This is a genomic window from Acinetobacter lwoffii (genome assembly GCF_029024105.1).
In the GTDB taxonomy this organism is placed as follows: Bacteria; Pseudomonadota; Gammaproteobacteria; order Pseudomonadales; family Moraxellaceae; genus Acinetobacter; species Acinetobacter lwoffii.
The window spans coordinates 1,953,777-2,011,447 of the sequence record NZ_CP118963.1 but is presented as its reverse complement, the minus strand read 5'-3'; the positions used below and the strand labels follow the sequence as shown (position 1 = coordinate 2,011,447).

Annotated in this window: 49 protein-coding genes, 1 tRNA gene and 5 pseudogenes (2 of these 55 cut by a window edge); 35 read left to right on the top strand and 20 right to left on the bottom strand. The window is 44.0% G+C overall.

Annotated elements, in window-relative coordinates:
* Nucleotides 1–2,024 carry the 5' portion of a Lon protease family protein gene (locus tag PYW33_RS09740; RefSeq protein WP_023278679.1) on the bottom strand. It extends 604 nt beyond the left edge of the window, so 2,024 of the gene's 2,628 nt are visible here — the first part of the coding sequence; its start codon is at nt 2,022–2,024; the stop codon falls past the left edge of the window.
* A 198-nt stretch (nt 2,025–2,222) separates the two neighbouring features.
* On the opposite strand from PYW33_RS09740, the gene PYW33_RS09735 reads away from it, so the two are divergent.
* The 4 genes from PYW33_RS09735 (at nt 2,223) to rpmE (ending at nt 6,339) form a co-directional block, all read left to right on the top strand.
* A complete protein-coding gene (locus PYW33_RS09735) occupies nt 2,223–4,391 on the top strand; it encodes an AmpG family muropeptide MFS transporter (protein WP_004646544.1) in 2,169 nt (722 codons plus the stop codon).
* Nucleotide 4,392: 1 nt separating this feature from the next.
* A complete protein-coding gene (gene gloA, locus PYW33_RS09730) occupies nt 4,393–4,794 on the top strand; it encodes a lactoylglutathione lyase (protein ID WP_004279741.1) in 402 nt (133 codons plus the stop codon).
* 144 nt (nt 4,795–4,938) lie between these two features.
* Nucleotides 4,939–5,919 (top strand): bile acid:sodium symporter family protein, encoded by a 981-nt coding sequence (locus tag PYW33_RS09725; RefSeq protein WP_004646546.1) that lies wholly within the window; start codon nt 4,939–4,941, stop codon nt 5,917–5,919.
* 195 nt (nt 5,920–6,114) lie between these two features.
* A complete protein-coding gene (gene rpmE, locus PYW33_RS09720) occupies nt 6,115–6,339 on the top strand; it encodes a 50S ribosomal protein L31 (protein ID WP_004279743.1) in 225 nt (74 codons plus the stop codon).
* 100 nt (nt 6,340–6,439) lie between these two features.
* Here the strand turns inward: rpmE and PYW33_RS09715 are convergent, their stop codons facing one another.
* Genes PYW33_RS09715 through epmB form a run of 3 tightly spaced genes read right to left on the bottom strand, consistent with a single transcriptional unit; the run spans nt 6,440 to nt 11,364 of the window.
* Nucleotides 6,440–8,605 carry an EAL domain-containing protein gene (locus PYW33_RS09715; protein ID WP_004646547.1) on the bottom strand — a complete coding sequence of 722 codons (2,166 nt, stop codon included), beginning with the start codon at nt 8,603–8,605 and terminating at the stop codon, nt 6,440–6,442.
* Nucleotides 8,587–10,332: a hypothetical protein gene (locus tag PYW33_RS09710; RefSeq protein ID WP_004646548.1), complete on the bottom strand. Its 1,746-nt coding sequence runs from the start codon at nt 10,330–10,332 to the stop codon at nt 8,587–8,589. Before PYW33_RS09710 ends, PYW33_RS09715 begins: the two co-directional genes overlap by 19 nt.
* A 9-nt stretch (nt 10,333–10,341) precedes the next feature.
* Nucleotides 10,342–11,364: an EF-P beta-lysylation protein EpmB gene (gene epmB, locus PYW33_RS09705; protein WP_004279746.1), complete on the bottom strand. Its 1,023-nt coding sequence runs from the start codon at nt 11,362–11,364 to the stop codon at nt 10,342–10,344.
* Between the two features lie 382 nt (nt 11,365–11,746).
* Between epmB and efp the strand changes: the two genes are divergently transcribed.
* The 8 genes from efp (at nt 11,747) to PYW33_RS09665 (ending at nt 19,805) form a co-directional block, all read left to right on the top strand.
* Complete coding sequence (gene efp / locus PYW33_RS09700) at nt 11,747–12,316, top strand: elongation factor P (RefSeq protein WP_004279747.1); 570 nt, start codon at nt 11,747–11,749, stop codon at nt 12,314–12,316.
* Nucleotides 12,317–12,487: 171 nt separating this feature from the next.
* Complete coding sequence (locus PYW33_RS09695; protein WP_004646549.1) at nt 12,488–14,587, top strand: carbon starvation CstA family protein; 2,100 nt, start codon at nt 12,488–12,490, stop codon at nt 14,585–14,587.
* A 7-nt stretch (nt 14,588–14,594) separates the two neighbouring features.
* On the top strand, nt 14,595–14,900 hold the full coding sequence (locus PYW33_RS09690; RefSeq protein WP_171057013.1) for a YbdD/YjiX family protein: 306 nt from the start codon (nt 14,595–14,597) through the stop codon (nt 14,898–14,900).
* A 399-nt stretch (nt 14,901–15,299) separates the two neighbouring features.
* Nucleotides 15,300–16,262 (top strand): AAA family ATPase, encoded by a 963-nt coding sequence (locus PYW33_RS09685; RefSeq protein ID WP_004646552.1) that lies wholly within the window; start codon nt 15,300–15,302, stop codon nt 16,260–16,262.
* A gap of 12 nt (nt 16,263–16,274) precedes the next feature.
* Nucleotides 16,275–17,180, top strand: a complete 906-nt coding sequence (locus PYW33_RS09680) for a DUF58 domain-containing protein (protein ID WP_004646553.1) — start codon at nt 16,275–16,277, stop codon at nt 17,178–17,180.
* A 13-nt stretch (nt 17,181–17,193) separates the two neighbouring features.
* A complete protein-coding gene (locus PYW33_RS09675; RefSeq protein ID WP_004646554.1) occupies nt 17,194–19,188 on the top strand; it encodes a transglutaminase TgpA family protein in 1,995 nt (664 codons plus the stop codon).
* A gap of 47 nt (nt 19,189–19,235) precedes the next feature.
* Nucleotides 19,236–19,312: transfer RNA gene (locus PYW33_RS09670), tRNA-Val, on the top strand.
* A gap of 76 nt (nt 19,313–19,388) precedes the next feature.
* Complete coding sequence (locus tag PYW33_RS09665; protein ID WP_228127478.1) at nt 19,389–19,805, top strand: hypothetical protein; 417 nt, start codon at nt 19,389–19,391, stop codon at nt 19,803–19,805.
* Between the two features lie 630 nt (nt 19,806–20,435).
* On the opposite strand, the gene PYW33_RS09660 is transcribed toward PYW33_RS09665, so the two are convergent.
* From PYW33_RS09660 to PYW33_RS09650, 3 genes and pseudogenes are all read right to left on the bottom strand, one after another.
* Complete coding sequence (locus PYW33_RS09660; RefSeq protein WP_004646556.1) at nt 20,436–21,380, bottom strand: sensor domain-containing diguanylate cyclase; 945 nt, start codon at nt 21,378–21,380, stop codon at nt 20,436–20,438.
* An 859-nt stretch (nt 21,381–22,239) separates the two neighbouring features.
* Entirely contained in the window at nt 22,240–22,530 is a 291-nt protein-coding gene (locus PYW33_RS09655; protein WP_004646557.1) for a hypothetical protein, read from the bottom strand.
* Between the two features lie 81 nt (nt 22,531–22,611).
* Nucleotides 22,612–22,853: pseudogene (locus PYW33_RS09650) on the bottom strand (S24 family peptidase); the annotation flags it as partial.
* A gap of 167 nt (nt 22,854–23,020) precedes the next feature.
* On the opposite strand from PYW33_RS09650, the gene arsC reads away from it, so the two are divergent.
* The 6 genes from arsC to PYW33_RS09620 all read left to right on the top strand — a co-directional run bounded on the left by arsC (nt 23,021) and on the right by PYW33_RS09620 (nt 27,422).
* Entirely contained in the window at nt 23,021–23,455 is a 435-nt protein-coding gene (gene arsC / locus PYW33_RS09645) for an arsenate reductase (glutaredoxin) (protein WP_004646558.1), read from the top strand.
* Nucleotides 23,456–23,663: 208 nt separating this feature from the next.
* On the top strand, nt 23,664–23,984 hold the full coding sequence (locus PYW33_RS09640; protein ID WP_004646559.1) for a metalloregulator ArsR/SmtB family transcription factor: 321 nt from the start codon (nt 23,664–23,666) through the stop codon (nt 23,982–23,984).
* Between the two features lie 6 nt (nt 23,985–23,990).
* Complete coding sequence (locus PYW33_RS09635) at nt 23,991–24,464, top strand: arsenate reductase ArsC (protein WP_004646560.1); 474 nt, start codon at nt 23,991–23,993, stop codon at nt 24,462–24,464.
* 5 nt (nt 24,465–24,469) lie between these two features.
* On the top strand, nt 24,470–25,510 hold the full coding sequence (gene arsB, locus PYW33_RS09630; RefSeq protein WP_004280164.1) for an ACR3 family arsenite efflux transporter: 1,041 nt from the start codon (nt 24,470–24,472) through the stop codon (nt 25,508–25,510).
* 4 nt (nt 25,511–25,514) lie between these two features.
* The gene (gene arsH / locus PYW33_RS09625; RefSeq protein ID WP_004280163.1) at nt 25,515–26,219 is read left to right on the top strand and encodes an arsenical resistance protein ArsH; all 705 of its coding nucleotides are present in this window, start codon (nt 25,515–25,517) and stop codon (nt 26,217–26,219) included.
* A 141-nt stretch (nt 26,220–26,360) separates the two neighbouring features.
* On the top strand, nt 26,361–27,422 hold the full coding sequence (locus PYW33_RS09620; RefSeq protein ID WP_004646562.1) for an ArsO family NAD(P)H-dependent flavin-containing monooxygenase: 1,062 nt from the start codon (nt 26,361–26,363) through the stop codon (nt 27,420–27,422).
* A gap of 114 nt (nt 27,423–27,536) precedes the next feature.
* On the opposite strand, the gene PYW33_RS09615 is transcribed toward PYW33_RS09620, so the two are convergent.
* The 4 genes and pseudogenes from PYW33_RS09615 to PYW33_RS09600 all read right to left on the bottom strand — a co-directional run bounded on the left by PYW33_RS09615 (nt 27,537) and on the right by PYW33_RS09600 (nt 31,171).
* On the bottom strand, nt 27,537–28,520 hold the full coding sequence (locus PYW33_RS09615; RefSeq protein ID WP_004280160.1) for a potassium channel family protein: 984 nt from the start codon (nt 28,518–28,520) through the stop codon (nt 27,537–27,539).
* Between the two features lie 174 nt (nt 28,521–28,694).
* Nucleotides 28,695–28,841: pseudogene (locus PYW33_RS16940) on the bottom strand (IS5/IS1182 family transposase); the annotation flags it as partial.
* A gap of 283 nt (nt 28,842–29,124) precedes the next feature.
* Nucleotides 29,125–30,504 carry a sensor histidine kinase gene (locus tag PYW33_RS09605; RefSeq protein ID WP_004646563.1) on the bottom strand — a complete coding sequence of 460 codons (1,380 nt, stop codon included), beginning with the start codon at nt 30,502–30,504 and terminating at the stop codon, nt 29,125–29,127.
* Nucleotides 30,497–31,171 (bottom strand): response regulator, encoded by a 675-nt coding sequence (locus PYW33_RS09600; protein WP_004646564.1) that lies wholly within the window; start codon nt 31,169–31,171, stop codon nt 30,497–30,499. Before PYW33_RS09600 ends, PYW33_RS09605 begins: the two co-directional genes overlap by 8 nt.
* A 108-nt stretch (nt 31,172–31,279) precedes the next feature.
* Here PYW33_RS09600 and dsbD point away from each other — a divergent pair.
* The 4 genes and pseudogenes from dsbD (at nt 31,280) to PYW33_RS09580 (ending at nt 35,291) form a co-directional block, all read left to right on the top strand.
* Nucleotides 31,280–33,217, top strand: a pseudogene (gene dsbD, locus PYW33_RS09595) (protein-disulfide reductase DsbD).
* Complete coding sequence (locus tag PYW33_RS09590) at nt 33,214–34,062, top strand: TlpA disulfide reductase family protein (RefSeq protein ID WP_004646568.1); 849 nt, start codon at nt 33,214–33,216, stop codon at nt 34,060–34,062. The pseudogene dsbD and the gene PYW33_RS09590 overlap by 4 nt, the downstream one beginning before the upstream one ends.
* Nucleotides 34,063–34,080: 18 nt before the next feature.
* A complete protein-coding gene (dsbG, locus tag PYW33_RS09585) occupies nt 34,081–34,821 on the top strand; it encodes a thiol:disulfide interchange protein DsbG (protein ID WP_004646569.1) in 741 nt (246 codons plus the stop codon).
* Nucleotides 34,822–34,928: 107 nt separating this feature from the next.
* Nucleotides 34,929–35,291, top strand: a complete 363-nt coding sequence (locus tag PYW33_RS09580) for a YidH family protein (RefSeq protein WP_004646570.1) — start codon at nt 34,929–34,931, stop codon at nt 35,289–35,291.
* Here PYW33_RS09580 and PYW33_RS09575 read toward each other — a convergent pair.
* Nucleotides 35,288–35,608 carry an ArsR/SmtB family transcription factor gene (locus PYW33_RS09575; RefSeq protein ID WP_004280150.1) on the bottom strand — a complete coding sequence of 107 codons (321 nt, stop codon included), beginning with the start codon at nt 35,606–35,608 and terminating at the stop codon, nt 35,288–35,290. The two genes, PYW33_RS09580 and PYW33_RS09575, sit on opposite strands and share 4 nt — an antisense overlap.
* A 120-nt stretch (nt 35,609–35,728) precedes the next feature.
* Here PYW33_RS09575 and PYW33_RS09570 point away from each other — a divergent pair, with 120 nt between their 5' ends.
* The 4 genes and pseudogenes from PYW33_RS09570 (at nt 35,729) to PYW33_RS09555 (ending at nt 38,288) form a co-directional block, all read left to right on the top strand.
* Nucleotides 35,729–36,145: a YeeE/YedE family protein gene (locus tag PYW33_RS09570; protein ID WP_004646571.1), complete on the top strand. Its 417-nt coding sequence runs from the start codon at nt 35,729–35,731 to the stop codon at nt 36,143–36,145.
* Between the two features lies 1 nt (nt 36,146).
* Nucleotides 36,147–36,563, top strand: coding sequence for a DUF6691 family protein (locus PYW33_RS09565; RefSeq protein ID WP_004646572.1), 417 nt, complete (start codon nt 36,147–36,149; stop codon nt 36,561–36,563).
* A 2-nt stretch (nt 36,564–36,565) separates the two neighbouring features.
* The gene (locus PYW33_RS09560; protein WP_004646573.1) at nt 36,566–37,438 is read left to right on the top strand and encodes an MBL fold metallo-hydrolase; all 873 of its coding nucleotides are present in this window, start codon (nt 36,566–36,568) and stop codon (nt 37,436–37,438) included.
* A gap of 68 nt (nt 37,439–37,506) precedes the next feature.
* Nucleotides 37,507–38,288 (top strand): annotated as a pseudogene (locus PYW33_RS09555) (sulfite exporter TauE/SafE family protein).
* A gap of 168 nt (nt 38,289–38,456) precedes the next feature.
* Here PYW33_RS09555 and PYW33_RS09545 read toward each other — a convergent pair.
* Nucleotides 38,457–38,987 (bottom strand): annotated as a pseudogene (locus PYW33_RS09545) (transposase); the annotation flags it as partial.
* A 220-nt stretch (nt 38,988–39,207) separates the two neighbouring features.
* Here PYW33_RS09545 and PYW33_RS09540 point away from each other — a divergent pair.
* Complete coding sequence (locus PYW33_RS09540; protein WP_004646578.1) at nt 39,208–40,245, top strand: metallophosphoesterase; 1,038 nt, start codon at nt 39,208–39,210, stop codon at nt 40,243–40,245.
* Nucleotides 40,246–40,311: 66 nt separating this feature from the next.
* Here the strand turns inward: PYW33_RS09540 and PYW33_RS09535 are convergent, their stop codons facing one another.
* Nucleotides 40,312–40,734, bottom strand: coding sequence for an OsmC family protein (locus PYW33_RS09535; protein ID WP_004280142.1), 423 nt, complete (start codon nt 40,732–40,734; stop codon nt 40,312–40,314).
* A 147-nt stretch (nt 40,735–40,881) separates the two neighbouring features.
* Between PYW33_RS09535 and crp the strand changes: the two genes are divergently transcribed.
* The 4 genes from crp (at nt 40,882) to clpB (ending at nt 46,152) form a co-directional block, all read left to right on the top strand.
* A complete protein-coding gene (gene crp / locus PYW33_RS09530; protein ID WP_004280141.1) occupies nt 40,882–41,589 on the top strand; it encodes a cAMP-activated global transcriptional regulator CRP in 708 nt (235 codons plus the stop codon).
* A gap of 173 nt (nt 41,590–41,762) precedes the next feature.
* On the top strand, nt 41,763–42,812 hold the full coding sequence (locus tag PYW33_RS09525) for an NADP(H)-dependent aldo-keto reductase (protein WP_004646579.1): 1,050 nt from the start codon (nt 41,763–41,765) through the stop codon (nt 42,810–42,812).
* 143 nt (nt 42,813–42,955) lie between these two features.
* Entirely contained in the window at nt 42,956–43,321 is a 366-nt protein-coding gene (locus tag PYW33_RS09520; RefSeq protein ID WP_004646580.1) for an antitoxin Xre/MbcA/ParS toxin-binding domain-containing protein, read from the top strand.
* 251 nt (nt 43,322–43,572) lie between these two features.
* Nucleotides 43,573–46,152, top strand: coding sequence for an ATP-dependent chaperone ClpB (gene clpB, locus PYW33_RS09515; RefSeq protein ID WP_004646581.1), 2,580 nt, complete (start codon nt 43,573–43,575; stop codon nt 46,150–46,152).
* Nucleotides 46,153–46,337: 185 nt separating this feature from the next.
* On the opposite strand, the gene rlmKL is transcribed toward clpB, so the two are convergent.
* A complete protein-coding gene (gene rlmKL, locus PYW33_RS09510; RefSeq protein WP_004280136.1) occupies nt 46,338–48,542 on the bottom strand; it encodes a bifunctional 23S rRNA (guanine(2069)-N(7))-methyltransferase RlmK/23S rRNA (guanine(2445)-N(2))-methyltransferase RlmL in 2,205 nt (734 codons plus the stop codon).
* Nucleotides 48,543–48,774: 232 nt separating this feature from the next.
* On the opposite strand from rlmKL, the gene PYW33_RS09505 reads away from it, so the two are divergent.
* From PYW33_RS09505 to PYW33_RS09490, 4 genes are all read left to right on the top strand, one after another.
* Nucleotides 48,775–49,119, top strand: a complete 345-nt coding sequence (locus tag PYW33_RS09505) for a hypothetical protein (protein ID WP_004646582.1) — start codon at nt 48,775–48,777, stop codon at nt 49,117–49,119.
* A 224-nt stretch (nt 49,120–49,343) separates the two neighbouring features.
* Complete coding sequence (locus PYW33_RS09500) at nt 49,344–50,360, top strand: aspartate carbamoyltransferase catalytic subunit (RefSeq protein WP_004280134.1); 1,017 nt, start codon at nt 49,344–49,346, stop codon at nt 50,358–50,360.
* A gap of 10 nt (nt 50,361–50,370) precedes the next feature.
* Nucleotides 50,371–51,606 carry a dihydroorotase gene (locus PYW33_RS09495; protein ID WP_004280133.1) on the top strand — a complete coding sequence of 412 codons (1,236 nt, stop codon included), beginning with the start codon at nt 50,371–50,373 and terminating at the stop codon, nt 51,604–51,606.
* Nucleotides 51,607–51,788: 182 nt separating this feature from the next.
* A complete protein-coding gene (locus tag PYW33_RS09490) occupies nt 51,789–53,279 on the top strand; it encodes an OmpA family protein (protein ID WP_004646583.1) in 1,491 nt (496 codons plus the stop codon).
* Nucleotides 53,280–53,333: 54 nt separating this feature from the next.
* Here the strand turns inward: PYW33_RS09490 and PYW33_RS09485 are convergent, their stop codons facing one another.
* From PYW33_RS09485 to PYW33_RS09465, 5 genes are all read right to left on the bottom strand, one after another.
* Nucleotides 53,334–54,746: a short-chain fatty acid transporter gene (locus PYW33_RS09485; RefSeq protein ID WP_004646585.1), complete on the bottom strand. Its 1,413-nt coding sequence runs from the start codon at nt 54,744–54,746 to the stop codon at nt 53,334–53,336.
* A gap of 96 nt (nt 54,747–54,842) precedes the next feature.
* The gene (locus PYW33_RS09480; protein ID WP_004646586.1) at nt 54,843–55,481 is read right to left on the bottom strand and encodes a CoA transferase subunit B; all 639 of its coding nucleotides are present in this window, start codon (nt 55,479–55,481) and stop codon (nt 54,843–54,845) included.
* A gap of 2 nt (nt 55,482–55,483) precedes the next feature.
* Entirely contained in the window at nt 55,484–56,188 is a 705-nt protein-coding gene (locus tag PYW33_RS09475) for a CoA transferase subunit A (RefSeq protein ID WP_004646587.1), read from the bottom strand.
* Nucleotides 56,189–56,281: 93 nt separating this feature from the next.
* Nucleotides 56,282–57,184 carry a hydroxymethylglutaryl-CoA lyase gene (locus tag PYW33_RS09470; RefSeq protein WP_004646588.1) on the bottom strand — a complete coding sequence of 301 codons (903 nt, stop codon included), beginning with the start codon at nt 57,182–57,184 and terminating at the stop codon, nt 56,282–56,284.
* A protein-coding gene (locus tag PYW33_RS09465; protein WP_004646589.1) for an acetyl/propionyl/methylcrotonyl-CoA carboxylase subunit alpha crosses the window boundary here: on the bottom strand, nt 57,181–57,671 show its 3' portion. It continues 1,504 nt past the right edge of the window; 491 of the gene's 1,995 nt are visible here — the last part of the coding sequence; the start codon falls outside the window, past its right edge — the gene reads right to left on this strand; it ends in the stop codon at nt 57,181–57,183. The genes PYW33_RS09470 and PYW33_RS09465 overlap by 4 nt, the downstream gene beginning before the upstream one ends.

Genomic DNA, 57,671 nt, shown 5'->3' with positions numbered 1-57,671 from the left:
AAGTGCAAGGTCTGTTCACGGCCAAAATGTGCTTTCAGGAAAGACGACATCAGCAACACGCCCTTGGCATGCAAAGAGCCACCGAGTTCGACACTGCGTTCGATATCCAGAATATCACCGCCACCTTGGTAAACCGAAGCAGTCAGACGTGAAGGCAGACCAAACTCAACATCAGCATAGTGAATGACGGACAGGGCATTGATTTGGCCCAGACGATGACCACGGGTTTCGATCAGTTGGGTACCACGGGTCAGATCCTGCCAGTACAGTTCACGTAAATAGCCAAGACGATATTTACGGTGATCCAGTGCGGTATTGATATGTTTTTCTGAAACCATCTTGTCACCGGCCTGGAAGGCATGATGATGTGCTTCACGGATCAGATCGCCCAGCGTCAGGGCATGTAATGACAATGAACTTTGATCTTCGGCCTGACGACTGGAATCTGTGAGCAATGCCGCCAAAGCGGAACGGTCAAAAGGCAGTAATTTATCGGATTGCACATAGTCGGCAATCAGCTGCATATAAGCCTGCTCGTTATCGTCATTACGTTGTAATGTATCGGTAAAATCAGCACGGATTTTAAAGATGCTGCCCAGCTCTGGTTCAAGCTCTAAAATTTCATAATAGATCTCAGGCTCAGCCAGCAAGATCACCTTGATATTCAGAGGAATTGAAGCAGGTTCGATTGAAATGCTGCCGGTCAGCGTGATCATATGCTCGAGCGAGGAAAGTTTTAAATGCCCCGATTTAAGCGCGCGCTTCAAGCCTTGCCATGCATACGGCTGTTCCAGCAATTGTTCCGCTTCCAGCATCAGGAAGCCACCGTTAGCCTTGTGCAAGGTACCTGGACGAATCAAAGTAAAGTCCGTGGTAATCGTACCATTTTGGGTCAGTTGTTCCACATGCCCCAATAAATTGTAATGCGTTGGAAAATCTTCAAAGATTACCGGTGCGCCACTGTTCGGCTTATGGGTAATAATCACATTGGCCTGATAACGTGCTGGAACGCGACTGAACAGTGCCGGAGTGAAATCGTCTTCTTCCTGTTCCAGCACAATTTCGACATTGTTGATAATGTCTTCGGCATAATATTTCAGGTAATGTTCCAGACCTTCCACATGTTTGAATTTTGCCAGAATCTGTTCGACTCGCGGTAAGACCACCTGCTTGGCGATATCGCGGTTCAGGATCTGTACGCGATCACGTGCATCATCTTCCAGATCACCCAGGTGCAAACCCAGACGTTCCAGTTTCTTGTCCATATAGCGCATGTTGGACGCCAGTTCAGCACGATCTTTATTGCTTAAGGCATTCAGATCTTCCTGAGACATTTCCTGCAATTTGTCATCAATCAGATGCACAGGGACAAAACAGTGCTCATCATGTCGCGAGATCAGCTTCAGATCCAGTTCTGCGCCTTCTTTGGTCAGTTCGATGAGCGCCTGCTGCTGTTCATCACCGGTTTCCTGGCGAATCATTTCAATGCGGTTGTGATAGGTTTCTGCAGTAAAACGGCGCTCAAGCTGTTTTAGAATCGTTTGCCAGCTTTGATTCAACATGGCTTGGAATTTTGGACCTTGACCCGGGGGCAGTTCTAGCGCAATCGGCTGACGCTGGTTCTGAAAGTTATTGACGTACACCCAGTCATTCGGGGTTTCCATAGTTTTGGCGTGCTGTTGCAGCAAACGCTTCACCATGGTGCGTTTTCCGAGACCTGCGGTACCGACAGCAAAAATGTTATAGCCGGAATAAGGCAGGGCAATCCCGGCCTCAACTGAGGCGCGTGCGCGATCTTGGCCCAAAAAGTTATTCAGGGGCTTGATCCGTTTGGTTGACGCAGGAATTTTTTCTAAGTTTGGAATGTGCGTCAGCTGGGTGGATGTTAACCGGGTATGGTCCAGAGTATTTTTAATTTCGCTTTGTTCAAATGCAGAGATAAGTAAATCTGAGCGGATTTTTTGTGGAGTTGTGCTGGTGTTGCTGGCAATAGAAGAATTAATTTGATCGAGTCTCTGGGTCACTGTTGAAAATCCAAAACGAAATATTACGTTGATAGGAGTTAAGGTATACAGATTTACTTGAAAAATTCAAGCCAACATGTCGCTTTTGCCAGAAAATAAAAAACCGGAAATGTGATAAATATATAAATCTTGTTGAAAGATACGCTATTACAGGATTGAATAGCAGCAATTGGTTTTTCTGCGGAAAATAATAAAGCAATGACAACACAAACGACGGGTTGGAAATCCGCATTTACAGCATTTTTAGATCGACGTGCATTGATCATGCTGTTCTTGGGATTTTCGGCTGGTGTGCCGATTCTTCTGATTTTTTCCAGTCTGTCTTTATGGTTAGGTGAGGCCGGAATCAGCAAAAGTGCAGTAACTTTCTTTAGCTGGGCCGCATTGGGCTATTCGTTTAAATTCGTCTGGGCACCGCTCATTGATGAACTTCCTGTCCCTTTTCTGACCAAGGCTCTGGGACGTCGTCGTGCATGGTTGCTGATTGCGCAGATTCTGATTGTCTGTGCCATTTCCATTATGGCCTTTTCTGATCCGGCTTTGGGTGCCACACATTTACAGCAAATGGCGCTCGGTGCTGTCCTGCTTGGTTTCTCCGCAGCAACGCAGGATATTGTGATTGATGCCTACCGGATTGAGCTGGCGGAAACCCAGATGCAGACCGTATTGGCTTCCACCTATAATGCAGGTTACCGGATCGGGATGATTGTGGCCGGTGCTGGTGCCTTGTTTCTTGCGGCCTATTTGGGAACTGCGAAAGGCAACTATATCTATGATGCCTGGAAATGGACCTATCTGGCGATGGCTGCTGTCATGCTGGTCGGTATTATCACCACACTGTCCATTCGGGAGCCGCAGGTTAACCGGGTACGCAAACACTATGTGCGCAGTGATTATTTCCGTTTAGTTGCGGTGTTTTTTGTGGCGGTAATCAGTTTTGTTCTGAGCTATATCTATTCGGGCAATCTGGTGGCCAGCATCACCGAACAATTCGCTATTCAAGATACCTTTGCCTTGTTCTGTTTTGAAGCTTTGCGCTTTGTTGGCTCGGGTGCAGTGGCCTTTGCGATTGGTGCAGGCTTGGTAAAAATGGGTGCGGTTAACAAGCAGATGGCCTATGAAACCTGGGTCAATCCGGTTGCAGATTTCTTTAAGCGTTATGGCTTGAAACTGGCATTGGTGCTGTTATTGTTGATCGGTTTTTATCGGGTTTCCGATATTATTGCCGGCGTCATTTCCAATGTGTTCTATCAGGACCTGAATTTCAGTAAAGAACAGATTGCCGAGGCCGTTAAAGTCTATGGGGTGATTTTCTCTTTAGTCGGTGGTTTCCTTGGCGGGCTCTTGGCCCAGAAGATGAACATCATGAAACTGATGTTTGTCGGTGCCGTACTGGCCTGTTCTACCAACCTGATTTTTATCGGCCTAGTCAAGTCTGGTGAAAAACTGGCAGCTGTGGAAGTTAAAGCCGGTAATCAGGTTTATCAGGCAGAGACCGATGAAGTTGGTTACTGGAAGCTGGATATCCCAAGTGCAGTGCTGGCGCAGAGCAAACAGCTACAAGTATCGGCTGCTTATCTGGATGGAGATGTTACTGATCAGGCCCCGGTACAGGTCAATATGCCGTATTTGACCACAGAACAGGGTAGCACCCAGTTACAGATCTTGCCGATCACCAGTGACAATAGCCTCACTGTAGCTGAACAGGACAAGACCATTGTAGTGCGCAGCCAGTATGTCGGTGAAGCACTGCAAGAAAATCAAAAGATTGTTTTGCAAATCAATGATCAGAATATTGAGGCAAAACTGGAAAGTGAAGGCGTATTTACTGCCGCGATTCCTGCACAGCAACTGATTCAGTCACCTGCACATATTATCAGTGCAGTCTTGATGCAAGATGATCAGGCACTTCAGCAAACCACGCATGTTTATCAGGTCAATGATCAGTTGGCTAGTACCCAGAATCTGGATGTCGATATTCAGCCCTTGGCAGTGGTGGATGGCAACAGTTCAGATACAGTCGAAGTCAGTGGTAAGGTAATTAAACCTTATAGCGACAAGTGGCTTTATTTTGCTATTATTGTCGACAATCTGGCTGCTGGGCTGGCTGGTGCTGCGTTTATTGCATTCTTGTCGAGCTTGACCAGTGTGTCTTTTACCGCTGTTCAATATGCGATTTTTAGCTCACTCATGACTTTGACCCCTAAGATTTTAGGCGGATATTCGGGTACTATAGTCACCAATATCGGTTATCCGAATTTCTTCCTGATGACTACTCTAATCGGGATTCCGATCCTGATTCTGGTGGTTTGGGTCGCAAAACTGCTCGGTGAACACCAACAACAATCTGTACAGAAGGATGATTAATATGCGCATGCTGCATACCATGTTACGTGTAGGCAATTTAGAACAATCTCTCAAGTTCTATACTGAAGTACTTGGCATGACTTTGCTTCGTAAGCGTGATTACGAAGAAGGCCGTTTTACCCTGGCTTTTGTCGGTTATGGCGATGAAGAGAATCACACCGTACTGGAATTGACCCATAACTGGGATACAGACAGCTATGAACTGGGCAATGCTTATGGTCATATCGCGATTGCAGTTGATGATGCTTACAAGGCTTGCGAAGAGATTAAAGCGCGTGGCGGTAATGTGGTGCGTGAAGCCGGCCCAATGAAAGGTGGCGTGACTGTAATTGCATTTGTAGAAGATCCAGATGGCTACAAGATCGAGCTGATCCAGCAAGACAACAATGCACGTAATAACTAAGTGTGATGTAGCGAGATATATGAAATGCATTCATGTATAGATGAAAATATTACATCAATCTGAGTGCATAGCATGGGCCCGGCATCTGTTAAGATAGCCGGGCATTTTTATATCAAACAATAAAATCTGAGGGATTATAGAGATATGCTTAAGTTCTTGGCATTGGATCGGTTTACGATACTGTTGTTTGTGATGGTTTTGCTGGCCAGTGTGTTGCCAGTTTCGGGGAAGGCGGCTGAAGTCTTTGGCTGGGTGACGACAGGAGCGATCGCCATCCTGTTTTTCCTGCACGGCGCCAAACTGTCTCGTGAAGCTGTGGTGCAAGGCATTATGCACTGGAAATTGCATACTTTAGTTTTTGCGCTAACTTTTGCCCTGTTTCCGATTCTCGGGCTTTTGGCCAAGCCGATTTTATTACCCATGCTCGGACAGGAACTATATTGGGGTTTCCTGTTTATGTGTTTCCTGCCATCCACCGTGCAGTCCTCGATCGCCTTTACTTCAGTGGCTCATGGCAATGTCGCCGGGGCGGTATGTAGTGCCTCTTTTTCCAATCTGATCGGTATGTTTATTACCCCATTATTGGTGGCATTTTTTATTCTCGGTCAATCTGATCATGGTTTTGATCCGACTTCTTCGATTATCCAGATTACACTGCTGCTCTTGGTACCGTTTATTTTAGGACAGATTCTGCGTCCATGGATCTATCCGCAAATGATGAAAATGCCAAAAATCGTCAAGGTCTTCGATCAAGGCTCGATTTTACTGGTGGTGTATGGCGCTTTTAGTAGCGCCGTAGTGGCTGGTCTGTGGAATGAAGTGAGCCTGAGTACCTTGTTGCTGCTATTGCTGGCTTGCTCGGTGTTACTCACCATTGTGATGTTATTATCACTTTATATTCCACGCTGGCTGGGCTTCAGCCGCGCTGACCAGAAAACGGCATTCTTTTGTGGTTCTAAAAAAACCCTGGCCAGTGGAGTACCGATGGCGCAAATTTTATTTATTGGCCAGCCGCTGGGCATGATTGTCCTGCCGATCATGATTTTCCATCAGATTCAGTTGATGGTCTGCGGGATTATTGCCAATCTGTGGGCCAAAGAGGCTGGATCAGAAGCTGAAGAATAATTCGCATATTGAATTCGTTTCACGTATAATGACGCCCACTTGTTGTGCTTAGCTCTGACGGTATCCGTCTCGGTGGGCCAAAAGAATGGTCTGTTGTGGTGTTGATCTGCATGAACGATGTTCCTGCTTCCTCATTTGAGAGTGATCAATAGCGATGACAGCTAAACCTTCTTGAATCTAATGGAGTAATCGACGATGCGCGCCGATATTCACCCAAAATATGAAACTTTAGTTGCTACTTGTTCATGTGGTAACGTAATCGAAACTCGTTCAGCTCTTGGTAAAGAAACTCTTTATCTAGACGTATGTTCAGCTTGCCACCCATTCTACACTGGTAAGCAAAAGAACGTTGACACTGGCGGTCGTATCGACAAGTTCAAACAACGTTTTGCTGGTATGTCACGTTCTGTTAAACGTTAATACCCAAAATGAAAAAACGGGCTTTAAGCCCGTTTTTTTTGTGCCTGCAATTTAAAAAATTATCATTCGATTTCCTAAATGCGCAGGCTTGTACAAGATCTTAGTGATCTTGTACATCAATCAAATGATCGAGTTTTTTCTGGAAATAATTCCCCTGAATAAAGCGGGCATCCACGTTCCAGGCATTCGCGAACAGTGTCATATCATTTAATTCACGAATCAGAATGTTGAGTGGCTTGATTTCATTATAGCTGGTAATTTTTTCCTGTAGTTGCTCAATCTCGGTATCTTTATTGAGCATATTGGTTAAGTTTGAATGTAAGCTGACACCATCCAGTTCAAGTTCGCGCAGTAAATTTTGACTGTACATGGATTGACCAAAATCACGCAGTGCAATCAGTGCGCCATGTTCATACAGCACGCGTAGATATTTTTGTGCATCTTGTTGATTCAGTAAAATATCTTCTTCTGAGAATTGCAAGATTAGCGGATGCTTCACTTTACTGCGAATAATCGTAATCAGCTTGGAAATAAATTCCGGGAAGGTGCGGTCTTTAAATAGTACGGCACGGTTCAAATTGACAATTAAGCTTGCATCAGGATACTGGGTAATAAAGTTGTGTAGCTGTTTACTGGCTTCAACCAGAATCCAGCGATCCAGTTTAATGGACAGTTCATCATCTTCATGAAGTTCTAAAAGGCTAGAAATATCCTGCCATTTATTCTCAAAAATAAAGCCACTGGTCACTTCATAGGTATATAAACGCGTATCTTCTTTATCATAGAGTTGTTGATATTTTAAATGGATCTCCCCACGTTCCAGACATTCACTTAAGGCTTTCAAAATAGAAGGTGTAGCGCTAGGAATAGACGTGACTGCTGGACTGACGGCTGCCAATGTTGGGCTGGCAACTGGTGTTTCAGCAACACTGAAATCTATACTTGGCATTTCTACCGCAACCGGACTGCTCAGTGACGCAGGAATATCAAGTTTAAATTCAGGTACAGCTTCTGCTTGAGGTAAAGATGTCGAGAATGCTTGTCCAATCAGCGTATTGCATTGCATTTCATCTTGCAAACCCTGTTCAAGCATGACATAGCCCAAGCGCAAATTTAGAGGGAATGACTTTGGTCCCACTGTAATGAGTTGCGGTTTGCTTAAGGCATTTAAACTGATCAGTTTGGATTCAAGAATTGCTTTAGAGTCTGCCTGAAACAGACCGACAACGACATCATATTCCAGTTTAAACAGGGGAATATGGGTCTGTTCCTTGAGGAATTCTTTGACTGCATCAAAGTACCCATTAAAAGTGGCCCAGTCAGATTGTAGAACTTCCGGGTCATATGCACTTAAAGAGAAAGTGACTAAGGCATTCACCGGTGCAGACTGCTTGTTCAGTTCACGTTTAAGTGACTGAAAAACACTTGGTTTTCCAGGAGTTTTCTCGGAAAAAACCGTTTGAGATTGAGTATCAATGCTAATTTGTACCGCATCTTCTTCAGCCGTTGAAGGCAAGAATTCCAGTTTTAATGGATTAGATGCGGACACATGCGGATTCAGAGACTGGATCTCGACCCGACCTAAATCAAATTGACCCTGAGAAATCTTTTTGAAACGCGTTTTAAAATCATTCAAATCTGAAGGCTGGAGCAGATCCAGAAGCGGTAGGCCAATAATCTCATCTTCATTTTGCAAGCCAAACAGTTTCAGGTAGTCCGCATTGGCCTGAATATGAATCCCTTCCTGAATGGTGGCAACAGCACGGTTGCTGTCGTCTACTAAAGATTGTGCCTGAATTTGTGCTGTTTCCAGCTCAGTCATTAAATGTTGCTGAGACTGTGACAAACGGCTAAATGACAATGCTCGGACCAGTCCCACATAAAAGCGTTCCAGGTAGTCAAAATTGAGAATGTCATATACCCCTTTACGGATATATTGCGCATATTGTTCAGCCTGGTAATCATCCGGTTTAAGCAAAATCATCGGCAGATTAGGTTGCTGCGAAAGGCGCACCAAACTTAAGGCCTGTTCATATTTCAGGTCGTAGGCACGTCCAAAAATAATCAGATCCCAGTTGAAATTTAATTGTTTTTCAAAAGATTGCAGATCATCCAGCAGGACAGCATCCACCTGATAATCATGACTGGTCAGCAGATCACGGATTTGGTTATATCTAATTTGATTATCATCAATAATCAGTAAACGTGTTTCAGTACGTTTTAACTTTTTAGACAATAATGGATTTCTCACTTCAATGCTTCCCATAAATCATGATTTCTGCTTTCATTCATGTGCTGATCGATAAAGTTTTCGATCATCTCTTCTTCCTGATCATTGAGTAATTCATAATCAAAACGGATGAAACTCTGCGTAATCAGTTGTGCTTTGGTCAGATAGATTTTGATTTCTTCCTGACCGAGACGTAAATGAATGGTTTGTTTTTCCCTAAACATCTGTGAACCAGAGACAATCAAGCTGGTCGAGACCTGATCCAGTTGCGTCATTTTCACCAACAGGGCAGGCTGATAGTTGACATGATGACGTTCGGTACGGGTATAAGCTGCACAAGGAAAGAGCTCTTGTGCCAAAATTTCCAGCCCGATTTCCAGGCTCTTATCCGTTGACTGCTTGATCCAGCGAATCACACCGCCACGCCACTGACTCTGGGTTTTTTCCTGAACCAGAATGAATTCACCGGTTTTCAGGTTAGCCGGGGTAATACCAGTCCATTTAATCCGGTAACCATTGACACTGATATCCAGAACTTCAGCGCTATGGATCTGTTTGGTTTCTCGATCGAGCGCCTTGATGCTGCTAAAACTACTTGGAATGGCGTTTTCCATCGAGCTGACAAAACTGCTTTCGCTCTGGAAATTATAATTGGCCTCGAGTTCCAGAGTTTCGTTGAAGTTTTTACCTTTAGACAGGTAAAAATGCGCCACGCTTAAGCCAAAGCAGATATTGATCTGTGCTGAATATTCATAACGTTCATGACGACGCTCGACATTGTTCGAGAGCAGATTGTAGATATGAAAATGCAGTGCAGGGGTCAGGAACAGTTTTTCATTCCGCGACAGATACTGGGCATTTTTACTTTGAGTACCCGTTAAATGATCCATCAGATTCTGTGTGGAAATATAGAAGCTCGGCTGAAACTGTGGCTCTTGATGGGAATTAAAGATCGGCGGATGATCTTTGCTGGCATCGACCACATAACGGGACAGCGTGGTTTCCTTCGGCAGGATCTGTACCAGTTTGGCCCAGTCAAAACTGCATAGATACAGGCCCTGAATTTCTGCAGGCCGGATCTGATGAGTATTGAAGATATCCAGTAAAATCAGCTGTGCATAGGCATGTGCAATGTTCTGGATCTCATGCTGGGTACCTAATACCTGATTGATATTGCTTTGATAGAAATTATTGTCTATTGCACATTCAAGCAGTTGATGGGCAGCCAGCCATTGTCCCAGACCTGGCGTGCTATACAGCATATGCTGTTGATATAAAAGAAGTGTGAGTTGTTGCAGGGCATAATAAATCGATACCATCCGGGCAGTTTGAATGCTCTTCTTTTTGCCTAGAGAAAATAGCGAAAACTTCTGATGGGTCAGCTGATGATTACAGCGTTTGACGATATCGATATAAATTTTGGCAAAATGACTGCGCAGCAGCATAGCCAGCTCAATAATCTGGTCATTCCGGTCGGAAGTGATCAGGCCCTGATTGACGAAATGCTTTTCCAGACTGGTCAGGACATTTTCAAGGGTGGGATGCAAGACCTGAATCAGGTCAAAGCGCAGGGTTTCTGTACATTTCAGCTCAGAAACTTCCAATAAGGCATTAAACAGGGATTTGGATGAATTCCCTAGTTGTAGAATCGAAATCCCCGCACCCCATTCCTGCAAAGCCTTGGCAGTGGTTGGACAAAAGCTCAACTGCTCTCGTTTAAGTTCCGTCGGTGTCTGAAAAATGTCTGAAGTATGCGTGCTCATCTTTATTATTTAACTCAAAAATGTTGAAACCCCAAAAAGCGGTGTCTTATTCTTCTCGCCCGCTATTTCTCGAACCAGTTTAGGAACCAAATACCCCGGCAGGTTCGCTAAAACTTCTGTATAAATCTCATTAATATGGTCAGGCGCTAAATCAAAATGATGCGCACCTTTTACTTTATCAAGTACATGTAAATAATAAGGCATGACCCCGGCATCAAACAAGCGATAGCTTAAATCTACTAAAACCTGAGCAGAATCATTCACCCCGTTTAATAAAACCGCCTGATTCAGAACGGTGATCTGCTGTTGAACCAGTTGGTTTAAACGCTTGCAAGTGAAGTCATCCAGCTCCGATGCATGGTTTGAGTGTACCACCAGAATAATACGTAGCCTACTGTTTTTTAACATGCTAAGTAGCTCTTCGTCGACTCGGTTGGGGATCACAATAGGAACTCGTGAATGTATTCTTAAGAATTTGAGATGTGGTACTGATTCTAATCGTTCAATCCAGGTTTTTAATTTCCGGTTCGATAAGGTTAGTGGATCACCGCCACTCAGAATCACTTCATTAATATCAGGCTGGCTTTCCAGATATTGCTTGATATTTATCCAGTCTTCATTTTTAGGCAGATTTTCCTGATAGGGGAAATGCCGGCGGAAACAATAACGGCAATGTACAGCACAGGCACCAGTCAGTGTCAGCAAGAAACGGGATTTATATTTGTGCAGTACGCCGGGTTGCTGATTGGCCTGTTCTTCGCCCAAGGGGTCGGTAACAAATCCTGGATGTTCTTCCAGTTCCAAGTGATGGGGTAGCACTTGTAAAAGCAATGGGTCTAAAGGGTTTCCGACCTGCATTTTGCCGACAAAAGCACGCGGCACACGCAACTTAAACTGTTCAGAAGCTAAAATGGCACCTGAGAGCAGTTGCTCTGGTGCAAGTTGCAGTACTTCAAGCAGTTCGCGGGGATCAGTGATCAGGTCGCTGAGCTGTGATTGCCAGTTTTGTTCTTGATATAAATAGTTCGTCATGCCGGAAGATTAACAATAATAAGTGAGAGGACAAAGCCTGATGGGCGCAGTTTAACAGTTTGTGCCGAAGCGCAATAATCCACTGCGCTGTAAAATAAAGAGCGATTCAGCTATGCTGATCTTGGTGCTCGCCTGATGGTATTTTAACGTTGAGCAAGACATGAATAAACAAAGGATTTTCATGTCTGATTGTAACTTAAACAGCCTGAGTGGGTGAAAGCGGATTTTTTCATTGCGGCAAAGTGTATTGCTCATTTAGAATACGCAACATCAAATGAATGTGCATGTGGCAACTCAATGTTCGTGTCAGACTTGCTAAATGACATCGCAACAGCCCATAGCATCAATAGATTAAAGTTAGTAAGTTTGGAGTGCGCCAGTCATGGCCTATTATTCTACGAATGATTTCAAGTCAGGCCTTAAGGTTATGCTTGATGGCAACCCATGTTCAATCATGGAAAACGAATACGTAAAACCAGGTAAAGGCCAAGCTTTTAACCGCGTAAAATTACGTAACCTTAAATCAGGTAAAGTTCTGGAAAAAACTTTCAAATCAGGCGAGAACCTAGAAGCGGCTGATATCGTTGAAGTAGAAATGGAATACTTGTACAACGATGGCGAAATGTGGAACTTCATGGATCCTGTTACCTTTGAACAGATCGCAGCTGATAAAACAGCAATGAGCGATGCTGCAAAATGGTTAAAAGACGATTCAAATGAAAAATGTACCATCATGTTGTTCAATGGCGTGCCTTTAAACGTGACTCCACCGAACTTCGTCGTACTTAAAATCGTTGAAACTGATCCAGGTGTTCGTGGTGATACTTCTGGCGGTGGCGGTAAGCCAGCGAAACTTGAAACAGGTGCTGTAGTACGTGTTCCATTATTCGTACAGCAAGAAGAAAGCGTTCGTGTAGATACCCGTACTGGTGACTATTTAGAACGTGCATAATGGTTTGAAAATAGACTATTATCGAGAGGGATGATTTAAATCATCCCTTTTTTTATGCCAAAGTCGTAGAGGAAAAGCAAAAGAACAGGCGTAAAGTCGCAAGGGAAAACAGCAGTACCTCGAACAACAACAATCACGCTGATTTGTATGCATCACAATATGAGGGATTGAATGGAAACTTTACAAAAGAAGTCGACGCTGACTTCGAAAATGATTTGGCTTTTGGTAGCCATTGTGGGTGCAGTCTCTTTCGGAGTTCTGGCACTGAGTCGGGGTGAGCATGTCAATGCAGTCTGGCTGGTACTTGCCGCCGCCTGTGTCTATAGCATTGCTTACCGTTTCTACAGTTTATTTATTGCCACCAAAGTATTTGAGCTGAATGAACGCCGTTTAACGCCTGCGCATCGTCTGGCCGATGGTCTGGACTATGTGCCGACCAATAAAAGCGTTCTATTTGGCCATCACTTTGCAGCGATTGCCGGTGCAGGTCCTTTAGTCGGTCCGATCCTGGCAGCGCAGATGGGCTATTTACCTGGGACGATCTGGCTACTGGTCGGTGTGGTGCTGGCAGGTGCGGTACAAGACTTCCTGGTACTGTTTATTTCCACCCGTCGTGACGGTCGATCACTTGGTGAGATGGCTAAGCAGGAACTCGGAACCTTTGCCGGTATTATCGTGATGCTCGGTGCCTTGGGCGTGATGATCATCATTCTGGCAGTATTGGCGCTAGTCGTTGTTAAAGCACTGACTAACAGTCCATGGGGTGTATTCAGTATTGCAGCCACCATTCCGATTGCGATCTTTATGGGCATCTACATGCGTTTTATCCGCCCGGGTAAAATTGCTGAAGTCTCGATTATTGGTTTTGTCTTGATGATGCTGGGCATTATCTACGGTGAAAACATCGCACAACATCCATATTGGGGGCCATTCTTTACACTTTCTGGCACTGAACTGACTTGGGCGCTGATCATTTATGGCTTCATTGCGTCGGTATTGCCAGTCTGGCTATTGCTTGCTCCACGTGATTATCTGTCGACCTTCCTGAAAATTGGCGTGATTGCAGGTTTGGCCGTGGGTATCCTGTTTGCCATGCCTGAAATGAAACTGCCAGCGATTACCAAATTCATTGATGGGACTGGTCCTGTATTCGCAGGTTCTATGTTCCCATTCCTGTTCATTACTATTGCGTGTGGTGCGATTTCCGGTTTCCATGCCTTGGTATCTTCGGGGACGACACCGAAACTGGTCAACAATGAACGCGATATCCGCATGATCGGTTACGGCGGTATGTTGATGGAATCTTTTGTGGCGATCATGGCCTTGATCTGTGCTGCAATTCTGGATCCAGGAATTTACTTTGCCATTAACTCACCAGCCGCATTACTCGGTACTACAGCCGAAAGTGCAGCAGAAGCAGTACGAACCCTTGGTTTTGTGGTAACGCCTGAAGCCTTGACCTTACTGGCACAAGAAGTCGGTGAAAACTCGATTTTGTCACGTACTGGTGGTGCGCCTACCTTTGCAATTGGTATGGCACATATCATCACTGAAATTTTCAACAGTCGTGAAATGATGGCATTCTGGTATCACTTTGCGATTCTGTTTGAAGCATTGTTTATCCTGACTGCTGTAGATGCTGGTACCCGTGCCTGTCGTTTCATGGTGCAGGATACCGTGGGTATCGTGATTCCTGCGGTGAAACAGTCGCATAACTTCTTCGGAAACCTATTGGGTACTGCGGTTGCAGTGGCAGGCTGGGGCTTCTTTGTGTATCAGGGCGTAGTCGATCCACTGGGCGGGATTAACAGCTTATGGCCACTGTTTGGTATTGGTAACCAGATTCTGGCTGCGATGGCACTCATTCTTGGTACCGTCATTCTGTTCAAGATGAAAAAACAGAAATATGTCTGGGTAACAATTATCCCAACAGTATTCCTGTTCATTACTTCCATGACAGCAGGCTGGCAGAAGATTTTCCATGAAAATCCAAAGATTGGTTTCCTTGCTCAAGCTGACCGTTTCAACACGGCAATTGCCAATAATGAAATCCTGGCGCCAGCGAAAACTATGGCTGAAATGCAGACGGTAGCGATGTCGAACCAGATCAATGCTGCACTTTGTGCTTTCTTCATGATTGTGGCTTTTGTGATGTTGTTCGCTGCGATTGGTGTGATTCGCCGTGCCTTGGCAAGTCCGGTACCGACCGTGCATGAGGCAGAAGCGATTTATCGTGATCCAGAAGAGATTCAGCCAGCGAAAGGTCATTAAGGAGAATATTATGAATCTGAAGTTTGCCAAAAGCGGGAAAACGATGATTTATAAAATCATCAAAATGACCGTGATGTCGCAGAAGGATTTGATCCTGAACCCGAAAAACTGGTCACGGATTGCAACCCTGTGGCAACGTTTGCAGCAAAGTTTCCGTTTGATGGTCGGTGTGCCAGATTATCAGACCTATGTGGAGCATATGCGCAAGCATCACCCGGATCTGGAACCCATGGATCCTAAGACTTTCTATCGCCATTGTGTAGATTCGCGTTATCCATCCGCGGGTAGTGGTATGAAGAAATGTCCATGTTAATGGTTAAGTAACAGCAAGCGCCTTTCGGGGGCGCTTTTTTTCTCTAAAAGAATAGGCCATCTAATAACCCTGATTGCATGAGTTGAGCTATTTCCAAAAAAAATTATAAAAATCGAAAAAATGATCTGGGTTTATATACCTTTTAAGTATGAATTTTTATTTATAAGTCTTTTCAAGAGACGGCAAAGTCCTATAAGTATTTTGATATTTGATTCAAAAACATCTTTTTCTGTAGCGGTCATTTTTATTTTCTAGATCTCATTTCTGTGTGTTCTATCTATTCCGGTATTTTCTAGTGAGTGTATTTATTCAGTTACACAGACAGATGATTGATCTTTTGGGAAAATTTAAATTTCAGTGTATGTTAATCTTAGGCCATGTTTTATTAAGGAAATTATTGTGATCTGGGGCATGAAACAAAAGGAAAATAACGACATTGCACACATCAATACTGTGCTTGAACAAAAAATTGCAAGTTATGCACCCAAGATCCAGCGTTTTTTTGAAGAAGTTAATGCCATTGTGTTGGATAAGCAGGCCCAGACCACACTGGCACTCTGTTGTTTGATTGCAGGCGGACATGTCTTATTTGAAGATTTACCCGGATTGGGTAAAACTACATTAGCCAGCAGTCTGGCACATCTGGCTGGGTTAAAGTTCCAGCGGATCCAATTTACCAATGACATGCTGGCCAGTGATGTCATCGGTATTAACATGTTTAACCAGAAAGAACATCAGTTCGAGTTTAAACAAGGCCCGATTTTTACTCAGATTTTACTGGCAGATGAAATCAACCGTTGTAGTCCCAAAACCCAAAGTGCCTTACTCGAAGCCATGGAAGAAGGCTATGCCACCATTGATGGCGTACGCTATGCCTTACCGAAACCTTTCTGGGTGATTGCGACACAAAACCCGCTATTCCAAAGTGGTACTTACGCTTTGCCGGAATCCCAGCTAGACCGTTTCCTGATGCGTTTATCTTTGGGGTATCCATCACGCCATGCAGAAAAACTGTTATTACAGCAGGAATCCCGTTTTGCCCTGATTGCAAGTCTGGCGCATATTTTTACCGAAGATGAAATTCTGGATCTGCAAAGTCTGACGCATCAGATATTTATCAGTGAAGCGATTCAGGAATATTTGCTTGATCTAGCAGAAGAAACCCGTAAAAGCCGTCATGGACTTTCTACGCGTGGCCTTCTGGCCTTGAAGCGCGCAGCACAAGCGTATGCTTTGATTCAGCAACGTGCTTTTGTCACACCAGATGATGTGCAGGCTGTATTTGTCGCGGTGACTTCGCATCGTCTGGGTTTAAGTGAAGCTGAAACGTTTAATGTGATGCAACAGGTTGCGGTCAGCTAAAGGAGTCCTCTCTTGGATAAAACCTGGCAAAAATGGCTGGCCAAGCGCTTTCAATTCTCACAGCAGAAACAGCTCTCGCAGAAAGATGTCTTGGTATTTATTTATCAGCAGGGCTATCTGTATCTGGTGTTGATCTTCATCACCTTTGTGGCCGGGGTGAACTATGCCAATAACCTGATTTTAGGTTTCTGCTTTTTAATCAGTGCGGTGCTGTGTATCAGTTTTTATCTGACTTTTAAGCAATTGCATGACCTGAAAATTGAATTGATCGCAGATGATGTGGGGCAGGTCGGTCATAGCGTGAATCTGCATCTTTATTTTCAACAGCAGCAGCTTCGCCCCCGCTATTTGTATATCAAAGCAGGGAATCAGCTAGCGAAAGTTTATCTGAATGCACAAAAACAGCAATTTATTCTGCCATTTTATGCAGAGCAACGTGGCAAGTTTGATTATCCGGTGATTCAGATTTATTCGGTTTATCCCTTTGGGTTAGTTCGAGCCTGGACCTATCTTTATCATCAGCATTCGGCCTGGGTCGCGCCTAAAGCTGAAGTTTTTAGCACAGAAAATAAATATCACTTTAACCGTTTTGAACCGGATATGGATGAGTTTCGTGAATTGCGCAATTACCAGTCAGGCGATTCCTTGCAGGCGGTGTCCTGGAAGCAGTTTGCGCGTGGACAAGGCTTGTATGTCAAAGTCTTTGAGCAATATCAGGATGAACACAGTATCGAGATTCATTATGCACATATGCCGAGTCAGTCACATGAAGAAAAACTTGAATTTGTGATGGGTCTGGTCGAGCAATGCGAGCAGCAGCAATGTGCGTATAGTCTGCATTTGCCACAGGCCGAATTGCCTCAGGGTGCAGGTGAAGAACAACTGCGGAAAGCCAAACAATTGTTGGCGCAGGCCTAAGGCGGGTAAATTCATGATCAATGCAAAAATCCGTACCTCGATTGTGTTGACTTTGGGCCTGATTCTCATCGCCCAGATGGCATTTATTCCGGTTCTACTCAGTATTATTTTTGCGATTAGTATTGTATGTATCTGGATTTTCCTGAAACGTCAGCAGCCATTTCCCAAAACGGGCACTTTTCTACTGACGGCTTTGGCACTCGGCAGTATTTATTTGAGCCATCATAGTTTTATTGGTGTTGAGGCTGGGGTAGCAGTTTTATCTACTTTTTTATTTGCTAAATCACTGGAAAGTAAAAATAAACGTGACCTGATTATTCTGTTTAATTTTGCCCTGTTTGTTGCTGCCAGCTCATTCCTATATAGCCAATCTTTTGGGATGGCGATTGTGATCGTGCTGTGTTTAATCAGCTGTCTGATTGGTTTGTACCGGATTCAGACTAGCGATTTTGAGCAGGAGCAGATCACTCAGCGCGCAGCATTGCAACAGGATGCCAAACATGTGGGCAAGTTTATCTTGTACGCTGTTCCATTTTTTATCTTGCTGTTTATTTTCTTTCCGCGCTTGCCACCACTTTGGCATATTCCCATTCCTGAAAATAAGGGTGTGACCGGCATTGGCGATAGTATGTCACCTGGGGATATTGCTGAATTATCCCAATCCAGTGCCCTTGCTTTCCGGATTATTGGTGATATCAGCAAGCTTCCGCCACGCTCAGAACTCTATTGGCGAGCGTTGGTGCTAGATGAATATGATGGGCAACGCTGGACCAGCAGTTTCGTCAATCAGCAGCCTTTAATGCGACAACCGATGGATACTTCACCCGTACCTACAGGCTGGAACTACCAATATCTGGCTGCGGATCCTTCGGTGTTCTGGATCATGGGGTTGGAAAAATCGATACCTGTGGAACGCCGTTATTATAACCGTCAGGATTGGAGCATTGTGCCGAGACGGCTCACGCAACGTGTTGAACCGATTTCGTTACAGTGGGTCGGGACAGCATATGATCCTCAGGCTTTGCCAACGCAATATATCGAAAGAACGAATACTCAGGTGCAGCGCCGACTTGACCCGAGAGCGCAACAATTAGCACAACGTCTATATGCGCAAAGTGCGGAAGATCCTCGGCGTTATGTGCAGCAAGTCTTGAATTGGTATCAGCAGAATAACTTTATTTATACCCTGAAGCCGGGCCAACTGGGGCAAAACCGGATTGATGAATTCCTGTTTAATTCCCGGCAAGGTTTTTGTGAACACTATGCCTCGAGTTTCGTGATGTTGATGCGTTATGTCGGGATTCCTGCACGGGTCGTCACCGGCTATCAGGGTGGGGAGTTGGCACCAGATCGCATGAGCTGGGAAGTCCGACAAATGGATGCTCATGCCTGGACAGAAGTCTGGATTGACCAGAGATGGCAACGCTTTGATCCAACCGCGATGATCGCTCCACAGCGTATAGATGATGGCATGCAAAATCTGCTTTCTCAGGATGCATGGGTATCGGCAAATCAGTCGACCTGGAACTCGCAGCATAATCTATGGGTCACCAAACTACGCGTTTGGAGCGATTATGCCAGCTACCAATGGCAAAGTAAGGTGGTGGGTTATAATGCAGAATCACAACAGAGCTGGTTATCAAAATTAGGACTCGGTTCAGTTTATTCGAGTGTCATAATTTTGCTGGGCAATATTGTGCTACTGATTTTGGCCTATGTCTTCAGAATTTATCTGAAAGCCCGACAGGCTCAATCTCCATTAGATCGCGCTATTCAGCAGCTGAATCAATCTTTAGCTGACGATCTCAAAAAACAGTCTGCTGAAACTTTTCATCACTGGATGCAGCGTTTATCTCAACAGGTTCAGATTGAAAACCAGACTGCCTTTATTCAAGCTATACAGGTTTTTGAAAAAAATCTTTATTCGGGAACCCCAATAACTGAACAAGAATTGAAAAAATTCAAGGATTTGCTTAAAACTTGCGCGGACGTTTTAAAAACTAAATGAAAAGGCTTGTTTTCGGTCGGAAAAATTTATAATATGCCAAGCATTCTAGGTGTATAGCTCAGTTGGTTAGAGCGCTACGTTGACATCGTAGAGGTCAGCAGTTCGAGTCTGCTTATACCTACCAAGATTCTAAACGTTATGTTATAAGGGTTTTAAGCGAAAACAGTAGCTTAAAGCCTTTTTTTAATGCCTTGAGTAAAGTGAGCCGTTATCCGCACTATCTGCAAAACCCGTATTTTATGCAGTTATTGCCGTTAAATTTACGTCAAGTTTACGTCAAGAATTTTGGAAATTACGTCATGAAATTACCCAAGCCCAGAAAGCGCGGTTCGGCCTACTACATTGAACTAATGATCAATGGAAAACGTTCTTCAGCAACTCGTGATACCGCAAAAGAATGTGAGCAAGGGGTAGCTCAAAAGATGCTTGAAGCGAAGGTCAATCAGATGGCGGAAGACTTGAGCATAAAACAGTACTATCCCTTCAAAACACTTTTTCATAAATACTATGATAAGCATGGCCGTAAACTTCGCGGATCCAAATACGTCAAAGAACAATTAGCGCCGTTTGATGAAAAGTTTGGTGCACTGGCAGATATGTCTATTCATGACATTTAGCTTAAATATTTCAGCTCAAAGTTCCGCAAATTAATAAATTGATTGAAGTGCTGCACTTGCGTTGTACTCGGCTGGAATAGGCTGATCAGCTACAGGCAGATTCGCAGTGTAGGTTCAGTCAATTTTTTATCACGCACAGCGCTTGCTTCATGCTAGATGACATCTTCTAGGGTTTGCGCATCGTAAGATGTTGCTGATGCTGATATGCCTTAAAGAAGAAGGGTAAGAGCAGATAGATCTGTATAAATGTTTGGGCCTGCAGCATTTCGGCTTGTATGACTTTTTTACGTTGGTCACTACGGCGCTCGCTGGCGAACTTAAGGTTTTTTGGCATGGACTTTTATTATTTTTATAATCAGTCTTCATGATAAAAGTAAATTGTTGATCCTAACCGTTTGATCAAAAACCTGGGAATAAACTGCAGGATTTTTGTTGGAAAAGTCGCAATTTTGATAGGGCTAAGTGCAGAATTAAAACGGATTAAAGCTCTTAATGATATGAAAAATAATAGTTTTTATTTCAAAAAAATCTCTAGGGTTTTCGGTTGTATTGAATTATTTCAATAGTACATCTTCAGATTGTAGATAAGGCCTTACCAGATACAAAGACTGCATCGGGTAAGTAGTTTAATTAATGGCTACTCGATTTGACCATAACTTTATTCTGATACATCTTTGCATCTGCTTCTTTGATAGCTTCAGCTAACCCAAAGGTTGGATTACGCATTGCAAAGCCAATTGCAGCACTAATTCCAACTTTTGTAAAAGTATTTTGAATTCTTGATGCAAGCTTCTTCGCATGCTCTAAGTTAGTTTCAATGGTCATCACAGCAAACTCATCACCTCCTAAGCGAGCGATAATATCATTACTACGTACCGTGTTTTTGAGAGCTAAAGCCATTCTTTGAATGAGCTCATCACCTGCAGCATGACCCAGAGTATCATTTGTGATCTTAAGATCATTAAGGTCTATCATAAGAATAGCAGTAGGGTGACCATAACGCTTACAGCGCTCTTCCTCTTTGATAATAAGCTCATCCCAAGCACGACGGTTGAAAAGTCCAGTCATTGGGTCGGACATTGCTTCTATTTCAAAACGCTCAGCTTTACGTATGTACTCAGCAGCTTTCATATCAGCTTGAATCGTATAACTGAGTACCTTTGCTATCAACTCGAATAATGGAGCATCTTCAACAAGAATTTTAGGTTGAGGTTCGGGATCAATTGCACATAGAGTGCCAAAAAGAGAGCCATCTTCTTTATACAGAGGTTGGCCGATATAGGCTTTAATTGAGACTAGGTGATTTATAGGTGCATCTGCGTAAACTTGAATATCAGGTGAATAGGGAGCAATACGAGGCATATTACTTTGTACCATGTGTGAGCAGAATGAGTCTGCCCAATGAAATACTTGTCCGGGCTTAACGTTATAGCCATTATCTTCACTCAATAATACAATCCAGTCGTCACCCTCAGTACGAGTAATCATCCACAATTTGAAGCCAAAGCGTTGAGATAAGAATTTTAAAATGGCTTGGCCAGCTTCTTCAAAGTTATTAAAGTTAATATTATTCATGAAGTGAACCTACTGCAACAGTAAGAATATATATGCGAAATACCCAATATATGAGTAATTCTTATAAACGGGAGCCTAAAATAGGTATTATATAGAAATGTGTGAAATTTATACTAAAAATAATACTTAAAGAAATTTATTTTTATAATGAAATTTAAAATTAGCCTGCGGTTAGAAATACCAAGATGTAATTTTCTTATTACTTATGAAAAAATGCAATCACTGCCATTATAGCTGCGATATTCATAAGTATTAGAAATATATAAAAAGTCATAATGAATCGAAGCTACCAAAAAATTTTCAAAATTATAGTTCTAAAGAAGCATTTTAAATGTATCTTAATTATTAACAACGAAAGGAAATTGTAAAGTCGAAAGGAAAAGTGTCTAACCCTTTATATTATAATAATATTTATATTAATTTAGTGATTTATCCAAATCATTCAACAGTTTATCTTCATTGTACGCATTGGGGGGGACAATCTTATAAGAGCTGGTATATAGTTTCCTTTAAATTTTTTGGGATAAGCTTCACATATAAGAAAAAATATAAAGTTTATTGTTATTTAACTTTGAATTATATAGAGAATCTTATAAAAGAGAACTCGTACATATCGGATTGTTTAATATGAACTTAGAAAAATAAGTGATTAAAATCATGTCATCGTTTCTAATAATTATAGGATTTATATGATGTTTTACAGGGATAATTTTTAGACCACATATTTCCCATAAAAAGGTCAAGAATTATATGGCTGCAAAAGCTGCTGGCTTCTTATGTATGTTACCAGGAGTATTTCTATTTTGTCTTAGATCTTATTTAACATAAATCCCCCCGCTAGGGGGACTCGATTCTAGTCTTAAAAAACTTCGTAATTACATACTTCTATTCTTGAAATAAAATCGAGAGGCATTGTCAGTCTCTCAGCTGTAATAGTTTCAAAATGAACCCAGATAGCAGCATCTCTATTCTCAAAACTAATACTTACAAGTTTAACTAAGTCGTAAGGTTCAACATTATGGGTCAAGATAATATTATAGAGGTGATCTGAGCGTACGTACGAAATAAGGATTTGATGGATAGTTAATTGCTCTTTACTGCTTAACTCACTGTAATTACTTAGTTCTGGTAAATCATTTTGAATATTCACTTCAATCCTTAACAATCTTAAATTTTCTGTAGAAAACGGCGATTTTATCAATTTAGACAACGCTGAATATATTGGCTTTTGTTAATTCTTTCTAAATCTTGTTCTCGCTCGATAAACATAGCGTATACAGTTAACTACCTGACCTACAAATATACATTGGTTGTTTAACTCAATAATATTTGGCTTGAACTCTGGACTTAGAGCCTGAAGATATCTTTTTCCATTTGTCTCAATAACTAATTTTTGAAAGTAGCATCATCACCGTAACGAACCATAATAATGTCATCAGATTGCATGTCTCCGTAATAAGCATCCGGATCAACTGGACTGCTCCCAGTATCCTAGACATAAGACAGCCTCATTTTAAAACTGTTTCCAATGGTTTTGGAGTCCCCATCTCAGATTGTATTCATAAAGCACATATATTTTATATTGCGAATATGCGTATATTCATATATAAAGCTATGATTCGTCGATAAGAGGGAAGCTCATGAATCAAATGCCAAAAGTCCAAATTTATCATAACCCGGCCTGTGGCACCTCACGCAATACGCTGGCGTTAATTCGCAATGCGGGAATTGAGCCGGAAGTGATCGAATATCTGCTTACGCCACCCTCGAAAGATCAGCTGGTCAACATGATTCGGGATGCCGGTTTGACGGTTCGTGAAGTGCTCCGTAAAAATGTCGATCCCTACACCGAGCTGAATCTGGATGATGCCGGCTGGAGCGATGAGAAACTGCTGGATGCCATGCTGCAACATCCGATCCTGATCAATCGCCCGTTGGTGGTTACCGAGTTTGGAACCCGATTATGCCGTCCATCGGAAGTGGTACTGGATATTCTGCCTTTGCCACAATTAAAAGCCTTTGCCAAAGAAGACGGTGAAATCATCGTGGATGAACAGGGCAATCGGGTAAAATAAAGTGTCCCCCCATGCGAAAAAGCTTCAACTTGATTGGAGCTTTTTTATCTGAAAAACACATTGACGATGATCTATATCGGAAAAAGCGGGAAATTGTTCAAGCGAGCGCTTTCTGGTAGGCATATTCTGATCTGGATATCATTTTTGACAGGTCATCTTTACCATATATATGGATATGTGTATATTTGCATAAAAAATGGGAGCAATTATGGACCACGTTCAGTTTTTTAAATGTTTATCTGATGAAACACGTCTCAGTATTGTCCTGCTAATTGCACAAAACAAAGAGCAATGCGTCTGTGATCTGACCGATAAACTGCAGTTAAGCCAGCCGAAAATTTCACGTCATCTGGCCTTGTTACGTTCTTGTGGTTTACTCAACGATCGCCGGCAAAGCCAGTGGGTGTACTACAGCATTAATCAGCAATTGCCGGCCTGGTGTTTTGAAATTCTGGACGTGCTAAAAGCTAGTGAGGTTCCGGTTTTATTTGATTCTTCCGCTCTATCGATTCAGAGCCATTGCGAGTAAGTTTTCATGAAATTTTTGTTTTTATGTACGGGGAACAGTTGCCGCAGCATTCTCTCTGAAGTGTTGTTCAATAGCCGTGCGCCAGAAGGCTGGGTCGCTTACAGTGCCGGCAGCAAACCTTCCGGTCAGGTGCATCCCTTGACGCTTGAAACCCTGCACAATCTGGGCTTGTCGACTGAAGGCTTATCCAGCAAAAGCATTGATGCCTGTGAACAGTATCAGCTAGACGTGGTGATTACCGTCTGTGATGCGGCAGCACAGGAAGCGTGTCCTCTTTATCTTGGCGGAGCGATCAAGGCGCACTGGGGCCTGTCTGATCCGTCCCATTTAGAGGTGGATAAAGAAGAAAAAATGAAAGCCTTTATGAGCACTGTTGAACATATCAATCGTCGCCTGGATGCTTTGTTTAAACTTAACGTAAATGAGCTTTCTCGCTCGCAATTGATTGCAGCGATTAATCAAATTTCGAATGTTGAGTAAGTCACATGTCTGAAAAACGCATGTCCTTTTTAGATCGCAACCTGACGCTCTGGATTTTTATTGCCATGGCGTTAGGCATCGCCATAGGAAACTTTTTTCCTCAAGCATCGGTTGCTCTGGATCAATTCAGTATTAATTCAGTCAATATTCCAATCGCGATTGGTCTGATTCTGATGATGTATCCACCCCTGGCAAAAGTGGATTATGCGACCTTGCCGCAAGTGTTTAAGGATAAGAAAACCCTGACGCTATCTTTAATTCAAAACTGGTTGATTGCTCCGGTACTGATGTTTGCGTTGGCTGTGATTTTTTTGCATAGCTATCCAGAGTATATGACAGGCGTGATCCTGATTGGTTTAGCTCGATGTATCGCCATGGTACTGGTGTGGAATGGTCTGGCCTGTGGTGATAACCAATATGTTGCAGCATTGGTGGCGTTTAACAGTATTTTCCAGATTTTATTCTTCAGTACCTATGCCTGGTTATTCCTGACCTTCCTTCCGCCATATTTTGGTATTGAAGCTCAAGTGATCAATCTTAGCTTCTGGACCATTACCCATGCTGTTCTGGTTTATCTTGGAATTCCGTTCTTATTGGGTTTCTTAACGCGCTTAATTTTGGTGAAACAAAAAGGCGTAGAATGGTATCAAAACAAGTTCATTCCAAAAATCAGCCCGCTGAGTTTGATGGCTTTGCTGTTTACGATTTTGGCGATGTTTAGCTTAAAAGGAGGTGATGTCGTAAGTCTTCCACTGGAAGTTTTACGCATCGCGATTCCTTTAATCATTTACTTTGTGGCCATGTTCTTTATTAGCTTCTTTATGAGTAAATGGATGGGCAATGATTATCCAAAAACTGCTGCAATCTCATTTACTGCGGCTGGAAATAATTTTGAATTATCACTTGCAGTCGCTATTGCAACTTTTGGTATCGCTTCGCCAGTTGCTTTTACCACGATTATTGGGCCATTGGTTGAAGTACCTGTGTTAATTGCTTTAGTGAGTGTTTCACTGTGGCTAAGAAAGAAATATTTTAAAGAGGCTTGATCCGATGAACCTGCCTAACGTAGATCCAAATCTTATTGAACAACCCACCTTTGAAAAAGTCCAAGCCAAAGAACTAGCTCATCCTCCTCGGATTTTACTGCTCTATGGGTCTAATCGGGAACGTTCTTACAGTCGCCTTGCAGTTCTTGAAGCTGGTCGAATCCTTGAATATTTTGGGGCAGAAGTAAAAATCTTCCATCCGAAAGGGCTACCTTTACCGGAAGATGCTGATACTGAACATCCAAAAGTAAAAGAACTGCATGAGCTTCTGGCATGGGCTGAAGGTATGGTGTGGTGTTCACCGGAACGCCATGGTTCTATGAGTTCCATCTTTAAATCGCAGATTGACTGGATTCCTCTGGCAGGGGGTGCAATTCGTGCCACTCAGGGAAAAACCCTTGCCTTGATGCAAGTCAGTGGGGGATCACAGTCCTTTAATAGTCTGAACCAGATGCGTGTTTTGGGGCGTTGGATGCGGATGATCACGATTCCAAATCAGTCTTCAATTCCAAAAGCATTCCTGGAATTTGAAGAAGATGGACGAATGAAGCCATCAGCATTCTATGACCGGATTGTCGATGTGATGGAAGAACTGTATAAGTTTACTTTACTAACCCGTGGGCAAAGTGCTTATTTGACCAACCGTTATTCGGAACGCAAGGAATCGGCTGAAGAGCTTTCCAAACGGGTAAATCAGCGTAGTTTATAAATTCTAGGTGATCAGAGAGACTGAAAAGTATCTTGAGCAATGGAAGGCTAATTTAAACGCTTGAAAATTTTATGAAATACGCCCAGTCTGATAAGCAGGCTGGGTTTTTATTTGATGACAATAAAGAAGGGGGGAAATATTTTGGCTCAATTACAAGCTGAAGTTGATGTGATCATCATCGGTGGTGGACAGGCCGGTTTGTCCACGGCTTATTTCTTAAAGCGTAAGAACATTCCGTTTATCATCCTAGATGATCAGCCTCAGCCTGGAGGTGCCTGGCAGCATGCCTGGGAGTCCTTGCGCCTTTTCTCCCCGAATAGCTGGAGTTCGCTGTCAGGCTGGATGATGCCGGCGACCGAACAGACCTATCCGACCCGCAATGAGGTGATCGATTATTTGACCGCCTATGAGCAGCGCTATCACTTTCCTGTAGTTCGTCCGGTGCGTGTGGAACGCGTGGAAAGTAAGGGCCAGTATTTAGAGGTTTATGCCGGGGAACAATCCTGGAAAGCCAAAGCGGTGGTAAGCGCTACAGGGACATGGAGCCAACCATTTATTCCCGAGTATGCCGGCCGTGAGCATTTTCAGGGCGTACAACTGCATTCCGCAGATTATAAAAATGCTGAGTTATTTAAAACCAAGAAAGTCATGGTGGTGGGTGGCGGTAACTCTGGTGCACAAATCTTGGCAGAAGTATCTCAGGTGGCCGAAACGCTTTGGATCACCCAGACACCGCCGCAGTTTCTGGCAGATGATGTCGATGGCCGTGTCCTGTTCTTAAGGGCGACTGAGCGCCTGAAAGCCCAGCAGGAAGGTAGAAAGATTGAGCAGCCCATTGGGGGGTTGGGTGATATTGTCATGATTGATTCAGTTAAAGATGCACGTGAGCGAGGCATTTTGCAGAGCAGGCGTCCATTTTCAGCTTTTACAGAACATGGCGTGATTTGGGAAGATGGCAGCACAGCGCATGTGGATGTGGTGATCTGGTGTACAGGATTTAAGGCGGCGCTGAATCACCTCAGCAGCCTCGGAATTATCCAGCCGGACCAGACCATTGCGGTTCAGAATGGCCGCTCTGTTCAGGTACCAAATTTATGGCTGGTGGGCTATGGAGAATGGACCGGTGCTGCTTCGGCCACGCTGGTCGGGGTTTCCCGGACAGCTCGGGCAGTAGCGGAAGACATCGCTGCATTTTTGGCCTGAGAGGATTTGATCCTGATTCAGTCGAGTGGATTGAGTGAATAGTATCTGTCTGCAACGAGCATCATACCCGATGGTCTGATGCTCGTGATGATACGCTTGCATTGACGTTCGAATTTAATCAGGTAACTTATGCCCACAATGTGGACAGAAGAAATATTTGTTTTTTTCCTGCTCGAGTTGTTCTTTCTTACGCTCATGAATAAGTTCTAACAGGATATCCTGCATTTGTTCTTTGCTCAGTCCGACTTCTTTACGTAAAATTTCAATTTTTTCTTGATCTTCAATTAAGTCAATTTCTGCATCATCGAGCAGTTCACGAAATCTTAATTCCAGTTTGTGCTTGCGCTGTCTCAGCTCATTGGCCAGACCATTTGCCAGAATACCCGCAGGAAGCGCTGCCAGACCCACCCCTAAAATAGTAATTAAAGCCCCTAGAAAGCGGCCTAAGGGGGTGATTGGTGTCACATCGCCATAGCCGACCGTGGTCAGTGTCACCACTGCCCACCACATGGATGCAGGGATGGAGCTAAAGACTTCTGGTTGAGCCTTATTTTCAACCACATATACTCCAGCCGCCGCGATGATGATCATGATCAGCAGGATAAAAATAACCGCCTGAAATGAGCCCTTTTCGCGCTTGATCACCCGCAATAAAATCTGCAGGGAGACGAAATAACGGGTTAATTTAAGTAATCTGAATAATCGAAGGATTCGCAGGAAGCGTAAATCGAGATGCACAAAGAAGTTAATATAGGCCGGGAGAATCGCCAACAGGTCAATGATGGCACCGCCACTACGGATCCATAACCATCGGTTTTTCCATGCACCTTCAAAGGGGTCTTTTTCCGCAATGGCCCAAAATCTTAATAAATATTCCAGGGTAAAAATAAAGATCGAGAATAATTCAAAGGCATCAAACAGCAGCTGATAGGATTGATAGAGGTCATTGATTGATTCAAGTAAAACGGCAGCAGTATTCCCAATAATCAATATAATCAGAAATATATTGATGACGCGACTTAAGATGCTTTCGTGTTCTTCATTATGCAAATTGTCATAAATAAATCTGCGAAGCTTATACCAGGCCTTGAATTCCATAACAGTGCATTACGGTGCGATAAGATGCTTTGAGTTTAGCGCAAGCCCGGCCATCGAAAGGAAATTTTTAAAAAATTAATCAGAACTGTGGGGTGGTGATTATCCTGGATTTTTAGGGCTAAAGCGAGTGTGCACGACTCTAAAACCCCCAAAGCATTCTGGTAAATCTCACTACGGAATACTTGAACGATACCGATACAATACTGCTTCAACAAATACCCTGTTGTCTTTGGCAGTTACTCAAACAGTACTTGCTCGTCCGGGCAACAGATCCTTAATCTGTTCCCACTGATCATCTCTTAATGCATAGCGTTTAGTCATGAAAAAATAATGAGGACAGATTAGATTTTTTTAAGCTAATTGGTGACAGGCCTAGTTGCATCAAGTGATCTTTTTTCTCTGGCATTTTTGTTTTCATAGAGGGGTCTTATTATTTTTATACCTGTTTCTATGCTAAAAATTAAAAGTGCGTTGTGATCGCCTGATCATAAACTTGAGAATACAGAGAAGGTTTTTGTTGAAGAAAAAGTTATTTGTATAAACAAAGGAAGTGATTTGAATTGGTGATATCTTTATTGGATGTTGAAAAGTAAGAATTTTTATTTCAAAAAATCTCTAGGGTTTTCGAATGTATTGAATTGATTTCAATGCGAAGCCCATAGGGCTGTCGGGCATTGAAAGAGAGCTGATAGCCATACTGTTTTAACAGGTTAGCGGTCAATGCCAGTCCTAAACCATGGCCGTGCTGCTGAGCAGATTTGCGCCAGAAGCGTTGTCCTAAATGTTGGATATCCTGTGCTGTCAGTTGCTGTCCATCATCTTCAATCACTAGGCAACCAGACTGCATGGAAATCCAGATATGGGCAGCCTGTGCATGCAGCAGGGCATTTTCAAGCAGATTTTTCAGTACGGTATACAGCACAAATTCAGGCAGCTGAATTTCGCCCAAGTTGTCCCAGTTTACTTGTATTTTTTTGTTCATTTCTGGATAGCGTGTACCTAAGTCTGCAAGAACTTTCTCAAGTGTGGGGCGAAGCCAGATGGCCTCAGGCATTGCCTGGATACTGTTTTCTGATTGGGTCAGCAATAAAAGCTGCTCGAGTAACAGCGTATAACGCCGGATACTCTCATTGGCCTGCTGCAAATTATGCTGAATGGATTCAGGCAGGTGCTGCTGCTGACCGATCAGCTGGGCCAGTTGTACATGGGTTTTAATTGCAGTCAGGGGACTGCGTAATTCATGTGCAGCATAGGCACTAAAGGCTTTCTCCTGTTGCAGACTGTCATTGAGTTTTTGAATCAACTGCGTGGAATTGTTGACAAAAGGCTGTACTTCTTGGGGAATACTTGCAGGCTTGAGCTGCATTAAAAAATCTGCCACCTCTGAATAGCTAAGGTTTTTCTGGTTCAGGTATTGACTGAGCTGATCCAAAGACCGGAACTGTCTGCGGATAATAAAGATGATCAGGGCAATACAGATCAGCAGTGAGAAGACCAAGGGAACCAGTACCGACTGCAGAATCTGCTGTAGTAGCGTATCCCTCAAGAACATACGTTCTGCCGCCACTACCTGAATATCACCACGACGCAGAACATAACTGCGCCATTCTGTATTATCCTGCTGCCAGGTGCTGAATCCTTGTGGTCGCTGGCTTAAATTTGGGGGGGCACCGCGTGTTTTGGCAATCACCTGATTGCCTAACGAGATGTCAGAGCTAAAAAGAGAGACTTCACAGGCAATTAACTGGTTTGCATCATCATTCTTGGCTAATTTGGATAATGTTGCATCCCCCAGACTATCCAGTGGTAACTGCTGAATCAGCCGGGCAACCATTTGTGCAGATGCCGATAAGCGTTGATCCAGTGTGTCTTGTAAGCGTTGTTTCAGGTCAATATACAGCCATGAAAATACTGCACTCCACAGCACAATAAACATGGCCAAAAGGCTCATGACCAAACGCCATTTCAAGCTGTGACTAAACATGACGCTGCTCAAACGGTTTGAAAATATATCCCACACCACGAATGGTCTGAATTAAATCTGGATGCAGTTTTTGTCTCAGGTGATAAATGTGTACATTCAGGGCATTGCTCTCTATAGAGTCCTGAAAACCATAGAGCTTGTCAATAAGCTGTTCATTTTTCAGGATCTGGTTGGGGTGGCTCATCAGGGTTTCCAGCAGGCTGAATTCACGGCGAGATAAATTCACGGTCTGGTCTTGATAGATCACAGTCTGGGTATCCCGATTTAGAACCAGTTCATCAAATTGCAGGGTATTGGAGGCAAAGCCGCGGTGGCGACGGGTGAGGGCATGAATCCGGGCAATCAGTTCCTCCAGTTCAAAGGGTTTGGTCAGATAGTCATCGGCACCGGCATTCAGGGCCTGAACACACTGATCGGTCCGCAGCCGCGCCGTCAATACCAGTACCGGGAGATCAATCTGGTCGCGCCGCCAGCTGTGCAGCAAGTCCAGGCCATCCTGATCCGGCAGGCCTAAATCCAGTAAACACAAATCGACTGCACTATGCCGGATAAAATAATCTGCAGCACGTGCGTTACTGACATGCTCCACTGAAATATTCAGATAGTTCAGAGCAGCACAAATGCTCTGTGCGATATAGGGATCATCCTCAACCAATACAATAAACATAGAACATCCTGATCAAACTGCCATTATTTTATAAATGATTTGGGCTGTTAATGTTGCCTTAATTTTAGTTTTTCAATAATGCAGTCCTAACAGGAGGAGATCAGCTGGATGTTGACGTGGATATTGGGTGCCGTGATCGGCGGTGGAATCATGACGGGAACTGCACATGCAGACTTTTTACCACCAGATCAGGCATTTCAGTTTCAGGTGGTTTCTACAAGCCAGGATCAGGCAGAGCTTAGCTGGAAAATCGCAGATGGCTATTACTTGTATCATGACCAGCTTAAAGTGTCTCATCAGCAGACCCCAGTCAAGTTGGCACTGCCCAAACCCGAAGACAAAGATGACCCCAATTTCGGTTTGACCCAGGTCCATTATGGGCAAGTCAAAACCAATATGAAGGTTCAGCCCAACTAGAAGTTTGTGGTGCAGTGGCAGGGCTGTGCAGAAAGCGGTTTATGTTATCCGGTACAACGCACCACAGTAAAAACTGATGCAGATGGTTTATTTCCAGCGCAAAACTTGAGCAAAACCCCAAAACTGCTGACCAGCACTGTACCGCCAGAAGCAAACGAAAAAATTCTGACTGCTCAGAAAGATGAGCTCCAAGCTATAGAGCAAACTCCAAGTACAGATAAAGCATTGACCGAAGAAAAGGTAGAGGAAATACAAGTCGCTGCAGTTTCTGAACCTGTGGTGCAGCCTGAGGTGGAATTAACAGAGAAAAATGACCAGCTCATTGCAGACCCTAAAAATCAAACTTCGTCAGCAGGCATGAATAGCCAGTGGAACAATGACCAGTATTTTTTAAGTCTGCTGTCAGAACAAGGTCTGTTAATTAATGCCCTGATTTTTCTCGGGCTTGGCATTCTGCTGGCATTTTTACCATGTTCTTTACCTTTAATTCCAATTTTAACGGGAATTCTGGTTCAGCAGCACCGGGGCTACCGTGCGGCACTGATTGCACTGGTTTTCGTTTTGGGTATGGCACTGGTCTATGCGGTCATGGGACTTGCTGTGGCACAGCTCGGTTACAGTTTTCAGCGCTGGTTTCAAAGTCCGGTATTCATCAGTATTTTCAGCATTCTGTTTGTTTTGTTCGCACTTAATCTGTTCGGAGCATTTCAGCTGTCCTTACCCCAAGGCATGTTGCAGCGTCTGGATCAATGGCAGCAAAAGCAGAAGGGTGGCACGCTGATTGGTGCCGGTCTTATGGGCATGATCGCGGCACTGATTGTCGGGCCATGTATGAGTGCACCGTTGGCCGGTGCCTTAATCTATGTGTCTCAGCTTAATCAACCAATGCTGGGAGCCAGTTATCTGTTCGTCTTAGGCCTTGGGCTGGGCTTGCCACTATTTATTGCTGCCGTATTTGGGTCCCATCTTTTACCCAAGCCTGGTATCTGGATGGATCGCCTGAAGTTTAGTTTTGGCTTTGTCATGCTGGCGCTGGCCTTGTATTTCGCCCGTCCACTATTGCCCGGCATTTTATACCTGAGCCTTTTGGGTGTGGTACTGATCACCTGTTCAGGCTACTTCTTGTTCAAGATGCTGCCTCATGTGCATCGGTCTGTAGCGAAAATAGGCCTGATGCTGCTCAGTGGTTTACTGGTCTATGCAGGAGGCATGCAGCTCTACCATGTCTGGAGTCAGGTACAGGTCGCCCATGTGAAATCACGGCTTGAATGGCAGAAGGTCAGTACCGCCGCACAATTGCGACAGGTTTTAGTTAAACATCCTGCACACCCGGTGGTGATTGATGTCTATGCAGACTGGTGTGTGGCCTGTCAACCGATTGAAAAGGATGTGATTCCACGTAGTGATGTCCAGACGGCTTTACAAAATGTGGTTCGTATCAAATTAGACCTGACCCACTATCATCCAAGTCAGGATGAGCTGCTAAAAGAATGGCAAATCCTCGGACCACCCACCTTCATATTTCTAAATGCAGCGCATCAGGAACAGCGAGACTTGCGTTTAACCGGAAGCTTTAGCGCGACACATTTACTAGGCACATTGCAGCAACTGCAAGGAGAGCAACCATGATGATTTCCAGTGATGCACTGCATCTGGGACCTTTGATGTTGCCCTGGGCACTTATTATTGTTGCCACTGGCTTGATGCTGTTATCTGCCATCCTGTTTGGATTAGCCAGAAAGTATTCATGGTCTAAACAGCAGCTTGGGAAAAGTCAGGATTTGCTCTGGAGCAGTTTTTTGCTGGGGATGCTGGGTGCGCGTCTTATTTTCGTTCTGCTCAATGCCGAGCTGTATTTTGCAGCACCCATCGACATACTGAAAATCCAGGACAAAGGTTTCCATTTATGGGGAGGGGTGCTGCTTGGTGCTTTGTGGTATGTCATTCGAAACAGACAGCTGCAGACCAGATTTAAAGCCATCTTGTTGATCATATTGGTACTCTGGATCGGGCTTGGGCTCGCGTTCAAATCCAGTCTAAAAACTGAAGCAGCGTTTCCTGATCTCGCCTTTGCTGGACTAGAACAGGAGCGTCTGGGTACAGACAAGGTTTCACTCAGCCAATTCATTGGCCAGCCCACGGTAATTAATTTGTGGGCGAGCTGGTGTCCGCCGTGTCACCGTGAAATGCCGGTGTTGGCTAAAGCAGCCAAGCAGCATCCTCAAGTGAATTTTGTCATGCTCAATCAGGGTGAGGAGGTAGCCACCGTAAATGCCTATTTAAGAAAACATCAGTTTCAATTTAAACATGTCCTGCTGGACCCATATGGTGAACTACCCCAGCAGCTGAATAGTTTCGGCCTGCCAACGACGCTGTTTTTTAATGCTCAAGGTCAGCTGGTCGAGCGGCATATGGGGGAACTCAGTCCGGCCATGTTGCAGCAATATTTAAACAGGATTTCAGATCAACCTTAAAAAACGGAAGGACGTAGTATGAATAAAATTAACCAGGTGCTTGGTGCAGGCATGTTTCTGATCATGAGCATGCACACGCAGGCAAATATTAAACAGAATATTGAAAAACAGGGCTTTGTGTTTGTAAAACAGATTCCGGCACCACAAGGAATGACCGGCTGGGTGGGGCATGAAGACCAGTACTCCAATACGGTATTTATCTCCAATGATGATAAATACTATATCAAGGGCGAACTGTTTGATGCACAAGGGAAAAGCCTTTCCAATGAGCAGATTGAAAAGCATATGAAAAAAGCGGTATTGGACGATGTATGGAAAACCCTGGAAAAATCGACCTGGATCCAGGATGGCAAGCCAGATGCACCACGGGTGGTTTATGTCTTTTCCGATCCGAATTGCCCATATTGCTATAAATTCTGGCAGGCGGCCCGACCTTGGGTAGAATCAGGGAAGGTACAGCTGCGTCATATTCAGGTCGGTGTGATCCGTGAAGAAAGCCGTGGCCAGGTGGCAACACTATTGAATTCGAAAGATCCAGCGGCAGTTTTTAATGATATAAACAAGAATAAAGGCAAAAAGCAGCTCAAGAAAATGGAAAAGATTCCTGTCGAAATTGCTGCAAAAATTGATGCCAACCAGGCCCTAATGGGGAAATACGGCTTTTTCTCCACACCGTCGATGGTCTGGAAAAACAATCAGGGTGAATTTAAATCTGCTCAAGGCCTGGCGATGGATGTCAAGGAAATTTTTGAACAATAATATTTTAACTACATGATAGAAAAGTAATTTTTACTTAAAACATCTATACATGATAGGGAGGCAGATTTACATTGGAGGATAGGCTAAGCATGAAGAGCAGATAAGATATGTCAAATTTGGATGATCCACGGGTACTGCTTGCTTTGGAACGAACCGCTCTGGCGTGGAACCGGAGTGGTTTGGCATTAATTGCTTTTGGTTTTGTGATTGAAAAATCCAACCTGCTAGTGCAACTGGTGGACCCAGACACTTATGCACAGAAAATAGCTTATTCACAATGGTTGGGAATTGCGGTGATTGTATTTGGTATGTTGGTGAATTTCGCCTCAATCCTGCAATATCGACGGGGTTTGACATCACTGCGACCGCCGGAATTTATTGAAGGTTATTACACCCAGTATCCCGTATGGCTAAATCTGTTTACTGCTTTTAGCGGACTGCTTCTGATCATTTCTTTTTGGCTGCACTAAGAAGAGGGCTGGGCGCAATACAGCTCGTACAGCTTTTGCATCAGGCTCAAGACCTTGGGGTCACTCAGACGATAGAAAATCTGTTTGCCCTCACGTCGGGTGCCAACCATGTCGGCCTTACGCAGTACAGTCAGCTGTTGTGAAAGTGTAGGTTGATGAATATCGGTAGATTCTTCAATTTCCTGAACATTCATTTCCCCGTCAACCAGGACACATAAGATTTTCAGACGATCAGGATTGGCTAAAACTTTTAGGCATTGGCTGACGAAATCGACCTGTGAAAAATCAATTTTGGCATTTGCAGCAATCATATCCATAGATGTCCTTGAAACCTTTGATGTAACCCATGCAGTTTACACAATTTACCACAAAACTGCTTGATTATTATTTTTTATTATATAATATAAAAAAGTATATTGTATAGAGATTGATTCACCATGCATGACTTCCTCATCGCATTTATTGGCGGTTTAATGCTCGGACTTTCTGTAGTTGGCTATCTTTACGTCAATGGCCGTATTGCAGGGATCAGTGGCTTGATTGGGCAGGTATTAAACTCAAAAACCGTATTTAAAACGCCTGCGATCTGGTTTTTATCAGGTTTGATCCTCACACCGTTTATTTATGGTCTGTTTGTACAACCAGAAATCGAATTGAACGCCAGCCCACTGATGATGATTGTGGCAGGTCTGCTGGTAGGTTTTGGAACACGCTTGGGTTCGGGCTGTACCAGTGGTCACGGAATTTGTGGTATCAGTCGCCTGTCTAAGCGTTCTATTGTCGCGACCATGACTTTTATGTTTGCAGGTTTTGTCGCTGTTTACCTTATCCGTCATATCACAGGAGCATTCTAAAATGAAAAATGTGTTTGCCTTTTTATTTGGTGCGCTGTTCTCTGTGGGATTGATGGTATCGGGCATGTCCAATCCGGAAAAAGTACTCGATTTCCTGGATCTGTTTGGCGATTGGGATGCCAGTCTGGCCTTTGTGATGATGGGCGCGATTACTGTGGCCTTTATTCCCTTCCAGAAAGCATTACGTACGGCGCAACCGAAAACAGTATTTAATGAACCTATTGATTTACCTAAAAATAATCAGATAGATAAGAAGCTGATCACGGGTGCGGTTTTATTTGGTGCAGGTTGGGGCATTGCCGGCATCTGTCCGGCGCCAAGTTTCACTTTGATCGGTTTGGGCCACTATCAAGTGCTCTATTTTATTGTAGCAATGCTGGTGGGTGTATGGATTCACCGTAAATGGTCAGGAGCTTAACGATGTCAAATTTACCTATAGTAAAAGATTTTTTTCACGAAGATACCAATACCTTCAGTTATGTTGTACGTGATCCGGCGACCAAAGCCTGCGCCATTATTGATAGCGTTCTGGATTATGATCCGGCATCAGCAAGTACATCCACTATTCATGCCGATAAAATTATTGCCTATATTAAAGAGCAGGGTTTAACGGTCGAGTGGATTCTCGAAACCCATGTCCATGCTGATCATTTAACTGCAGCGCAATATCTCAAAGAAGAACTGGGTGGCAAAATTGCCATGAGCCAGAAAATTGGTATTGTTCAGGAAACTTTTGGCGCGATTTATCATCTAGATATTAAACAATGGAATGCCCAGCAGCTCTTTGATTATTTATTTGAAGATCATGAGTCGTTCCAAATTGGAACATTGAAAGCCTATAACATTCCAACACCGGGACATACGCCTGCTTGCCTGAGTTATGTGATTGGCGATGCGGTTTTTGTGGGTGATACGTTGTTCATGCCAGATTATGGTACAGCACGTTGTGATTTTCCGCGAGGCAGCGCAGAACAGCTTTATGATTCGGTGCAAAGCCTGTTTCAGTTGCCAGAAGATACCCGGGTCTTTTTATGTCATGACTATCTGCCTGAAACACGTGAATCGTATGTGTGTGAATCTGATATACAGACGCAGAAAAAACAGAATATCCATATTCATCAGGGAATCAGTAAAGCTGAATTTGCTCAGATGCGAAATCAGCGGGATTCAGGACTGAGTATGCCTAAGCTGATTCTACCGGCGATTCAGATCAATATGAAAGCAGGACAGTTTCCTGAGCCAGAACAAAACGGTGTTTCTTACCTCAAGCTTCCTATTAACTACTTCAAATAAGCTTGTGTCGTGATTCAACAAAAAGTTCAACTTTTATTGAATCATTTTTGTGGATAAGGGAGAGGGCGATGTGGGCATTAATACTTGAAGGGCTAGTTATCGGAGTGCTATTGGGTTTGATCGGTGCCGGTGGCGGTATTCTGGCTGTACCTGCACTGATGACGACCCAGGGTTGGACGGTGGCCCAGGCTGCGCCGGTGGGATTGCTTGCGGTCACGCTGTCGGCCTTGGTCGGAACGTTCGAGGATTTGTTCAAGCGTATTGTACGTTATCGCGCTGCCCTCTGGATTGCTCTCATTAGTATTCCTACAGCGCGTTATGGCGTGCATCTGGCCGATATCGTTTCTCCGTTCTGGCTGACGCTGGCTTTCAGTCTGGTCATGCTGATCGTGGCTTACCGGATCTTTTTTAATAAAGTGACCGATCATGGCAATGCACCGTGCAAGGTCAATCAATCGACCGGTCGTCTGATCTGGAATGTCAAAACTGCTTCGTTCCTAGCAGGTATTGGTGTTGTGGCAGGTTTATTAACCGGTCTGTTGGGGGTGGGGGTGGTTTTGTAATTGTTCCAGCCCTGCGTAAATTCACCGACCTTGATATGCGCAGTATCGTTGCGACTTCCCTGATGGTTATTTTCCTGATTGGTGGGGTCAGTATTTCTGCACACGTGCTGGATGGCTTTCAATATCCTGTTTCGGTTACGCTGACCTTTGTCCTGGCCTGTATTGTCGGGATGTTAATTGGACGCAGTCTGATGCAGCGGATTGACAGTAACAAGGTACAGAAAATATTTGCCACTACCGTGGTTGGGGTGGCGATGTATTTAATCTATTCAGCGCTCATGGGCTAAATAGCCAGTTGTAAATTTAAACTCAAACGCTTTCAATCTACCTGAGCATCGTTTATACAAAATATAATTTTAATGGCCGAGGAAGAATGAAAATGATGAAAACTGCAGAGCAATTGATCCAGAATGCAAAAAGCCGGATTCAGGAAGTCAGCGTAAATGAACTGTTTGAAGCGATGCAAAACCATCAACCAATTGCTCAACCATTTTTATGTCAGCAACATGTCCATTCGATAAAGCAGAACAACTAATTTCACCAAATTGGTTCATCACGATATGTAATTTACAGCCATAAAACCAACCCATAGAACTTTTGCCACGTGATGCGATTTGGGCTAATGATTTATGGCATTGAATACGTTGATTTTTACAAACAGGTAGCGTTGTTGAATCAATCTATAAGTATTGTTTATCTTTGCCTTTCATCAAAGCTACATACAGGGCATGTAGTGCTAATTCATGCCTATTGATCAAGTGAATCATGCGTTGGCAGCAAGGCAAGTGCTTAAATAAAAAGCTTTTATCCAGCTTTAGCCATGTAAAAAAGGCTTTGAAATTATTGAAATGAGAACATTTGTACCAAATGGTGATAAAGCAGATTTCTGAAATTGTGAGCTGAGCATTTCTGATTCTTAGAGAATGATGACTTTGTTTGAGGAACTTCCAATAAGTTGCTTCAAATTTAAGAAAGAAATCATCAATTAAGCAGAATCGGTACTATTGAACATCAGGACTAGAGTTGTGAGTTTGGTTTGGTAACTCAACTGATGGCTCTAGTCCTCTTATTTTTCAAGTCAATTTCTTATCCGTGATTCGGGTTAAATTATTTAAATGATGATTCATTCTGTATTCAGATCTTCATAAATTTAAAGGATACTTATTAGGGATATATTCTGTTTTAGACTTAATTCAGGATGCATAAATGAAGTACTCATTTATACAGCAGGCTTTCACTGGTCCCGTGGACATCGTGGGGGATATTCATGGTGAGATTGCCGCGCTGGAACAACTGATCCAGGTATTAGGTTATGACCGGAATGGTCATCATCCAGAACAGCGCAAACTAATTTTTGTCGGTGATCTATGTGACCGGGGGCAAGACAGTGTTGCGGTGATCAAATGCGTCAAACAGCTGGTAGATGAAGGCTATGCACAATGTGTGATGGGTAATCATGAATTGAACCTATTGACCGATACTTTGCGGGAAGGCAATGGCTGGTTTTTTGGTTCACCGCATCAGGATGATCTGAAACCTTTTGATTCGATCCAAGCCTCAATCAAAGATCGACAATGGATTCTGGATTTTTTAAATAGCTTACCGTTGGCCTTGGAGTCGGAGCAGCTGCGTGTTGTACATGCCTGTTGGCATCAAGGATCAATTGATCAATTACGCAATTCTGGTTTTACTTCGCTTGGCGAAGCCTATGCTGATTTCGTTCAACATACAGCGCTGGATCTGCAAGCCTTAGGTATTAATGAATTCATCCAGATAGAGCAGCAACGCTACCAACACCAGTTCAAAGACCCGGCTGCAACTTTACCTTTATTGCAACATCTCGCAGAAAAAGAGCTACGTGAGCAAATGCACAATCCGATTCGGGTCATTACTTCTGGTGCGGAAAAAATCGCCTTAGAACCGATTTATGCCGGTGGAAGGTGGCGGATGATCGACCGCGTGCCATGGTGGGACAGCTATACCGACCAAATTCCAGTCATTACTGGACATTATTGGCGGAACTTTAAATCTACTGAAGAAAAAACCGGTTTACTCAAATCGATCGATGCACTGCAATGGTATGGACAGCAACAAAACGTATTTTGTGTGGATTATTCAGTGGGTAAACGCTATCTCGATCGTCAACAGGGTGTCGCGTTCAGACATCGACTCGGCGCCTTAAGATTTCCAGAAAATATCTTGAGCTTTGAAGATGGCAATCAGTATTCAGTTCAGCGGTTCTGAGAAAAGGCAATTTTCTGATACAAAAAAAGCAGCTTTTCCAGCCGCTTTTTTTACAGAATCTAGATTTTATTCTGCTTCGATTATTTCATAATCATGGGTGATTTCAACACCGCCATCAGACAGCATTTTGCTGGCAGAGCAATATTTTTCAGCAGAAAGTTCTACGGCTTTTGCGACCTGTTTCTCTTTAATCGCTTTGCCGGTCACTACAAAATGCAAGTGAATTTTCGTGAATACTGCCGGAATTGTATCTGCACGTTCAGCCTTTAATTCGCAGCGTACATCGGTAATATCCTGACGAGCCTTCTTTAAAATGGTAACAATATCAAAAGACGCACAACCGCCCAGACCCGTTAAAAGCAGTTCCATAGGACGGGGACCACGGTTTTCACCACCGTATTCAGCTGAACCATCCATGATAAGGCTATGACCACTTTGAGTTTTTGCTTCAAAAGCAACATTCTCTAACCAATGAACGCTTGTTTGCATTGCAACTACCTAAAAAAAGCTATAAATTTGTCAAGTAACTGTACACTAACATAAATTGGGTTGATACGGAATTTCAATCCCACTGTGTGACAAGTTCACATTAGGTCTTGTGCGATCTATAAATTATCCATAATCGGAACTGTTAGCATGACTTCAAACTTTTCACAATTAAGCACTGATGCGCTTTCTCCGGGGCAATTACCAGAATCCGTGAAAGCACTGTTAAAACGTGCATATATTAATCGTTATCCAAAACGTACCACGATCATTGATGCAGGATCAGAATCTAAATCTTTATATTTAATTCTGAAGGGGTCTGTATCTATCATTCTTCGTGAAGATGATGATCGTGAAATTGTCGTGGCTTATTTAAATGCGGGTGACTTCTTTGGGGAAATGGGTCTATTCGAGGTTAATCCACAACGTACTGCGGAAGTTCGTACGCGTGATGTGTGTGAAATTGCCGAAATTACCTATGAAAACTTTCACGAAATCAGCAAGCAATATCCTGATCTGAGCTATGCGGTATTTGCTCAATTAGTACGCCGCTTGAAAAATACCACACGTAAAGTCACTGATCTGGCATTTATTGATGTTTCAGGCCGGATTGCACGTTGTCTGATCGACCTGTCTTCACAGCCAGAAGCGATGATTTTGCCGAATGGCCGTCAGATTCGTATTACCCGTCAGGAAATTGGTCGCATTGTTGGCTGTTCCCGCGAAATGGTCGGACGTGTACTAAAAACCCTGGAAGAGCAGGGCATGATCGAAACCGATGGTAAAGCCATCCTGATCTTTGATGCTTCATTAGAAGAAGCATCTGAAGCAGTGGCAGATGGTGCCATAGACGAATAATCCAGATATTAAAAAGCAAATCTTCGGATTTGCTTTTTTTATGCGTCATTACTCAATACATAAAAATTTAGAACAAGCTTCTCAGAAAAGATGATTTAAGTCTCCCTTATAATTCCGATAGGCTATAGCCCACTTGATCTCAATTCACTGAATAAAATTCACAGGATGTTTTTATGCAATTCAGACCATTGGCGGATACCGGCATTTTTTTGCCAGAAATTTGTTTGGGCACCATGACCTTTGGTGAGCAGAACACACAAGAACAGGCTTTTCAGCAACTGGATTATGCTTTAGATCAGGGAGTGTATTTCTGGGATACTGCGGAAATGTACCCGGTACCGCCAAAACCTGAAACGCAGGGTGCTACCGAGCGTATTATCGGGAACTGGATCGCTGCCCGTGGTGGCCGTGACAAACTTTTTTTAGCCTCAAAAATTGCCGGACCCTCGCAAGGTGGTAGCCATATCCGGGATGGTAAAACCCGTTTCGTTGCCGATGAAATTTCAGCAGCAATTGACCAGTCATTGTTACGCCTGCAAACGGATTATATTGACCTGTATCAGCTGCACTGGCCGCAACGCCCAACCAATTTCTTTGGCAAGCTGGGTTATGGCAATGCTGAAGCGGCAGAAGACCGTACCGTGACAGATCTCGAAGAAACCCTGACCGCCTTGCAGGATGAAATTAAAAAAGGCCGTATCCGTTATATTGGTCTTTCCAATGAAACCCCGTGGGGCACGATGAAATTTCTGCACCTCGCAGAGAAATTAGGTTTGTCCAAATTTGTCAGTGTACAAAACCCATATAACCTGCTGAACCGTACTTATGAAATCGGCATGTCAGAAATTGCCCATTATGAAGGTGTGGGCTTGTTGGCGTATTCACCTTTGGCATTTGGTTATCTGACCGGTAAATTCCGGCATGGTGCACGTCCTGCCAATGCGCGTGTAACACTGTTCTCCCGCTTTAGCCGTTATAGCAATCCGCAAAGTGAATGGGCAACCGAGCAATATGCCCAGCTGGCAGAACAGCATGGCTTAAGTCTTACCCAATTGGCTTTGGCCTTTATCAAGCAGCAGTTCTTTGTGACCAGTACCATTATCGGTGCGACCAATCTGGATCAGCTCAAAGAAAATATTCAGGCTTTTGAAGTCGACCTGTCTGAAGAAGTACTGAAAGGTATTGAAGATATTCACCGTCAACAGCCGAATCCGGCACCATAATCATGGTGTTGTTATTTTAAAGCACCCTCCAAGCGAGGGTGTTTTAATTTTATGAGAAATTAAATTTGATGATAAACAACATGGCCGGAAAACAATAAAAGCAGCATAATCGAAATAAGACGCATCAAGATGATTTGATAAAAATGAATAGTGAAACAGGTATTTCTAAATCCCAAGTATTAGCTATAGCAGTATTCAACTTAGCTGAGCAGTTGCAACTGAAAGAATTCGAACTTGCATTGATTCTGGGTTTATCTGAGGCGGAATTATCTCTGGTTATAAATGAAAAAGAATTAGAACCAGATACTACAGCAGGCGAAAAAGCTATAGCTTTAGTAAATATCTATCAAAAGTTATTTAGCTTGCATGGTGGAGACTTGAGCTGGATGCGCCATTTTATCAATTCACCTAACAAGCTTTTGAATCATCAAACGCCAAGATCCTTGATGCAAACAGAACATGGTTTGAGTGAAGTATTGCGATTACTAGGAAGGTTGCAACCGTACTAAAAATATCTCTCTATTCTCTACTAAGCTGAAAAATAGCAGAGTAAATTAAATAAAATATGAATTGTTTATCTTCACCTTAAAAATTCTTCTAACCTCACTTGAAATATGATTTGATTACACCAATATTATTATTAAAGACTGTCTAAATGTTTATATTAAGTTTTTGAAAAATATATAAAAATGATTTGAAATTTTATCAAGTGCACCCATATATCCATCAAGTAGAACATTTGTTGTGAGGAATAACAAGAATGCGTTTTGAAAAATTTACCAATCGCCTGCAGCAGATCCTTTCAGATGCACAAGTCTTCGCTATGAGCAAAGACCATACCGCAATTGAACCGATTCATCTTCTCCATGCAGTTTTAAAAGAAGCTTCTTATGCAAGCTTATTACAGCAAGCAGGTGCAAATTTAGTTGAGCTGCAAACGAAGCTACAACAAGCCCTCAATGATGCGGCAAAATTATCAAATCCGTCAGCGGACATTAATGTAAATCCTGAAGCTTATAAAGTACTGACATTAACGGAGAGTTATGCACAAAAAGCCGGAGATGAATTCGTTAGTGTTGATTGGTTGATTTTAGCACTGGCTGAAACAGGATCTACGCAAAAAATACTCAGTAGTGTCGGCGTAAAAGCAGATCTACTGAAACAGCTGATTAATCAAATCCGAGGCGATGAAAAAGTCATGAGCAACAATTATGAAGATCAGCGTGATTCACTGAATAAGTACACCATTGATTTAACTGAACGTGCGTTGGCAGGCAAGCTTGATCCTGTGATTGGCCGTGATGATGAAATCCGTCGTACTATTCAGGTCTTGTCACGCCGTACCAAAAATAACCCGGTACTTATCGGTGAGCCAGGGGTCGGTAAAACGGCGATTGTCGAAGGTCTGGCGCAGCGGATTATTAATGGTGAAGTGCCTGAAGGACTCAAAGGGAAGCGTGTTTTATCTCTAGATCTAGGTTCTTTGCTGGCTGGCGCCAAATACCGTGGTGAGTTTGAAGAGCGCTTAAAAGCGGTTCTGAAAGATATTGCCAAACACGAAGGTGAAATCATCCTGTTTATCGACGAGTTGCATACGCTGGTGGGTGCCGGTAAAGGTGATGGCGCGATGGATGCCGGTAACATGCTGAAACCTGCGTTGGCCCGTGGCGAGCTGCGCTGTGTCGGTGCGACCACACTGGATGAATATCGTCAGTATATTGAAAAAGATGCAGCGCTGGAACGTCGTTTCCAGAAAGTACTGGTCGATGAGCCAAGCGTGGAAGATACCATTGCGATTCTGCGTGGTCTGAAAGATCGCTATGCCACCCATCACGGGGTACAGATTCTGGATTCCGCGATTATTGCGGCGGCGAAAATGTCACATCGTTATATCACCGACCGTCAGTTGCCGGATAAAGCTATTGACCTGATTGATGAAGCAGCATCGCGCATCAAAATGGAACTCGATTCTAAACCAGAAGCACTGGATAAACTGGAACGCCGTCTGATTCAGTTAAAAATGCAGCTGGAAGCGGTGAAAAAAGATGAAGACTCAGGTGCCAAAGCTGAGATTCAATACTTGTCCGATCAGATCGCCACAGTTGAAAAAGAGTATCATGACCTGGAAGAAGTCTGGCGTGCAGATAAAGCGCTGGTCGAAGGCAATAAAGACGTACAGATCAAACTGGATCAGGCACGTACAGCACTTGAAAAAGCGCAACGTGAAGGTGATCTGGGCGAGGCCGCGCGTTTGCAATATGGCGTGATACCAGAGTTGCAAAAGCAGCTTGAACTGGCTGAAAAAGCCGATGAAAGCGCAACGCCAAAATTGCTGCGTAACAAAGTCACCGACAATGAAATTGCTGAAGTAGTGAGTGCTGCGACCGGTATTCCGGTTGCGAAAATGCTGCAAGGCGAGCGTGACAAATTGCTACATATGGAAGAATTCCTGCATAACCGTGTAGTAGGGCAAGATGAAGCCGTGGTGGCGGTATCCAATGCAGTACGCCGTTCACGTGCCGGTCTGTCAGATCCGAACCGTCCAAGTGGGTCATTCCTGTTCCTGGGGCCAACGGGTGTCGGTAAAACAGAATTGACCAAAGCCTTGGCGAATTTCCTGTTTGACAGCGACGATGCCATGGTGCGTATCGATATGTCAGAATTTATGGAAAAACATTCGGTCAGCCGTTTGGTTGGTGCGCCTCCGGGCTATGTCGGTTATGAAGAAGGTGGGGTGCTTACTGAAGCCGTACGTCGTAAACCGTATAGTGTGATCTTGTTTGATGAAGTCGAAAAAGCGCATCCGGACGTATTTAACATCTTGCTACAGGTACTGGATGATGGCCGTTTAACTGACTCGCAAGGCCGGGTAGTGGACTTTAAAAACTCTGTGATCGTCATGACTTCGAACCTGGGTTCGCAGGATGTACGTGAATTGGGCGGTAATGCCACAAAAGAAGAAGTCCGTACGGTGGTGATGAATGCGGTATCGGAACATTTCCGTCCAGAATTTATTAACCGTATTGATGAACTGGTAGTGTTCCATGCGCTGGAAAAAGACCAGATTCGCGGTATTGCCGATATCCAGTTGAACCGTTTACGTCAACGTCTGGCAGAACGTGATATGCGCTTGTCGGTAGATGACAGTGCTTTCGATCAGTTAATCGATGCTGGCTTTGATCCACTGTATGGTGCGCGCCCCCTGAAACGTGCAATCCAGCAGCGTATTGAAAATGGTCTGGCGCAGAAAATCCTGGGCGGAGAGTTCCAGCCGGGCGATACCATTCTGGTGAAAGCTGAAGCAGGTGAGTTAATCTTTGAAAAAATGAAACTTAACTAAACCACTTCTCCTTGCAACAAAAAACCCAGCCTAGGCTGGGTTTTTTTTAATCTTATTGTTAACTTCGAGCATTGCAACACTTTTGTATTCTTGTTGCGGCGAGCTTTAAAGCATGGCTTAAAACTCAGCTCAGGGAAAATAAAGAAGATATCAATCGTGATAAAGACAGTTAATTCATCATCAAATTACACTTGCGGATGACGGATTTTCCAGGCACGGTGAATCTTTTGATTCCGCTTGAAGTCAGGTCCAATGGTTTCCTGGGTAATTTCTTCAACATCAAAGAAGGCCAGAATTTCTTCATCCATCTCAAAACCACGATAGTTATTTGAGAAATACAAGGTACCATCAGTGGTTAAGCGGTTCATCGCACGTTTTAACAGGGACAAATGGTCGCGCTGTACGTCAAAGGTCCCGTAGAATTTCTTCGAGTTTGAGAAGGTTGGTGGGTCGATAAAGATCAGCTCATATTGCTCATGACCTTCTTTTAGCCATTCGAAACAGTCAGAGGCAAAGAACTGATGCTGTTCATCCGCATGATCCACGGTTAAGCCGTTCAGAACAAAATTTTCTTTAGACCAGTTCAAATAAGTATTCGACAGATCGACGCTGGTTGTACTTGCAGCACCACCCAAAGCAGCATGTAAACTTGCCGTTGAGGTATAGCTGTACAGGTTCAGGAAGTGTTTGCCTTTTGCTTCACGTGCAATACGTAAACGCATTTGACGGTGATCCAGAAACAGACCGGTATCCAGATAATCGGTCAGGTTGACCAGAATCTTGGCTTGACCTTCCTGAACGATAAAACGCTTGGATGCTGTACTTTGTTTGGTGTACTGGTTTTTACCTTCCTGACGTGCACGGGTCTTGATAAAGATCGCATCACGGCCCAAACCGGTCACGGCACGAATTGCCTGTAAGGCCAGGTTGAAACGTTTTTTGGCTTTTTCCGGATCAATAGTTTTAGGTGGCGCATATTCTTGTACATGCAAACGCTCGCCATACAGATCTACTGCGACGTTAAAATCAGGTAAATCTGCATCATAGAGACGTAAACAATGGATCTGTTCCTTGACTGCCCATTTTTTTAGAGCTTGCATATTTTTGGTCAGACGGTTGGCAAATTCCATCGCACCTTCAATCGGTTCAAACTGCTGAGGCTGCCAGCTTTCTAGGAATGGACGTACCACTGCGGCCGGTTTAACCGTACCGAAGCGGATATAGATCGGCAATTTACCATTCATCAAACGCAGGATTTGCGGATCATTGAACGCTAGCACATCGGCCTGTTCCACTTGGGAGGCAATCACAGCCGCTTTTTGATTCGGGAAATTCTTTTGCAATAAAGCCGATAAACCCAGGTATAAAGAACGGTTTTGCGCTTTATCGCCGAGACGTTCGCCATATGGCGGGTTGGTCACGAAGAATACTTTCTTGCCTTCTGCATGGAAATCAGGCCAGTCATTTAAAGTCCGTTCTTCGATCATGATATTGTCGAGAGCAGCTTCAAAACCCGCCGCGATAATATTTTGTCTGGTGGCTTTAACCGCTTCCCAGTCCGCATCGAAGGCATAGAATTGTGGTAATGGATTTTCCATTGCCGCTTGATGACGTTCAGCAGCTTCGGCCTTGATGCTCATCCACAGTTCATGGTCATGGCCATTCCAGCCATTAAAACCGAAACGACGGACCAGACCCGGTGCACGGTCGGTCAAAATCATTAGGGATTCAATAATAAAGGTACCTGAACCACACATTGGATCGACAATGATGTCCGGATTTAACGCTTTTAAACCACCTTTTTGCAGAATCGCAGCGGCCAGGTTTTCCTTGATTGGGGCGTCAGTCATAAAGCGGCGATAACCGCGTTTATGCAAAGAGTCGCCAGACAGGTCCAGGCAGTAAGTATGTTCTTTCTTGCCTGCCAGAATATACATGGTAATTTCAGGCTGTTTGGTATCAATGCTTGGACGTTTGCCTACGGCTTCCATAAAGGAATCTACGACACCATCTTTGGCACGTAAAGTCGCAAACTGGGTATTGACCTTGATATCACGTTCGACATGCAAACGAATCGCAAAGGTACTTTGTGGTGCAAAAATCAGCGACCAGTCAAAGCTGAGAGCCCCTTCATAGAGTTCTTCTGCCACATCACGCGCATCATGAGAAAATTCAATTTCATGCGTGTGGATCGGCATCAAGACACGTGAAGCCAGACGTGACCACATGCAGATACGATAAGCATTTTCCAGTGTACCTTTAAAGGTTAAACGGCCTGGAAAACGCTCAATATTCTGAACACCTAAGCCTTGTATTTCTTCTTCTAATAAGGTTTCCAGACCATCGGCACAGGTGACCCAATAATTGCTTAAACGTGGAGAGGTATTCATATAATAGAGAGACCAAAAAAGATAAATAAAAAACTGCGCTAAGTTTACCGTATTTTTATATTGAAAGCTTTTGAAATTCTCTGAAAGGCCGTGGCATGTGATAGAGAAAAATAATATTCACACTATAAATTGAGGAACTGGTATGCATTTTGCTCTATACATGGCAAATCAGGCGGTCAGTCGATGGGGAGCGATGGCTGCCTGATTTTTCAATTTTATAATGGGGGTTAAGATGTTAGAGAATCAGTTACGCAACCATGACGCTTTTTCAGTGGCCACTTTAATTTATGCACGTTTACGACGGGTTTCCGGTCGGGTAATTGATGCAATTTATCTGGCAGAGAACCTGGATTATGCCCGGCATGTGATTCAACTGGCAGAGCAAACCCAGGATCCAGATTTGAATCATCTGATCCAGCGCCTCAAAATGGTACTGGAGATTTCTGAAACAGCACAAGACTCACAAACAGAATCTGCACACCCAAGCCAGCAGGAAGGGCTGATCTCGGTCGAACCGGATGAAGACGATATCTATCGTGCACAGGTGTCACATCGTTATATTGGTGCACTGCGTTAAACCTGAGATGGGTGTGAATGCTCCAGACTGAAGCGCCCGTTGGTTTTGTACTTAAAATCAGCAAGATGCAAATCGGGTTAAATTATGTTATTGAAAAAATACAAAGGAATCTGATTTTTTATTTTTATTGTTCAGATGCTTTTTGTACAAGTAGCAGCATGGCCAACTATAAAAATTCGCCAATCTCTGTATAATATGTTGACTTAACGCATAAGGAATCTCTCATGCACTTGGCGGCATTGCATACACCGAGCCAGATTCAACTCAATAAAGAAGGTAATCTAAAACACTTCTTGACCATCGAAGGTCTTTCTAAAGAAACCCTGACAAAAATATTGGACACTGCACAGTCCTTTTTTAATGACCAAAATCAGCTGATCACCAATAATTTGCTCGAAGGCAAAACGGTGATGAACCTGTTCTTCGAAAATTCAACCCGTACCCGCACCACCTTTGAAGCCGCTGCCAAGCGCCTTTCTGCCAACGTTCTCAATATCGATATTGCCCGTTCGAGTACTTCCAAAGGTGAAACCCTGCGTGACACGTTATGGAATCTGGAAGCCATGGCGGCCGATATTTTCGTGGTGCGTCATTCATCTTCAGGGGCAGCGCATTTTATTGCCAAGGATGTCTGTCCAACAGTGGCAATTATTAATGCCGGTGATGGCCGTCATGCGCATCCGACTCAAGCGATGCTGGACATGCTGACCATTCGCCGCGAAACCAATAAAAAATTCGAAGAAATGTCGATTGCCATTATTGGCGATATCAAGCATTCACGTGTCGCGCGTTCAGATGTGGCTGCCTTGCAAACTTTAGGTTGCCAGGATATCCGGGTGATTGCACCGAATACCTTGCTGCCATTGGGTTTTGAAGAATATGGCGATGGTGTTCGTCTATTTAACAATATGGAAGACGGCATCAAAGACTGCGACGTGATCATTACCTTACGTATTCAAAACGAGCGTATTGATTCTCCGGCACTGGCCTCGCAAGCAGAGTTCTACAAAATGTATGGCTTGAATAAAGAACGTCTTGCCATGGCCAAACCGGATTGTATCGTGATGCATCCGGGACCAATGAACCGCGGCGTTGAAATCGACTCAAGTATTGCGGATGGTCCGCAATCTGTGATTTTGAAGCAGGTGACCAATGGTATTGCCGTGCGTATGGCGGTGTTGGCTTTATCGATGCAAGGCCAGTTACAAGAACAAGGTTTGATTGAAGCGATTGCGGGTTAAGGAATAAGTCATGACTATTGTAAAAATTGAAAATGTCCGTGTTCTTGATCCAATCCAAAACACTAATTCTATCCAGACCGTGTATCTGGAAAATGGAAAATTCGTTGCAGAAACAGCAGACGTCTCTGAAACGATTGATGGTCAAGGTAAATGGTTAATGCCAACCATGGTCGATTTGTGTGCGCGTTTACGTGAACCGGGTCAACAGCAACACGGTACGCTTAAGTCTGAAGGAAAAGCGGCACGTGAAAATGGCATTTTGCACGTATTTACGCCACCCGATTCAAAGCCAATCGTACAAGATAATGGTGCGCTGATTCACGGTCTGGTCGAAAAAGCCATGCTGGATGGTGGGATCTATCTTCAAGTGATTGGTGCGCAAACCCAAGGCTTAAATGGTCAACAACCGGCAAATATGGCGGGCTTGAAAAAGGGCGGTTGTACTGCGGTTTCCAATGCCAGTGCGCCGTTTGCCAATGATGATGTGGTACTGCGTACCCTTGAATATGCTGCAGGCTTAGACCTGACGGTGGTGTTCTATGCGGAAGAACCACAAATTGCCAAAGACGGCTGTGTGCATGAAGGGTTTATTGCATCACGTCAGGGCTTGCCGATGATTCCGGCACTGGCTGAAACCGTGGCGATTGCCAAATATCTGTTGATGATTGAATCAACCAAAGTACGAGCACACTTTGGTCTGTTGTCTTGTGGTGCTTCGGTGGAATTGATCCGTATTGCCAAGGAAAAAGGCTTACCGGTGACCTGTGATGTGGCCATGCATCAGTTACATTTAACTGATCATTTGATTGATGGATTTAACTCTCTTGCACATGTGCGTCCACCGCTTCGTTCTGAACAGGACAAAGAATTACTGCGTCAGGGTGTAAAATCAGGTGTGATTGATGCGATTTGTACTCATCATGAACCGCTAAGCAGCTCTGCGAAAATGGCGCCGTTTGCTGAAACGCAGCCAGGTTTCACTGCTTTTGATACCTATGTGCCTTTTGGTCTGCAATTGATTCGTGAGGGGTTGTTGACTCCACTGGAATGGGTGGAAAAAGTGACCCTAGCTCCGGCTCGTGTTGCACAAATGGCAGATCGATGGATAAATGAATCAGGCTGGGTGCTGCTAGATCCGGAACTGGAATGGACCCTGAATAAAGAAAGCATCGTGTCACAAGGTAAAAATACCCCGCTAATTAATCAAAAAGTGCTGGGTAAAGTGGTTCAAACTTTTGCTGCTTAAATGATCCCAATTTTATAAAAGTCAGCTTCGGCTGGCTTTTTTTATTTTTTAAATTTTGTGTTGGTAAAATGAGTACTCAACAAAAACAGTGAAACTTTATGATATTCATACAATTATTTACATTTTCAAAAAATGGGGATCGTTACACTGATTAAATATTAAACATTAGAAAAATCAAAAGAATGGTGACGATTATGAATATAGACTTTATAGAACGCTTAAAAAGCGATGTTACGGCGATTGTGCTTCAAGGTGAAACCGAGCATTTATTTGCCAAAGATCAAGCTTTGGCTCAATTCTATCCCATATTTTTAAGTATATTGCGTGCACGTCCCGCCTGGATTGAGAATCTTGGTCAGCAACTTAATCCAAAAATTCATGAATTATTCAATGCAAATCCGGCACTCAAGCAGCAGTTTCTGGATCAAGTGGATCAGAGCGCGCCACAAGATGAAATAGAGCATACCTTGAACCGGTCAATTGTACCGACCATGAATTTTTTACAGACCGAAGCGGGTGCTTCAAGTCCGGAAGCGATTAGCCATTTGCTGGAAACCCACGCCGATTCGATTCAGCGCGCATTACCCGTTTGGGCTGGCCCTATTCTGGCAGCGCTTGGAGTTTCACCCTTGGCAGGGCAGAATTTAAATCAGGAACCTGTATTGGCGGAGCAGACCATCATTGTTCAGGAAGAGAGAAAAACCGGCTTTTTATGGCCGTTTATTATTTTTCTGATTCTGGCGGGTTTGATCCTGTTTTTGGTTCGTAGCTGCATGCAGGATGATGTTGAAGATTCAAATACCCAAGCGACCAGTGAAGTTGCTGCAGCTCAGCCTGCATCCTTGCGATTAAGTACAGGCAGTAATGGCGAAATTGTCAGTTGTCAATTACAGCTGAATAATCCGCAGTATATGGAAATTTTGCAAAACGAGATCAAACAGATCTTTAATTATAATATTGGTTGTGGGGCGCTGAGCAGTGAGGTTTATCATTCAGAATTTATTGATCAGGATACTATTCCGACTGTGTTGAGAACAATGCAGGGAATGCCAAATGTGTCACTTGACTGGATTGGCAATCAGGTTTCAGTGCGTGCAGCAACCAATGCAGAGGCCGAGCGTCTGGCAGCACAAATTCGTAGTCTGGCCAAAAATGTCACAGTGGTGACCCAGCAGCCGCTCAATAGAAGTGACGTGATTAATACCGCCAATAGTGAGGCAGAACAAGCCTTGGCCAGTATCAAGACCGATAATGTTAAAGCGCTGGATGTGGCGACTGCACTGAATTTACAGATCATTAATTTTGATACGGCATCGACTGAAGTTCCCGAGGTCAATAAATTGGTGCTGGATCAGGCTGCTGCATTATTGCAACGAGCACCGCATGTCATTCTGAAGGTTACAGGACATGCCGATGCTCAGGGTAGTGAAGCAGAAAATAAGGTGCTGTCTGTGCAACGAGCTCAAGCGATTACCAGTTATCTCGTTGGAAAAGGGGTCAATCCTGCACAGTTACAGGCAGTTGGCATGGGAGAGGATCAGCCGGTTGAACCCAATGCCACACCTGCCGGACAGTTTCAGAACCGTCGCGTGACCTTTGAGGTCGTGAATACCGAAACGGGAATTGTTCGTGAAGTAGATGATGAAGGTGTAGTTGAGAAGACAGGAAATTAAGAGAGCGGCCTAAATAAAAAAGGACGAATTTTCGTCCTTTTTTATTGTTTTGAATTAAGAAAATACCGGCGGGCTGTAGGTCAGCGTTCTTCCTAGGAACCATAGCAGGAACAGTACCAAAGGCAGATGGAAAATCAACTGGGTCACCGTAAATCCAATCACATCTTTGGCTTTTAATTTCAGGATACCCAACATCGGAAGCATAAAGAATGGATTAATCAGATTCGGCAAGGCTTCTGCCGCATTATAAATCTGTACCGACCAGCCCAGATGCACTTTCAAGTCATGTGCAGCCTGCATCACATAGGGTGCTTCGATAATCCATTTCCCTCCGCCAGAAGGAATAAAGAAACCCAGAATCGCCGAGTATAAGCCCATCACAATGGCAAAGGTTTCCTGCGAGGCAATGGAAACAAAGAACTCGGCAATGTAATGTGACAATGACAGATCGGCCGGGTTTAGCGCATTGGTCATCATAAAGGCAATACTGCCATACAGCGGAAACTGGATCAGTACCCCAGAAATGGCGGGTACGGCTTTGGATACCGCATTCAGGAAATTTCGCGGTGTACCGTGTAAGGCCACGCCCAAAATCAGGAAGATAAAGTTATAGGTATTTAAGCTGGAAATGGCCAGAATCGGATTGCTTTTGGAAAATTCGTTAAACATCCAGACTGCGCCCAGAATCACAATCAGAATGCTTAAAATGGGTGAATTTTCCAGCCAATCCCCCGGTCTTTTTTCGGCAGATACTTCCGGTTTTTCTTCTTCAATCTGAATCGGGAAGTGCTCAATGGTTTTAATGTCAGACCCTTTAGGTGCTGACCAGTAAGCAATCGCAATTGAAGCTACAATCAGTACCGCCGTCATGATCATGGATTGCGGCAGGAAAATGGTTTCGGTAAATGGAATCACGCCCGTCAGATTATAAATCGGTTCAGGCAGACTGCTTTTATTGGCCTGTAACTGTGCAGCTGAAGAACTGATGCCCAGTGCCCAGGTCGCACCCATCCCGATAATCGCGGCAGCCGCAGCAGCGCGGTAATCCATGTTAAGCTCTTTACGCTGTGCCAGTGCAATCACTAGGAGTGCAGTCAGTACAGTACTCATGGCCCAATTAATCAGAGAAATTAACAGGCTGACCGTGGCGACCAGGACAATCGCACCACGACCGGAATGTGGCAGGCGCGCCATTTTCTGGATCAGAAGCTGGACAGGCTTAGATACGGAAACCACATAACCGACCACGATCAGCATGCACATCTGCAAGGTAAAGGGAATCAGGCTCCAGAAGCCGTCTCCAAAGGAAATCGCGACATCCTGTGCGGGTGCACCAATTCCGATGGCGGCAATCGCCACAATGATGACGCCAAGCAGGGCAAAAATATAAGAATCCGGAAACCATTTTTCAGACCAGTCGCTGACGCGCAAGGCGAAGCGCTGCAAAATATTTTGTTGAGTTTGCATGATTAAAATCCATTTATTCTGCGATTATTATTTTGAAATGAAACAGCTATATATAAAAAAGCCCTTAAGATGCTTCATTCTTAAGGGCTGGCTGGATCAGGCAGCGTTACGTAGTAGCGCTACCCCCGTGACTTTTTGAATCTCTTCAAAACTGACCTCTGGTGCCAGTTCGACCAGTCGAATTCCATCAGGAGTGACATCCAGTACTCCGAGATCGGTAATAATCCGATTCACCACAGCCTGGCCGGTCAGCGGCAGACTACATTCTGGAACTATCTTAGGTGTACCATCTTTGGCACAGTGTTCCATCAAGACCACGACTTTTTGTACACCCGCAACCAGATCCATGGCACCACCCATGCCTTTGACCTTTTTGCCTGGAATCATCCAGTTGGCCAGATCACCAGTTTCAGACACTTCCATAGCACCCAGAATGGCGATATTGACATGACCGCCACGGATCATAGCAAAGGAGTCGGCACTTGAGAAAAATGAAGCACCTTTTCGTGCGGTGACCGTCTGTTTACCGGCATTGATCAGGTCGGCATCGACTGTCTCCTCGGTTGGAAATTCGCCAATCCCCAGCAGGCCATTTTCAGACTGCAACCAGACATTGATATTTTCCGGAATATAGTTCGCGACTAGCGTCGGCAGGCCAATCCCTAGATTGACGTAGAAACCATCTTCAAGCTCTTGTGCCGCGCGCTGCGCCATTTCATTACGTGTCCAAGCCATGATCAAGCCTCCGCCTTTAAAGTCATCTGTTCAATACGTTTTTCCGGTTGAGCATTCAGGACTATCCGGTTCACATAAATTCCCGGAAGATGGATTTCGTCCGGATCCAGCACGCCAATTTCGACAATCTCTTCGACTTCAGCAATGGTAATTTTGCCGGCCATGGCACAGACCGGATTAAAGTTCTGGGCGGTTTTACGGAAAATCAGGTTGCCGGCTTTATCGGCCTTATAGGCTTTAACCAGAGCAACATCAGCTGTTAAAGATTCTTCCAGAATGTAAGAGTTGCCATTAAATTCACGGACATCCTTACCTTCAGCGATCACGGTTCCGACACCCGTCGCCGTATAAAAAGCCGGAATACCGGCACCGCCAGCACGTAATTTTTCTGCCAGTGTACCCTGTGGGGTCAGCTCAACTTCCAGTTCGCCATTTAAATATTGACGTTCGAATTCCTTGTTTTCACCGACATAAGAGGAGATCATTTTTTTAATCTGTTTTGTTTCCAGTAAAAGCCCCAGACCGAAGCCGTCTACACCGGCATTATTGGAAATACAGGTCAAATTTTTGGCACCAGTTTCTTTTAGGGTCGTGATCAAAGCTTCTGGAATACCACATAGGCCGAAACCACCGACAGCCAGAGTATGACCATCTTGCACCACATCCTTTAAGGCGGATTGAGCGCTGTCATAAACCTTGTTTGACATCTTGTCACCTCTATTGTTATTACAGCAGACTTAAATCTGCTGTTTATATCCTTATGGGTTGCTTAAGTTTATTTTGCTCAAGCATGCTTATTGTTAAGCACAGGCTTTTTGCCAGTAGGCATTGGCATAATTGGATGGATTATTGCGCTGCAAGACTTCACTGATATTACGACTGGCCTGCATGAGTGCATCCAGCTGAATACCGGTTTCAAAGCCCATATTCGAGAGCAGGTAATACAGGTCTTCGGTCGAGACATTGCCAGATGCACCTTGGGCATAAGGACAGCCACCCAGTCCAGCAATGGAGGAGTCAAAGACCCGAATGCCTTGCAACAGTGACTGATAAATATTGGCAATCGCCATGCCGTAGGTATTATGGAAATGACCGGCCAGCACTTTGGCATCAAGTTCAGCCAAACAAGCTTCCCAGACATTTTTTACCCGGTCCGGGGTAGCAGTACCAATGGTTTCACCCAATGACACTTCGTAGCAGCCCATCTCCAGCAAACGCTGGGTGACTTTGACCACCTGCTTCGGATCAATGGCACCTTCATAAGGACAGTCCACCATGCAGGAAACATAGCCACGTACCTTAATATCATTGGCTTTGGCTGCTGCCATGACATCGGCAAACTTCTCGAAGCTTTCATCAATCGAGCAGTTGATGTTTTTGCGGGTAAAGCTTTCAGAAGCTGCAGTAAATACCGCCACTTCCTTGCAACCCACAGCCAGTGCCGATTCAAAACCTTTCAGATTTGGGGTCAGCAGACTGAACTGAATATTCGGATCTTGGGGTAGGCTGGCAAAGAGCACATCACTGTCTGCCATTTGCGGTACCCATTTGGCTGAAACGCAGGAGCCGACTTCGATGGACTGCAGACCGGTTTTCATCAGGTCCAGAATCAGGTTTTTCCGGTCATCCAATGTCAAAGGTATTTTTTCATTTTGCAGGCCATCGCGTGGCCCGACCTCTACGATTTTGACAAAATCCGTCATGCCACTTCCTCCGCCAGAGGCTGGAACTCGACCAGTTTATCACCGGCTTTAACCTGATCACCCTTCTGAAAATATGAGCTTGCGATGATGCCGTCATGCGGTGCGCGAATCGAGTATTCGATCTTCATGGCTTCCAGCGTCATCAGCACATCATCTTTTTTGACTTTGTCATTGGCTGCCACGAGCACCTGGGTAATGACACCTGGCATTGGTGCGATCAGGTTATTTTCCGTGCCTTGTTCATCCTGATTATTAAAATCAGACTTCAAGTAATTAAACTTATAGCCTTGACCATTCTGGAACAGGGTAATGCCTTGCTCACTCTGGCTAAAAGCCAGTTTTTGCTGTTTACCCGCCAGTTGCAAGGCTAAAGTATGGGCATCGACGAGTTGACCCTGAATCTGAATTTGCTGACCGTTATAGCTGGCAACAAAGCCTTGATCTTGGGTGCTGAACTGAATTTTCAGGTTAATGCCATTGCGTTGTA

Coding starts and splice junctions, on each gene's coding strand:
- PYW33_RS09725 (WP_004646546.1), top strand. CDS start 4,939: ATGCTTAAGTTCTTGGCATTGGATCGGTTTACGATACTGTTGTTTGTG.
- arsH (WP_004280163.1), top strand. CDS start 25,515: ATGAACCTGCCTAACGTAGATCCAAATCTTATTGAACAACCCACCTTT.
- PYW33_RS09535 (WP_004280142.1), bottom strand. CDS start 40,734: ATGCAAACAAGCGTTCATTGGTTAGAGAATGTTGCTTTTGAAGCAAAA.
- PYW33_RS09565 (WP_004646572.1), top strand. CDS start 36,147: ATGAAAAATGTGTTTGCCTTTTTATTTGGTGCGCTGTTCTCTGTGGGA.
- PYW33_RS09695 (WP_004646549.1), top strand. CDS start 12,488: ATGGAAACTTTACAAAAGAAGTCGACGCTGACTTCGAAAATGATTTGG.
- clpB (WP_004646581.1), top strand. CDS start 43,573: ATGCGTTTTGAAAAATTTACCAATCGCCTGCAGCAGATCCTTTCAGAT.
- PYW33_RS09605 (WP_004646563.1), bottom strand. CDS start 30,504: ATGTTTAGTCACAGCTTGAAATGGCGTTTGGTCATGAGCCTTTTGGCC.
- PYW33_RS09485 (WP_004646585.1), bottom strand. CDS start 54,746: ATGCAAACTCAACAAAATATTTTGCAGCGCTTCGCCTTGCGCGTCAGC.
- PYW33_RS09590 (WP_004646568.1), top strand. CDS start 33,214: ATGATGATTTCCAGTGATGCACTGCATCTGGGACCTTTGATGTTGCCC.
- efp (WP_004279747.1), top strand. CDS start 11,747: ATGGCCTATTATTCTACGAATGATTTCAAGTCAGGCCTTAAGGTTATG.
- PYW33_RS09640 (WP_004646559.1), top strand. CDS start 23,664: ATGGACCACGTTCAGTTTTTTAAATGTTTATCTGATGAAACACGTCTC.
- PYW33_RS09525 (WP_004646579.1), top strand. CDS start 41,763: ATGCAATTCAGACCATTGGCGGATACCGGCATTTTTTTGCCAGAAATT.
- PYW33_RS09500 (WP_004280134.1), top strand. CDS start 49,344: ATGCACTTGGCGGCATTGCATACACCGAGCCAGATTCAACTCAATAAA.
- arsC (WP_004646558.1), top strand. CDS start 23,021: ATGAATCAAATGCCAAAAGTCCAAATTTATCATAACCCGGCCTGTGGC.
- rpmE (WP_004279743.1), top strand. CDS start 6,115: ATGCGCGCCGATATTCACCCAAAATATGAAACTTTAGTTGCTACTTGT.
- crp (WP_004280141.1), top strand. CDS start 40,882: ATGACTTCAAACTTTTCACAATTAAGCACTGATGCGCTTTCTCCGGGG.
- epmB (WP_004279746.1), bottom strand. CDS start 11,364: ATGACGAACTATTTATATCAAGAACAAAACTGGCAATCACAGCTCAGC.
- dsbG (WP_004646569.1), top strand. CDS start 34,081: ATGAATAAAATTAACCAGGTGCTTGGTGCAGGCATGTTTCTGATCATG.
- PYW33_RS09575 (WP_004280150.1), bottom strand. CDS start 35,608: ATGGATATGATTGCTGCAAATGCCAAAATTGATTTTTCACAGGTCGAT.
- PYW33_RS09505 (WP_004646582.1), top strand. CDS start 48,775: ATGTTAGAGAATCAGTTACGCAACCATGACGCTTTTTCAGTGGCCACT.
- PYW33_RS09470 (WP_004646588.1), bottom strand. CDS start 57,184: ATGACGGATTTTGTCAAAATCGTAGAGGTCGGGCCACGCGATGGCCTG.
- PYW33_RS09540 (WP_004646578.1), top strand. CDS start 39,208: ATGAAGTACTCATTTATACAGCAGGCTTTCACTGGTCCCGTGGACATC.
- PYW33_RS09570 (WP_004646571.1), top strand. CDS start 35,729: ATGCATGACTTCCTCATCGCATTTATTGGCGGTTTAATGCTCGGACTT.
- PYW33_RS09560 (WP_004646573.1), top strand. CDS start 36,566: ATGTCAAATTTACCTATAGTAAAAGATTTTTTTCACGAAGATACCAAT.
- PYW33_RS09675 (WP_004646554.1), top strand. CDS start 17,194: ATGATCAATGCAAAAATCCGTACCTCGATTGTGTTGACTTTGGGCCTG.
- PYW33_RS09600 (WP_004646564.1), bottom strand. CDS start 31,171: ATGTTTATTGTATTGGTTGAGGATGATCCCTATATCGCACAGAGCATT.
- PYW33_RS09580 (WP_004646570.1), top strand. CDS start 34,929: ATGTCAAATTTGGATGATCCACGGGTACTGCTTGCTTTGGAACGAACC.
- PYW33_RS09660 (WP_004646556.1), bottom strand. CDS start 21,380: ATGAATAATATTAACTTTAATAACTTTGAAGAAGCTGGCCAAGCCATT.
- PYW33_RS09615 (WP_004280160.1), bottom strand. CDS start 28,520: ATGGAATTCAAGGCCTGGTATAAGCTTCGCAGATTTATTTATGACAAT.
- PYW33_RS09635 (WP_004646560.1), top strand. CDS start 23,991: ATGAAATTTTTGTTTTTATGTACGGGGAACAGTTGCCGCAGCATTCTC.
- PYW33_RS09735 (WP_004646544.1), top strand. CDS start 2,223: ATGACAACACAAACGACGGGTTGGAAATCCGCATTTACAGCATTTTTA.
- PYW33_RS09715 (WP_004646547.1), bottom strand. CDS start 8,605: ATGGGAAGCATTGAAGTGAGAAATCCATTATTGTCTAAAAAGTTAAAA.
- PYW33_RS09710 (WP_004646548.1), bottom strand. CDS start 10,332: ATGAGCACGCATACTTCAGACATTTTTCAGACACCGACGGAACTTAAA.
- gloA (WP_004279741.1), top strand. CDS start 4,393: ATGCGCATGCTGCATACCATGTTACGTGTAGGCAATTTAGAACAATCT.
- rlmKL (WP_004280136.1), bottom strand. CDS start 48,542: ATGAATACCTCTCCACGTTTAAGCAATTATTGGGTCACCTGTGCCGAT.
- PYW33_RS09475 (WP_004646587.1), bottom strand. CDS start 56,188: ATGTCAAACAAGGTTTATGACAGCGCTCAATCCGCCTTAAAGGATGTG.
- PYW33_RS09480 (WP_004646586.1), bottom strand. CDS start 55,481: ATGGCTTGGACACGTAATGAAATGGCGCAGCGCGCGGCACAAGAGCTT.
- PYW33_RS09520 (WP_004646580.1), top strand. CDS start 42,956: ATGAATAGTGAAACAGGTATTTCTAAATCCCAAGTATTAGCTATAGCA.
- arsB (WP_004280164.1), top strand. CDS start 24,470: ATGTCTGAAAAACGCATGTCCTTTTTAGATCGCAACCTGACGCTCTGG.
- PYW33_RS09495 (WP_004280133.1), top strand. CDS start 50,371: ATGACTATTGTAAAAATTGAAAATGTCCGTGTTCTTGATCCAATCCAA.
- PYW33_RS09490 (WP_004646583.1), top strand. CDS start 51,789: ATGGTGACGATTATGAATATAGACTTTATAGAACGCTTAAAAAGCGAT.